This is a genomic window from Fluctibacter halophilus (genome assembly GCF_020687825.1).
Lineage (GTDB): Bacteria > Pseudomonadota > Gammaproteobacteria > Enterobacterales > Alteromonadaceae > Fluctibacter > Fluctibacter halophilus.
The window spans coordinates 518,107-575,777 of sequence record NZ_JAJEWP010000001.1; the positions used below are offsets into that span (position 1 = coordinate 518,107).

Sequence of the window (57,671 nt, forward strand, 5' to 3'; positions counted from 1 at the left end):
GGTACAGGCACAGAACGGGATCAACGGTTCATCGGACCGCCTGGCACTGCAAAAAGAAGTGTCGGCACTGAAGCAGGAAATTTCGCGAATTGCCGCGACCACCCAATTCGGGGGCGTGAACATTCTGACCGGAGATTATTCGGCGGCGTTTTTGGTCGGTGCCAATGCCGGACAGACCATCAGCGTGAACATTTCCCGTACCGGAGGGTTTGGTACCTCAGGGTTGGGACTGGTGAACACCTCTGTTGCCACTGTTGATGGTGCTTCAGCGGCAATGGTGGCGGTATCTCAGGCGATTTCGACTATCGATGCTAAACGGGCTGATTTGGGTGCTATCCAAAACCGTTTTCAGTCCACCATCCGAAACCTGAGTAATATTTCGGAAAACGTGGCAGCGGCAAGATCGCGCATACGGGATACAGATTTTGCCGTTGAAACGGCAGAATTGACCCGCTGGCAGATCATCCAGCAGGCCAGCATAACTGTACTCGGACAGGCTAACCAACGGCCACAATCCGCACTACAATTATTGCAAGGATAAGTCTTTCCAAGAGGGTAGGAACTGAGAGGCCAACCCCAGGGTAAACCGGAGGTTTACCGGCATGTTCAGGGATGAACCGCCTCGCGTGAGCGGGGAAAACGCCGACTAACAGGACCGAGAGTGTAGAAGTATGGTTGAGAGGCCAGTATTCATTCTCAAACCCTGCCAGCCGGACGGAAACTTTATTTGCTCGTTCTCCTAACGTGAGCAAGTTGGTCGGGTCATTTGACCCGGCCTTTTTTATGCCGCCAACTTTTTGACAACATAAGACCTTCACGCTTCACACCCTAAATCTAAGCAGGGTATGTGCCAACTCTTTCACGCCTATTTATTTAGCCTGATTTTTTTGTCAGGACCAAAACTTTTTGCCAAAAAAATACAGGTTTTTTTCTGCTTTTCTTAAAAACTCCTTTTAAAACAAAGTAATAGCCATCAAAAAAAATTTAAAAAAAAACTAAAGATGTTTAAGAAGGGGCCGATACCCCTAGTTGAGAGGAATTCTGTCCGCAGAATTTAAGCATTTTGAACACGGTAGAGGTGCCGGGTTCAAAACGATGAGGCAACACAACCGTCCGTGACGGGGAATGTTGAAAAAGAGGCGAACTGCTCAGCGGTGATTTTAGCCAGAGCCAGTTCTCAGGAGGTTTATTATGACTTTGTATGTAAACACTAACGTGTCTTCACTGAATGCGCAGCGTCAGCTGTTCAATTCAGGACAAGCACTTAATACATCTTTCGAGAGATTGTCGTCTGGTTTCCGGATCAACCGTGCAGCGGATGATGCGGCGGGCCTGCAGATCTCTGATCGATTGACCACCCAGTTCCAAGGCTTGAACCAAGCCGTGCGTAACGCCAACGATGCTATCTCACTGTCGCAAACGGCAGAAGGTGCACTGGCTGAGGTAACCACTTCACTGCAGCGTATCCGTCAGTTGGCGGTTCAGTCGCAAAACGGTATCAACAGCTCTGCTGACCGTACTGCTTTGCAAAAAGAAGTGTCTGCCCTGAAACAGGAAATTTCCCGTGTTGCGTCTACTACGCAATTTGCCGGTAACGACCTGTTGACTGGCTCTTACTCAGCGGCCTTCCTGGTCGGTGCAAACGGTGGTCAAACCATTTCGGTTAACCTGTCTCGTTCAGGTGGCTTCGGTACTTCTGGTCTTGGACTGGCTAACACGACGGTTGCATCTGTTACCGGTGCATCTGCGGCATTGACGGCTATCGATACGGCCATTTCCACCATTGGTGGCGCCCGTGCCGACCTCGGTGCATTGCAAAACCGTTTCCAGTCAACCATCCGTAACCTGTCTAACATCTCTGAAAATATCGCAGGCGCCCGTTCGCGTATTCGTGATACAGATTTCGCCACAGAAACGGCTGAGTTGACCCGTAACCAGATCGTACAGCAGGCTTCTTTGTCTGTACTGAGTCAGGCTAACCAGCGTCCTCAGTCAGCATTGTCGCTGCTGGGATAAGGCTGAATAAGCCACTGGGCTAACGATTGAGCGGCTACTATACTAGTAGTAGCCGCTTTCTCAGAGTAAGTGGAGGTGAAAAATGGACGTAGATTTTTCACAAGTTGGCCAGAATGTTGCTCTACAGTCGGGCGTTGCGGCGCCGGTCAGTAGACCTTCTACGCCGCAAGAGCAGGAAACTGCTGCTGCCAACCAAACCCGCGAAACGGGTAAAGTTGTAGAGCAAGCGGCCGATAAAAAAGAAGGGTTAAACGGTGACGCCGCGCAGATTGAATCTGCGGTGGCAGAAATCAGCGAGTTTTTACAAGCGCAAAACCGGCAACTGGCGTTCTCTGTCGATGAAGGCAGTCAACGTTCAGTAGTGAAGGTGACCGATTCGGAATCCGGCGAAGTGATTCGTCAGATACCCTCGGAGGAAGTGCTGGAATTATCCAAGCGCATCCGTGACTTGCAAAGCGACGTTGGTGCTGCTGTGGGAGTGCTGTTTAACAAGCAAGTGTAACTATATAAAGAGGTTCGTCATGTCCATCCAGTCGTTAGGTGTCGGTTCTGGACTCGCGTTAGATGATTTGGTTAATCAGCTTCTCGAAGCTGAGCGTAAACCAAAGCAGGATCGCTTGGACGCGAAAGAAGAATCCCTCGATGCAGAAATTTCTGCGTTGGGGACGCTGAAGTCAAAAATGAGTGACTTTCTGGACACTGTAGATGAGTTGCGTAGCGACTTTACTCTGCAGGGCCGGGAGCCCACGATTGACAACCCGGATGAGGCTGTCGAACCCTTTACTGCCGAAGCATCCAACAGTGCGGTGCAAGGCTCTTATCAGATCGCGGTCACGCAGTTGGCCAGCGGCAGTCGGATCGAGAGCGCCAAAGCGATAGATGGCGGCTTTGCCAGCTCAAGTGACTCCGTCCTTGGGGCAGGCAGCGGTTCGCTGACCTTCAAAATTGATTCCACCGGTGACAGCTTTTCCCTCAACGTCACCGCTGGCATGACATTGCAACAACTTCGCAACGCGGTTAACAGCGCCACCGACAATTTTGGTGTTACAGCCAGTATTATCGATACCGGTACGGCCGATGGCGGTGCACGCTTAGTCTTTTCGTCGGATACCACCGGTGCTGGCAACGACCTGGTGATTGTGAATGACAACGACCTGGCCGATTTAAACCGTGTGGCAACAACCGATTCTACTGAAACGGCGACTTATCTGACGCCTGCCTTATCGGCGCAAAACGCCAAGGCGACCATCGATGGTATTGACGTTGAAAGTGATACCAATACGTTCGAAAACACCATAGAGAACGTGTCTTTTGAAGCGCAGGAAGTGTCTTCCCTTGCATCCGATGGCGTTACCTATCAGACATCCAAGCTGACCATCGGTTTTGATACCGAGGGGTTGGACAAGAAAATCCGTGATTTCGTTGATAATTACAATGCGTTGGCCAAAGAGATCAAAAGCCTGACCAAATACGGTTCGTCTGATTTGGAAGACGATGGTGCCCTGGCCGGCGACTTTATGATCCGTGGTATCCAGACCGGGCTGGCGAATATCCTAGGCTCCAGTGTCGGTGCATCTGCGCTGGGCGGACTGTTTCAAATTGGTGTTGAACTGAACGATAAAGGTGAACTGGAAATCAGTTCAACCGATAAGTTCGGTCTCGGCAGTGGCGAAGATCGTCTAAAAGAGGCGCTGGAAAACAACTACGATGACATCGCAGCCTTGTTTACCGACCCGGACGAAGGTATTGCCGCCCGATTGTATGAATACGTCAAGGAATACACCACCTTCAGTGGTTTACTGCCCACCCGGGAACGTTCTGTTAAGGACGAGAAAGATCAACTCGCCACGGAGCGGGAGCAATTTGAGCTCAGAATGATGAGTTATGAACAGATTTTGCGTGACAAATATCTGAATCTTGACCAGACCGTGGCAAAATTAAATCAGACCGGCAGTGCGTTGCTGGCATCATTGGGTAGTGCATAAGGAGCATTTGTATGTCATTGAAAGGTATTAATGCGTATAAAAAAGGCAATCTGAAACAAGACATTGCCAGCGCCGACCCGCATAAAATCACCTTGATGCTGATGCAGGGTGCGCTTGATCGCATGGCTTATGCCAAAGGCTGTATTGAGCGCAAAGACTATGAAGGAAAAGCCGAGCACCTGTCGAGGGTCAGTGCCATCCTGATCAATTTGCGTGATACCCTGGACATGGAAACCGGCGGCGAAGTGTCGGAAAACCTGTGGTCTTTGTATGACTACATGGTGCAACGCATTACCGATGCCAACATCCAGAATGACTTGAACATCATGGATGAAGTCATTAACCTGATGCTACCGATAAAGACGGCTTGGGCCCAGATCCCTGAAGACGCCAAACAACAGGCGTATGAAGCTCAGCGTCAAAAACGACAAGCGGCTGTGTGAACACACTGAAACTCGACCACCAAGACACCCCAAGTCAACTCAAGGCGATTAATCACAAAATCGAATCCCTTTTCGACACGCAGCCACTGGACGGTGGCGCGTTGCTCGCCTTGATCAATGAACGCCATGATATTGTTGTTGCAGCCCTCGAAGGAATGGATGCCGACGCCAAACGGCGTTTTGCTGAACATGAAAACACCATCAACCAAGCGTTAGTGCAACATGTTGTGCAACTGAGAAAAGATTCCCTACAGGAAGTTTCTGCATTGATGAAAGGGCTGAAAGCCGTCAAAAAGTACAAGTAACAATATGCTAAACAACATTCGGCTACACATTGAAGAAGATGAAGGGTTGCAGCTTCAGCATGAGGAAGCATTAGCGACCACCATCAGCGAGCGCAGACCGTTAAATCATCAGGCATTCGCGCAAAATATCCCTTCCTTATTACCTTACCTGTCGCTGTCGAGCAAAAACATATCCGTGTTTGCCAACCGCTATGGTGAAACCAATATTGTTGATTATGGCACTGGACGAACCCTTTATGGCACACACGTTTCGGAGCAGGTGAAGGCGCAGGTTGACCGGTTTTGTAATGCTCCGCTGAAAGTGACCCTCGACAGTGGTGTACCCAATTGTAAGGCTGCTTCCGACGTAACGGCGTCATTGCCAGAACAACCTGCTTTTCAGGAAATGAAATGCCGTAGCCCACTGCCAGCGTCCATCGATTGTCTGGTTGTTCTGGGATTAGGGTTGGGGGAATACCTGGTTGATTTATTGTCGCGGGTGACCGTTAAAAACCTGATTATCTACGAGCCAGAAGTGCAGTACTTTTGTTGCTCGGCACTGGTGAATGACTGGCGTCAGTTTTTTCAACAGGCATCACAGCAAGGGACATCGGTGTTTTTCCAGTTGGAGAAAGATGCCCGCAACATCGTGGCGGACATTTGTGAACTGAATGAAAATGTTCCGATACAGGAGTTTTTTGTTTATCAGCATTACCGTCACCCTGTTTTTGACAGTGTGGTTAACGCGCTACGCTGCAGTAGCTGGCAAACGTTAATCACGACCGGAATTAGCTTTTCGCCGGAGTACTCGCGAGACAGTTTTGTGCCCCGTTGGCAACTGCCGTTCTCGCCGTTGGGGTGTACCGATGTGTCAGAGGATATGGCGCGTTTTAAAGCCAATTTAGCGGCATTTGAACGCTACTTCCCCGACATTTACCGACAATTTAAACATTATTCACCAAAACATTGGCTCCCCGTTGTACAGCCCGATCAAGACGTTAATTTGATCAGAAAGGATGATTTAACCAATTGGTATGGTGAGCATCCACGTCAGGAATCGGAACGTTGTGTTGAGGGCTTTGAACGGCGGCCGAACAAAGATGGCCTGGTGCTGGGATACAACGGTGAGAAGCTCAAGCACTATGTTCACTATCGCTTTGTTAAAGAAACGGAAAACCTGCTGAAAGCACAGGAAGAAGAGGTCGGACAGTTGCCCGACACCATCCCTTCACTGATTGTGTTTGGCATCGGCGCCGGGTACTCGTTGCAGCGCATGTTAGAAACCCATGATGTTGAAAAGCTGTTCGTGTGTGAACCGAATACCGACTTCTTTTATGCCTCTTTGTTTGCCATTGATTGGCAACAGCTATTGCAACGGGTCGATGAAAAAGGTGGCCGTGTTTATATCAATATCGGCGATGATGGCAGTCATCTTTTTCGGGACTTGCTCAACCAGTTCTACTCGATTGGTCCATACATTCTCGCCAATACCTATTTCCATCAAGGCTATTACAATGCAGCGCTGGCAGAAGCGATTGGTCAGTTGCGCGAGCAGCTTCAGGTTGTTATCTCAATGGGCGAGTATTTTGATCATGCCCGCTACGGGATCGCGCACACCAAACATGCATTTGAACAGGGGGCGCCTTTCCTGAAAAAGGCGGCCCGCAGGCACTTAAGCCAGACGGATAAAGACGTACCGGTGTTTTTTGTCGGCAATGGTCCTTCGTTGGATGCGTCCATCGAGTTGATCAAGGAGTCCCAACCGTCTGCCATCATTGTCTCCTGCGGTACGGCACTGAAGGTATTGCATAAGCACGGCATCGTGCCGGATTTTCATGCCGAGATTGAACAGAACCGTTCCACCTACGACTGGGCTGTACGTATCGGCGATTTTGACTACCTGAAGGGGATTTCGTTGCTGTCCTGTAATGGGATTCACCCCGATACTTGTGCGCTATATGCCGACGTTTTCAATGTGTTCAAGGAAGGTGAGTCGTCCACGGTTTCGACCATGAGCGCTTTGCAGGACTATGAGTTCGAAGTTCTCCAGTTTGCGTTCCCCACCGTAACCAATTTTGCGGTCAATTTTTTCTGTGCCCTTGGATTTAATCAGTTTTATCTGGTCGGCGTCGACATGGGGTTCGCCAGCGACGAGTACCATCATTCCAAAAACTCGGATTACTATGACCAGAATGGTAAGCCTATCTATGACTATAAAAAGGCCAATAACACGTCTTTGGTGGTCAAAGGTAATTTTCGTCCACGGGTGTTTACCAAGCATGAATTTAAAGTGGCCAAAGGGGTGTTGGAACAGTCGTTGGCTGCACATCGAGTGGAATGTTACAACTGTAGCGACGGCGCATATATCGCCGGTTCCCAGCCGTTGGCGATGAACTATGTGTTGCTGGTATCGGCACCCGAAGACAAACTTTCCTGTATTCAATCCATCAAGAATGAATGCTTTGTGACGTTACCGCCCTCCGTGTTTGAGCAACACTACCGGGCGAAATTCGATACCGCCTTACTGCTGGATGAACTGCACAAGTTTCGGGCCGTCGTAGCGCATGCGCGCCAGGAAGACATGACGGTGAGCGAGCTGATCGAAAAGCAGAAACAAATGCTGTTTGCATCCTATGCCCGGGGACAGTCTTTACTGTTCTATTACCTGTACGGCACGGTCAACTATGCCAACGCAGTGTTCAGCAAGCTGCTGAACTATCAGGAGGATGACAGTGCTGAGGCGCTTAACAGGGCGGTGCAAGAGTGGGATAAGACACTGGCGCGGGTCGAAGAGCAGTTACAATTTGGCCCTGATGATGTGGATATTTCGTCCTCGCTGCCCACTTACCGCAACAAAGTTTTTCTGACTGAACTGACAAAAACCTACAAAACGGCGTTGATCATGGTTGATTGCCCCATAGTTGAAGGGTATCTGATCACCTGCTGTGAAGCGTTCGATGTTGACTACACATTGTACAGAGAGATGGCGGAGGATCAGGATAGTGAGTTCGACTTGCTGTTTGTTTTTGACAGTGAGCAAAAATATACACACACTGATTTTGCGTCGTTGTCGGACACGTATTGCTGGAAGAAAGCCGTGTATGGGTCGTATGAGTACTTTACGCCAGACACCGTGTCGGCCTTTGAAAGTGCTGCCCAAAACGTGGTGTTGATCCAGTGCAGACCCGGCATTGCCCGACAAATTTTTGACTTTAATGATGTTGGCATTGTTAGTGCAGGAGCGAATATTGGTTGCTGGATGTTTTTCTACGTGTTTGACAACGAACGCTTTTCCGTCGTATTACCCAAGGTGACGGCAACGCGACTGGCACAACCGTCTGAAAACAACCGTGAAGAGGCGTTGTTTGCTCCACTATCCGGCGCACCTGTGATTGAAACGGCCATGTACGTTGCTCGGCCAAGAGAACACATGGCGCACGCACATCAATCGGTGGATGCGTTGGGTAACCGGGGCTGCGTAAGACATTCGCCGTTAGGTATCGAAGACATCGTTAGCACCTGGCTGGAAAAGAAAGATGTTGTCAAGATACTCCGTAGTAACGTTCTGGATCGCCTGCCCGACATCGAACGGTGGGTGGAACAACAAGTAAAATAGGAATTGCCGTGTTTAACGATAAATCGATACTGATTACCGGTGGGACAGGTTCTTTTGGACGGCGTTTTATCGCCAACCTGCTCAAGCAGCAAAAACCCAAAAAGCTTATCGTCTATTCACGGGACGAATTAAAGCAATTTGAGATGCAGCAGGAGTTTGATCACCCCTCCATGCGCTATTTCATCGGCGATGTGCGCGACAAACATCGCCTCAAAGCTGCAATGCGCGATGTCGACTACGTGATTCATGCTGCAGCACTCAAGCAGGTACCTGCGGCTGAATATAACCCTAATGAGTGTATCAAAACCAACATTCATGGCGCCCAGAACGTCATCGATGCGGCGATTGAAACCGACGTTCGCCGTGTGATCGCGTTGTCCACCGACAAAGCGGCCAACCCGGTCAATCTGTACGGTGCGACTAAACTGGCCTCTGACAAGCTGTTTGTTGCCGCTAACAACATTTCCGGTGCCAAAGGACCGCGATTTGCCGTGGTGCGCTACGGTAATGTGGTGGGGTCTCGGGGATCCGTCGTACCGTTTTATCGCAATCTGCTGGCAGAAGGGCGCAAAGTCCTGCCGGTCACCCATGAGGAAATGACCCGCTTCTGGATCACTTTGGATGAAGGGGTGGAGTTTGTGGTGAAGAATTTCCAGCGTATGCAAGGCGGTGAGATTTTTGTGCCCAAAATCCCGTCGATTCGGATCCTCGATTTGGTTGAAGCCATGAGCGGCGAGCGTAATTATGAACTGATTGGTATACGGCCGGGAGAGAAGTTGCACGAAGTGATGGTGCCCGAAGAAATGGCCCACCATTCCCTGGAGTTTAACGATCATTATGTGATCACCCCGGCGATCAAGTTTTTCGATAAAACCGTCGATTACCGTCAGAACCGCCTTGGTGAGACCGGCAGTGCGGTGGCGGATAAATTTGAATATCATTCCGGCACCAATCCGCATTTCCTAACCGTTGAGGAACTGCGCGCACTCGACAAAGTCACTTTATGAGTGATTCGCAACTGCCTCAAATTCCCTACGGTCGTCACGTGGTCGATGAAGATGATGTGGCCGCTGTGGTCGACGTGTTGTGCAACCAGTTCCTGACCCAGGGGCTACAAGTGCCTGCTTTCGAGCAGCGGTTGTGCGAGTATACCGGCGCGGCCCACGCAGTCGCGGTGAATAGCGGCACTTCCGGATTGCACATTGCCTGTCTGGCAGCCGGGGTTGGGGCCGGCGATACGGTGTGGACCGTGCCCAATTCGTTCGTGGCATCTGCCAATGCGGCGCGCTATTGCGGCGCCGACGTTGATTTTGTCGACATCGACCCTCTGTCCCGAAATATTTGCGTTGCAGCACTGGCCACCAAGCTGGATTGGGCGAAGCAACACAATGCAGTGCCCAAAGTGTTGATCGTAGTACACTTTTCTGGTGCCAGTTGCGATATGCAGGGGATTCGGGCGCTGACCGAGCCCCATGGTATTGTGCTGATCGAAGATGCAGCCCATGCACTGGGTGGACGCTATCAGAGCAAGCCGATTGGTAGCTGCCAATACTCAGACATGACAGTACTGAGTTTTCATCCGGTGAAATCCATTACCACAGCCGAAGGCGGCGCGGTGCTGACCAACCGTCCGCAATGGGCCGAACAGCTGGTGTTGTTCGCCAAACACGGTGTGACCCGCGATCCCAAGCACATGGAAGGTGAAAGTGACGGTGATTGGTATTACCAGCAGGTAGCGCTGGGCTACAACTACCGATTGAGTGATATCCAGGCTGCGTTGGGATTGTCGCAGATGAACAAGCTGGACCACTTCATTCAGGAGCGGCGTCAATTGGCGGCCCGATACGATGCTGCATTGCAAAACATGGCGGTCCAGCGCCCGCTGATGAACGAAGGCAGCGCCTGGCACTTATACACCATTGAGTTGCGCGAACATGATCGCAAAACGGTGTTTGAAGGGTTGCGCAATAAGGGCATTGGTGTAAATGTGCATTATATCCCCATCCATTTGCAACCCTACTACCGCAAGCTAGGATTCAAGCCGGGTCAGTTCCCCCATGCGGAAGATTATTACCATCGTGCCATCACTTTGCCTTTATTTCCCGGGCTTTCTGCCGATGAACAAGACAGAGTAATTCAAGCACTAGAAGAGGTATTGTCTTGAACCTGGCGATCATTCCCGCCCGCGGCGGCAGTAAACGCATCCCGGCGAAAAACATTCGCGAATTTGCCGGTAAGCCGCTCATTGCGTATTCCATCGAGGTGGCGCAGAAAAGTGGCCTGTTTGACAGCGTCATCGTGTCGACGGATTGTCAGGATGTTGCGGACATCGCCCGTCAGTACGGTGCTGAAGTGCCGTTTATTCGCCCCGAACACCTGTCCAATGACATTGTCGGCACGCGGCCGGTGACCAACCATGCAATCCGTTATTGCATGGAAAACATGTTTCAACCCGCATTTACTTGTTGTATCTACGCCACCGCGCCGTTTCTGCAGGCTCAGTACCTTGCTGATGGCCTTGAGGCTCTGAAACAGGATGAACAGAAGAGCTTTGCTTTTTCGGTGACCACCTTTGAGTTTCCCATACAACGCGCCATTCGTGTGGTAGAGGGGGGCGTTGAACCGATGTTTGAAAGCGAGATTGCAAAACGCTCACAGGATTTGGAAGAGGCCTATCATGACGCCGGCCAGTTTTACTGGGGGCGCAGTGATGACTATTTGTCCAATAAGGGCATTTTCAGTCGCCACAGTGTGCCGGTGGTATTGCCCCGCCACCTGGTGCAGGACATTGATACACCCGAAGACTGGCAGCGCGCTGAACTGATGTATCAGGCTTATGTAAGAGGAATGTCCAATGTCGACAGCTAATCACCCGTCAAAAATTCTGGTCATTCGCATGCTCGAAGTGGGTGATGTGTGCAGTATTGCGGTGCCGGCAATTCGTCACTTTAAACAACGCTTTCCCAACGCTGAAATTGATTGTCTGACTTATGGAGAAGGGCAGTCCATCATCGAACTGGCCGAGCCGGATGTGCGTTGTCATACCCTCGAACAGGGCCAGTGGCCGGACAATATTTTGCAGGCCATGGAGTGTTTTTTGGGCCTGGCGGAAACCATCGTGGCGCAAAAGTATGACCTGATCGTTAATCTGGACACCGCCTTTATGCCGTGCTTTCTGGCCCGTTTCCTTAAAGACGCGGGGGAGCCGGTGCAAGGCAACTTTATGAACCAGTCTGTGCAGGCCTTGATCGATGGGTTTCAAAGTCAGCAACTGGATCCTGCTTATGTCGCCCAATATGAGCAATACATGGACAGCACCTGGTTTGCCATGTCGCGGTGGCATCAATCATGGTGGCTGGGCGAGCCGGATGTTGAGCAGGGCTATCCTGAATATTACCTGCGCCGCTGCTGTGAAATGATTGATATCGATATGGACATGCACATTGACGTCGCCCCCGATCCCACATTGTCTGCGCAACACAAGTTGCAGAAGGTGGTGGCGGTGGCTGTGCCGGAACAACTTGGCGCCAAACCCAATGTGCAACGCCTGTTATCCGCATTGAAAGAGGCGGGTGTGCATGGCTGGCAAATTACCCCTCAAACCGGGGTCAGACAAATTTTGTCCGGTCTGGCAGCCAGTGATTTATTGGTGGCATTGCCTGGTGCAGAGCAGTGGTACGCGACGGCGACCGGCTGTCCTTCCCTGATCCTGGTCGGCGACATGGATCCCCGTATTCTGATGCCCGACTATGCCACCGAGCAGCATGCGCCGATGCCTGATGAAGCCACACTGGTAGAAAACGTACTGGCGATCGTGCGCGGAGAGGTGCATGAATAGTCTGCGTATTGGTCGGCGTGAGATCGGGCCTGGGCATGCTCCCTACATTATTGCCGAACTGAGTGGTAATCATGGCCAGGATCTGATGCTGGCGCGACAAATGATTGAAGCCGCTGCCGAGGCAGGGGCCCATGCTATCAAGCTGCAAACCTATACCGCCGATTCCATGACCCTGGATGTGGATCACGGTGATTTTGTGATCAAAGAACAGGACAGTCTGTGGCACGGCGAAGCCCTGCATGGGCTATACCAGAAGGCCGCCACGCCTTACGCGTGGCACGAGGAATTGTTTGCACTGGCCAATGAACTGGGGATGGATGCGTTCAGTTCGCCGTTCGATGAAGCGGCGGTGGATTTTCTCGATGACCTGAATGTTCCCTGCTTTAAGATTGCGTCGTTTGAATTGACCGATATTCCACTCATCCGCAAAGCGGCCAGCAAAGGCAAGCCGTTGATCATGTCCACCGGTATGGCAACCCTGAGTGAGATTGAGCAAGCGGTGAATACTGCCCGAGAAGCCGGTTGTGAACAGATTATCCTGCTGAAATGTACATCAACCTACCCGGCGGACCCCGCCAATACCAACCTTCGAACCATTCCTCACCTGCGTGATGCCTTTGGCTGTCAGGTCGGGTTGTCGGATCATACCGGCGGCATCGGTGCGGCGGTGGCCTCGGTGGCGCTGGGCGCGTCGGTGATTGAGAAGCACTTTGTGTTAGACCGAAATGCTGGTGGCGTTGACGCCGCGTTTTCTCTGGAGCCAGCTGAGTTGGCGGCGTTGGTTACGGAAACCGAACGGGCCTGGCAGGCGCTGGGTGAAGTGTGTTACGGCGGCAGTGCCGCAGAAGCCAAGGCCAAGCAATATCGACGCTCGATCTACGTCAGTGAAGCCATTAAAGCCGGTGAACCGTTGGGGGCACACAATTTACGCATTGTCAGGCCGGCCTTCGGGTTAGCGCCGAAGCATTGGGATAGTGTCCAAGGAGCGGTGGCGACGAGAGATCTTGCCAAGGGTACTGCGCTCGATTGGTCCATGATCGGCACCAAATGAAGCTGGAGGCAAGGTGCATACCCTGATCCGCGTAAACGCCAGCAGTGAGATCGGCATGGGCCATCTGATGCGGTGTTTGGCCTTGGCCCAAGGGCTGGTCGAGCGTCACATGCAGGTGACGTTTATCGTCGATACGACCACCCTGGGGTATTGCCAGGCCCGGCACGACTGGGTAGGCCAGTGCACAGTGCTGCCGCAGGGCGTAACGAGCGAAGATGAAGTCGCGTGGATCAAAGCACAAGCCAACGCCACCCAAGCCGACGTGTTGGTGATTGATGGTTATCAGTTTGATGCATCCTACCGTCAGGGACTGCGTGGTAGCGGCATGCTGGTCGTGGCCTTCGATGACACTGCCCAAACCCATCCCTTGTCAGCGGATATCATCATCAATGGTGCGGCTGGCGCCGCTGAGTTGGGGTACCATCACCGCGAACCCGAAGCGACCTTGTGCATCGGTGAACAGTACCGGGTCATGCGGTCAGAATTTTGCCCACCGCCGCACATCGATTGGCCGCAACGCCAAGGCCTGCTGATTGCCATGGGCGGCAGCGATCCGAAAGGACTCACGGTGCCGTTACTGTCTGCATTGGCGGAGGAGGGGCACCGCGAGCCAGTGAGGGTGGTAACCGGCGCTGCGTATCCGCATCTGGATGCACTGCAACGGCTGGTGCCCACGTTGCCGTTTGCCGTGCAGCACATTCATGACTGTCAGACCATGGCAGATGCCTTTAGCCATGCGTCATTATGCGTTTCTGCCGCTGGGGGCAGTCAATTCGAACTGCAGGCGTGCGGCACTCCCTCCGTGTTGATCACGGTGGCAGACAATCAGGTCGGTGCCACACAAGGGGCAGCACAGCAAGGCTGGTGTCATTGGGTCGATGGGCGTGAGTCAATCGATTGTGTGGCTGTCAGTCGCACCATTATGACGCTGTTGAATGCGCCGGATACATTGCAACAGATGAGTCAAAAAGCTTACAGCAGCGCGGATACCCAAGGCACTGCACGGGTGATTGACGCCATACATCAACGACTGTACCAGCGAGAACAGCCATGATCCTGCAAGGTTATCAAGTGACACTGACGCCGGTGGGCGAGGATGATCTGGATTTGTTACGTCAGTGGCGTAACGATCCGGACATTGCCCGGCAGATGCTTAGTCAGGAGCCTATCAGTGAGGAGCAACAACAGGCCTGGTTCAAAAAAATCAGCCGGGATCCGGCCCAGCAGCACTTTGTGATCCGGTTTCGGGACGAGCCCATCGGTAGCGCGAATATCAAGGCCTGTGGGCCGGGAAAAACCCTCAAGACGGCGACCACCATTGAGCCAGGACTGTACATTGGCGATCCCCGCTACCGTCAGAACATTCTGGCCTTTGCTCCCACCCTGGTGCTGAATGATTATTGCTTTGAGCAGTTGGGCGTACAGCAATTGCGCGCTGTAGTGAAGGCTACCAACACCGCAGCACTGAATTACAATCAAAAATTAGGCTATCGCACGCTGAATTCGGGGGATTTGGTTGAAATTACGCTGAATTTTGAGGACTATCAACAACATACCCGCGCAATGAAAGCGCTGCTCAGCCGCTCTGCAACGAGGACGAACCCGTGACGACTGCCGACCCTCTTTATCAGGTCTTTGCCGACAGCCTGGCAATCCCTCTCGAACAGGTTAACGATGAGTTGACCTACAACACCATTCCCCAGTGGGATTCTACCGCACACATGGTGCTGGTGGCGGAACTGGAAAACCATTTCAAGGTTATGCTGGATACGGACGATATCATTGATATGAGTTCTGTTGCCAAAGCCCGGGAAATCCTGGCCAAGCATGGTGTAACTGCCTGATGCTTGCTGATCATTACATCCTGGTCACCGGTGCCAATCGGGGCATAGGTCTGGCGACAGCATCGGTGTGCGTTGCGCTGGGTGCCACGGTGTTTCTGGCCGGGCGTGACGAGGAAGGATTGCAGGGCGTGGCCGCACTGCTCGGCGAACGGGCGGTACCCATGTGCTACGACCTGACCGATGAAGATGAGGTTAAAGCCGCATTCGGACATATCCAGACCCACGTGGGAAAGCTGGATGGGCTGGTCAATAATGCCGGCGCCATGCTCGACAGGCCGCTGGCCATGACCCGCCTGAGTGAATTGCGCGAACTGCTCGATATCAATACGGTGGCAGCTTACCAACATGCCCAATTGGCCGCCCGTCTGATGAGTCGGGAGCGAAACGGTGTGATTGTGAACGTCAGTTCGGTGGTCGGTGAGCAGGGCAGCGCCGGTCAGTCAGCCTACGCGACCAGCAAAGCAGCCCTGTCCGGTATGACCAAGGCGCTGGCCAAAGAGCTCGCGCCTTTGAACATTCGCGTCAATGGCGTGGCCCCGGGCTTCATCGATACCGATCTGACCGCGGCGTATCAGGACGACAAGCGTGATGCTGTTTTGCAGCGTATTGGTCTTGGTCGCGTCGGTGAATCCAAAGAAGTGGCCGATTTGATCAGTTTTCTACTCAGTCCCCATGCCAGCTATATCACAGGACAGATCATCGGCATTGATGGCGGCATGACCCCCTGAGGGACCAGTGATGAGTACCTTTTATCAAGGGGTAACTTACCGTTCGGACCGTCAGGCCCTTTGGTGTGACGGTATTACCCTGAGCTATCGTGAGCTGGATGAACAGGTGGATGCGTTTGCCGGGCAGCTGGTGACCGGCCATCTGGTGATGTTGTACGCCGGGCGAGATATTCCGACCCTTGTGACCTATCTGGCCTGCTTGCGTCGGGGTTGCCCGGTTCTGCTGGTATCGCCGACGCTGGATAGTGAAAAGCGTCGTAGTCTGACAGATTGTTATACCCCGAACGTGATCATCGAAGCAGATAAACTGACCCAATGCCATGATCGCTTGTTAAGCATTGATCCGCGCATTGCGGTGCTGTTGCCGACCTCCGGCTCTACCGGTAGCCCAAAGTTTGTGGCGCTGAGTGCCGATAACCTGCAAGCCAATGCTGCATCCATTACCGCGTACCTGCCTATCCAGTCGAACGATCGAACGCTGGCCAATTTACCGGTGTGTTATTCCTATGGCTTGTCAGTGATCAACAGCCATTTGCTCAAAGGCGCCACAGTGATCCTCAGTGATGCCCAGCCGATGCAACGGGATTTCTGGGATATACTGGAAACCCAGTGCATCACCAGTCTGGCCGGCGTCCCTCATACCTATCAGTTACTGCTGCGCCTTGGGTTTACCCGCAAGTCGCTGCCCCATTTACGCTACTTTACCCAGGCCGGTGGCAAGCTCGCGGTTGATGCGGTAAAGGCCCTGGCCGATTACGCACAGCTGCACCACAAGGCGTTTTATGTGATGTACGGTCAGACCGAAGCGACGGCGCGGATGGCGTACTTGTCACCCGAGCTTGCAGCGCACAAACCAGGCGCCATCGGTAAAACCATTCCGGGCGGGCATTTTACCCTGGTGGATGACGAAGGGCGCACCCTTTCAGGCCCGGATAAACAGGGTGAACTGGTCTATCACGGACCCAACATCATGCTGGGTTATGTCAGTTCGGTTAAGGATATGCACACGCTGCAGCCACAAAAATCATTGCACACCGGTGACCTTGGTTATGTGGACAAAGACGGTGACTGGTATATCACGGGACGGGTCAAGCGAGTGACCAAAGTGTCTGGCGAGCGCATTAATCTGGACGACATCGAACACTGGCTGGCCGGGCAGGGGATCACTGCGGCCTGTTGGGGGAACGACCAAACCTTGTTTGTGTGTGGTGAAGGGGAGACCGATGCCAAGGAACTGTCCGGTTCGGTTGCGCGTTACCTGTCGATACATCCCAGTCTGGTAAAGGGGCTGCAGCGAGATACTTTGCCCCGTACCGACAATGGCAAGCTGGATTATCCGCGTCTGGCGCAGGAGTATGGCGTATGAGTTTGCAGGCTTACACTCAGGCATTTGAAGCGTTGTTGGGGCTGCCGGTTTATGACGTACCGCAAGCTGAAAAACAGGCTCATTTGTTGCCATTGTTGTCGGCACTGCACCAACATCATGTGACTCACTGCGAGGCCTATGCCCGGATAGCGGGTGACGTGGCAGTGCCCTTTACTCAACAAGCGGATGTGCCCTACCTGGCCGTGCGGTTATTTAAACATCTGGCGCTGAAAAGCATTGCCGATGAGGACATCTTCCGGGTGCTGCGCTCATCCGGTACCACCGGTCAGCAGCCAGCCCAGATCTTTCTCGACCGTGCGACCAGCGGGCGTCAATCAAAAGTGCTGGTGAATATTCTGCAGCACAGCATTGGCAAAGCACGTCTGCCGATGTTGATCATCGACAGTCCGGCTATCGTCGGTAAAGATGCGGCTTTCAGTGCAAGGGCCGCGGGCATACAGGGCCTGATGTTTTTCGGGCGCGACCACACTTATGCGCTGGATGAAAACATGCAACCAGACTGGTCCGCCATCGAACGCTTTTGCGACACCTATCGTGATCAGCCGGTATTGGTGTTTGGCTTTACGTTCATGGTGTGGCAATACTGGATCCGTTTACTGGCGGACAGGCCTTGTTTGGATCTGAAACACGGTGTGCTGTTGCACAGTGGAGGCTGGAAGAAACTTCATGCCGAGCGAGTATCCAATGCAGACTTCAAAACAGTGGTGCAAGCGCGCACCGGTATCGCCAATGTGGTCAATTTTTACGGCATGGCAGAGCAGGTTGGGTCAGTGTTTACCGAGTGTGAGCAAGGGCATCTGCATGCGCCGTTGTATGCCGATGTGTTAGTGCGTGACCCCTATACCTTACAAACCTTGCCTCACGGTCAACCGGGGCTGTTGCAGATGCTGTCAGTGCTGCCCACCTCATACCCCGGACACAGCATTCTGACCGAAGATATGGGACGAGTGCTGGGCGAGGATGATTGCCCTTGTGGCCGCAAAGGCCGCTATATCAGCATCGAGCAGCGTTTGCCCAAAACCGAACTGCGTGGCTGCAGTGATACCCATGGAGGCGCGGTATGAGAGCTGAAATGAAGGTGCTGGTGGCCAATGCCGGCGATCTCAACAGCTGGCAGAATGCCCCGCTGCAGCAACCGTTTGATCCGCTGATCCTGTCGTTTTTGTCGGCACTGTCGGCGCATTTGTTACGCCACTATCGTGAGCACAGTGAATTGGTCGCGCTGGGATTCTGGTTGCGTGACAGTCAGGTTGCTGCCCTGCAGCAACGTTTGCCAGCGGGATATTTTAAGCCTGTAGGGCGGGTGCTGCATATCACGCCGAACAATGTCGACACCATGTTTGCCTACAGTTGGGTATGTGCCCTTGTGATGGGCAATAACAGCCTGGTGCGTATTGGTCAGCCGGACGCTGAGCAGGTCAACCTGTTGCTGTCAGCCATTGATGCGATTTTTGCTGAACAGCGCTTCGCGCCGTTGGCCGCGGGTAATGCGTTTGTGCATTATCCCCGTGACAGTCAGTTCAGTGCGCAGGTATCGGCTCAGGTGGATGCCAGAGTGTTGTGGGGGGGCGATGATACGGTCAACGCCATTCGTGCCCTTGCATGCCAGCCTCGATGTCGGGATATCAGCTTTGCGGATCGTTATTCGGCCGCGCTCATTCAGGGGGATGCTCTGACTGACGACACGGCAATCAGCGACTTGGCAGATAGCCTGTGGCGGGACACCCAACCTTATTTTCAGCAAGCCTGTTCTTCACCGCGGGTGTTGTTTTGGCTTGGTGATACCGCGGCCATGTCGCCCTTGATGACAGCCCTCGAAAAACACGCAAACAACGTCGTCGGGCAAAGCATTGAATGGGCCAATAACCAATTGGTGTATGAACAACTGCTGCGCAATCAGGACCCCGGTGCCCGGACTGTGCATCGCAGTGGCGTGTGCGGGATCTGTGTGGAACAGTTTCATCCGACGATGCTGCAATGGCATCTGGGGCAGGGGTGTTTTGTGATCCAGACACTCAATACAATGAATGAGTTGCCGCAACGAATTGATGCCAAACTGCAAACACTCAGTTATCACGGGGTCGAAAAGGCCGCGTTGGTAAAGCTTTGCGAGGATCCGTCGATAACAGGAATAGACCGAATTGTGCCGGTAGGTCGTGCGTTGGACTTTTCCCCGCTTTGGGATGGGTATGACGTGTTAACCCAGTTGTCCCGGCAAATCGTGCTGGAGTAGTTTGCCATGAGTTGGCCAGAATCCGCTATAATCCTCGCCTTATGGGGCGCCTGTGCGTTGGTGTTGCTACACCATTGCAAGCAGTTGCGTGCCCAGCGTGGTGCCATGGCCAGTCATCTCAATCTCAATGACATTCTGCTCATCATCGGCGCAACCTTGCTTGGCGCCGTGATTGAGTACCTGATCCCGCTGTTAAGCCCGGTTTATTGGGCCGCACTTGCCGTCTACGGCACACTGGTGTGGCTGGATGCACTGTTGTTCATTCAGTACCGCATCGAAATTAATCGTCAATCCATCATGTGGTTCTTCACGGGTAGCAAAGGCCTGGCCAAAGGCTTGCCTTTTCTGTTCAGTGGATTGGCCAAATACCGTCCGGCCATCGCGGTGCTGCCATTGTGGTGGGCGCTGAGCGTCGCGATGGGGTCTGGCTTAGGCAGCGGACTCCTGTTGTCGATGCTGATTGCGGCGTTGACACTGGTGGCGATGACACCGGCAATGCGATTGCCATTGCGGGTGCTGTTTGTGATGCCGCTTGTCGTGGCGTTAGCCTACCTGCTAAACCTGTGGTCGTTGCCCGTATCGCCTTCGGCGCTGGCAGTTGTAGCGATCAGTGCGGCATCGGTGGTGCTAATACTGGCCTTGTTGCGGGTATTGTTCGTGTCCCAACACCCTTTTCTGACCGCACCGAGTTTGTTGCCCAATATCGTCGCTGACGACAGTTTCGATGCCCAGGCCCCGCTGGACTGGCACTCGGCCCACCGGGACTTTGTTACCCCGGTTGTCAATCAAAAAGCGCCGTCGCCGTTTCACGGCCGTTGTCAGGGCGCGAACATTATTCTGATCACGCTGGAATCCCTGGGGGCGTATATTCCGCCGTATACACAAGATGCGGCGCGCTCCCGACTGGCTGAACGGTTCCAATCCCATCGGTGGTTGTCCAGGCAGCACTTCTGCCTGTGCCCTAATACCACAGTTTCAACCAATCAGATGTACACCGGCGCCTATTCCAACAACCCCTACAACAAAGACGATTCTTTGTTTCCTGGGGGCGAGCCTCAACATTTGTCAGTACTTAAGCAGGCAGGTTACAAGACCCTGTTCCTGGACAGTGCCGACATCGCTTTATACGACTATCACAAGCTATTGTCCCGCATCGGCTTTGACCGGGTGTGGGGTACTGATGATCTGCCCGGCGATCCCAAGCGCGCCGACTACCGGTTGTGGGACATGGTTGAACCCATTGCTGACGCGGTGGGGGACGGACCCTTTTTCCTGCATGTGATCAATGATCAGACCCACATGCCTTACCAGGTGGTGGATGCCGAGCGTTTTAGCCGTCACAAAGGTGACAGTCAGAAGGCGCTTTACTTAAACGCCGTCGAGGAAGTGGATTACATCCTCGACGTGTTCCTGACCAAACTGGGCGAACGGCTCGATCTGTCCGATACCCTGCTGGTGTTTACCGGTGACCATGGTGAAAGTTTTGGTGAGTATGGCTACCGTTTTCACAGCAACTCGGTTATTCCGGCGCAGATGCAGGTGCCGTTTATGCTGCGTCATCCGGCGCTGGACAATCGTGAACTGACCCATTCCTGCCACTTTGATCTGTTCCCGACTTTCTTTGATTTGTTGGGGCTTGACTGGCAGCACGATGCCATCGGTGCCTCGCTGGGACATGACGACCGGCCATTTAAGTATTTCTTCCACTCAGCCACGTTGAAAGGTAACAGCCCGGCCAATTTCGGGTTCCTGGACAACGGCGAGTTGCTGTGGATGGACCGTCTGTTCAACCAAATCAACCTGTTACAACAAAGCGGGCAGGTCAGCAAAGTCGCCCAATCCGAAAAAGCCTATCAGCGCAGTTTGTTGTTCCACATGCTAAAAGCGCGGGGGATAGTGGCATGAACAAACAAACCGTGCAGTTGGTGTTTTGCGTCGACGATCGCTTCTGTCTGCCGCTGGGGGTGTTGCTGCGCAGTATCCTGGCAACAACCGAACGAACACTGAGTGTGCACATACTAACCCAAGGGGTCAGTGAGCAGCATCGCCAACGTATTGAGGCCGAGCTTTGCTCTCCTCATGAAGTGCGTTGGTATCAGGTTGATAGTGCTGGTTTGGAAAACCTATCCCTTAGCGCCGCTTTTTCCCAGCGCCTGAGTTTAGCCACCTACTACCGTTTCTTATTGGGTAATTTGCTGTCACCGGATATCGATAAGGTCCTTTATCTCGATGCTGATATGCTGGTGAATGAAGACATTGGCCACCTGTATGATAGCAATTTGGGTAACGCCATTGTCGGCGCAGTATCTGACAGCAAACTCAGCGACGAACAACGCTGGCAACACCTGGAGCTTTCTCAGCCGTACTATTTCAATGCCGGTATGTTGCTGGTCAATATGACCGCCTGGCGCAGCATGGACGTGGCTGAACAGTGTTGGCAATGGGTAGAACGAGGCATTGATTTTGCCTACAACGATCAGGATATCCTCAACCTGGTGCTGAATGGTCACGTGGCCCTGCTGGATACCCGTTGGAACCAGCAAAGTCATGGTTTGCGTCTGCAGCAAGGGGGCATCGTACATTTTACCGGTGCCGAAAAACCCTGGCACGCAAGTTGTGTTCACCCGTTGCTTGAACGGTATCGGGCCCTGTGGCATGACTCTGCATACAAGGACGTTGCTGCCGAGCATGCTTTGGATGCTTTTGACAAGCGCAGTCTGCAGCGATTGTCGCAACAAACGAACAACCAAGGCGCTATCTGGATTTATGGGGCCGGTCAGCGGGGTCGACGGTTGGCTGCCTTTTTGCAGGAAAACCTTCCTCAGCTGAACATCAAAGGCTTTGTTGATCGCGCTCAAACCGGTCAGTTTCAAGGCGTACCGATTGTGTCAGCCCTGCCTCACGGGGCCAATGAACCCGTATTGATTGCGTCAGAACCGCACTATGAGGCGATCCGCCAGACGTTACTGGCGGAGACCACTGATCAACATCGCATAATTACACTTTAAGCCGCAAGGAACACGATTCATCATGTACACCTACAACTATTCATTTGTAAAACAGTATGCTGATCGTGCGTTGCTGCGGAGGATTGACAAGGCTGCCCGCAATCTCAGTGATCGTATCGTTGCGCTGGATTTGGCCAGTGTTGGGATCTCTGAATACAATCAACGATACATTCGCAACAAATTCAAAAGCCCCATCGGCTGCATGCAGAAATATGCCTACCTGTTGGCCATGGCTATCGGTGACAGTGACAAGCCCCTTCAAGAACTGACCGTGGTCGATTACGGTGGTGGAAACGGCTTGTTTGGATTGTTGGCCAAAGAGGTGGGTGTTGGCACGGTGATCTACAACGACATCTACGATGTGTCCTGTGCTGATATTGTGGTTTTTGCAGACGCTTTGGGATTGGCGTTACAAGACATCGTGCATGGCGACCTACCTGATTTGATCGGGCGTGTGCAGGAAAAGGGCTATCACATCGATGCCGTGGTTTCGTACGACGTGATTGAACACATCTATGACATTGATGGGTATTTTCGCCAGCTTCATCAGTTGGGGAATGCACCGTTGCGGATTGTGTTCGGCTCGGCGGCCAATACCGAAAATCCTGACATCAACGCTGCCCTGGTGGCACATCAGCACGCCCTGGAAACCACCGATCGTGAAAAAGTCTGGGGGCACAAAGAGCGTGATAGCCTTGCCAGCTATCATGCCTTGCGCTGTGACATCATCAATGCCCTTGAGTTGGGGTTCAGTGCAGAAGAGGTTGAACAACTGGCGACGGATACCCGCGGTCTGATAAAAGCGGATATTGAGGCTCAGGCACGTCAATACAAGGAAACCGGCAAACTGAGTTATCAACCCACGGATACCTACAATACCTGTGACCCGATGACGGGTAACTGGGCCGAACACCTGCTGCCGTTCGATCATGTGCAACAGGTGCTCAATGACGGCGGCTTTGACACGCAGATACTGCCGGGCTTTCAGCCCTATTCTTTCCTGTGGCGCAGACGCATGTACCGTCATGGATTAAATGCTTTGATTAGCCTGATGGGGCGGCAGGGACTGCGTTATGCCCCGTACTACATTGTCATGGGCAGTTTGCGTGAAAAAGCGGCGCAAGGCTGAGAGGTGAGGTGGCTAAAATGAGATTGTTGGTGTGTTATCGAATCAATCAGCATTCAACCCGCATGGCAGGGGTGTTTCGCAAGTTCCAGGGGCAATTGGCCGGCTTCGCTGCAGTCGGCATTGAAGTGTATGGCTTGTACATGTCGTACAATCGACAATGCCTGTCGCGCTGGACCCCAGCCGGAGAAGAGGTGTTGCAGCAGTGGCAGGATATCGGCAAAGACACCGAACAAGCCGTGTTCTGGCAACATACCGTTGACGCGGCCAACGTCTGTGACGCTGACGTGGTCTATGCCCGATACGATCAGATGTATGCCGAACCCCACCAAGCCCTATGCTTCGCAGCGCTGCAGGAGGGGGGGCGCAAAACCGTGATTGAGTTCCCAACCTTTCCCTATGCCGAGGAAATCGCTGATCCACAGCGACGTTCCATCGATGAAGGGAATCGCTGTCTGTTGTCCAGGCACGTTGACCGGGTTTTCAGCACGGCCATTCTCGAGGCGATTGACGGTAACCCGTCCATCCATTTCAACAACAAGATCAATGTTCATGGCGAACGTTTCAGTGATTCGACTGCCCCGTTGGTGGCTGATGGTTCACCGATCCACTTGATTGCAGTTGCCAATGTCTGCGATTGGCACGGCTATGATCGAGTGATTGAGGGTCTCTACAATCACGTGAACGGACACCAAGGCGCCCCGGTGCATGTCGACATCGTCGGTGACGGCCCGGCATTGCCCGATCTGGTTTCCCGCGTAAACGCCCTGGCGTTGCAGCCCTATGTGACATTCCATGGTTACCAAAGTGGTGCTGATCTGGTCGCCCTTTACGACAAAGCCAGCGTGGGGATTGGGGGGATAGGCGCACACCGTAAATCTTTGACCCAGGACAGTGCGCTGAAGAACCGGGAATATATCTGTAATGGTTTGCCGGTGGTGATGAGTACCTATGACGGTGACTTGCAGGACTTTGACTACATTCATCATGTGCCTGCGGATGATAGCGCAGTGAACATTCAGGCCCTGGCCGATTTTGTTTTGCACTGTGATCAGCAGCCTGACATTCGCCAGCACATTCGTCAGTTTGGTCAGTCAACGCTGTCCTGGGATTCCTTTGCTGAGCAGGTGAAAAGGGCAATGGAGGCGTTATATGAGTAAAGCGATATTCATCGTCGGGGGCCCTTTGCATGTGATCAATATGCAAGAGGCCATGGATGCGTTTGCGGTTGATGAGGCCCTGTGTCTGGTGTTTCACAATCCCACGTTTCGCGGCGAGAACAATTACCGCCAGACCAAAGCCATTTTGCGCGACATGCCGAACGTCGAGCAATTGGAGTATCAGAATGTTGCGGGGACATTGGAGCAGCGTATTGCTGCTTACGGTCAGCACATCGAGCGCTTGAAAGCGTTTGATGCCGACCGGGTGTTTTTCAACGATGCCCGGGCCCAATGTCAGAAAGATATCGTTGCAACGTTGCAAAAGCCGACGTTTTTACTCGATGACGGTGGTGCTTCGCTGATCACGTATCATCTGTATTGTCAGCGTCATCAGTATTTTAACTTTCCCGAGGTTGGCACGCCGGAGCGAAAAGCGCTGGCCATGTCGATTAAACAGCAGTGGGGGATCAGTACTGAGCCACAGTACCCATTTGATCTGTTCAGCTATCTGACCCTGCCGTCAGTTCAGGGAATGAAGGTTGTGCATAATCCGCTCAATCGGGTCAAAATGTCATTTGATGGATTGGATCAAAACACCAGCTTGATCATTGGTTCCAATTTTGTCGGCCGAGGGTTTCTCTCCGAGGCGCAGTATATAACGTTGGTCAAGGCAATGGTGCAAGGGGAGCAGTGTATCTACTTGCCCCATCGCGGCACGCCAGACAGTTTGCTTGATGCTTTGCAGCGGGCGATCCCGGGCCTGACAGTGGTACAGGCGGATGAGCCAGTCGAGTCCTGGCTGCGCAAGCAGAAAACGCCGCCAGCGACGGTACGCTCCTTCTATTCGGGGGCCATCTGCACCATTTCGGTTTCATTCCCGCAACTTAACCTGATTTGCTATCGATTACCCCAGCAGGTCATGGCTTATTTTGATCAGCAACCGCCGATAGGCATTGCTGACTTTAGCCATTCTGAAGCCATCGAGATTGCCTATCATTATTTTGAACAGTCGGTGCCGGTAATCGACCTTGAACCTCTTCTGGAGAACGCTGATGTTTGACCGTCAAGCATTTGAGTGGTTTGTTGGAACCCTGAAATACCGCAACTACGGCTTTTCTTCAAGGCACTGGACATCGGACGTTGAGGACTACACCCGTCGCCTCAATGCCGATGGGATTGTCAAGATCCCCGCCCAGCATATGCAGATGTTGACGGATATCCAACAGCACTTTTTTTCTCCGCAGGGCAGAAGCGAGGAAGCGACCGACGCCTGTTATCACGTGGATGAATCTGAGCGGGCCAAAAATATGGGGCGGGTTTTTTCGGCCTACGTGTATGCCAGTAGCCGGTTTGTGTTTCCGCTGGTGTCAGATCCACTGATGCTCGACATCATCTGGAAATATTTGGGGCGTCGACCGTTGCTGCGCAACCTGCCGGTGATCCAGCACTCACATGCCTTGCCTCAATCGAGTCACGATATTCAGCAGCATTTTCATTGCGACAGCGGCTTACACCAGATCAGTTGTATTTACCTGCTGTCCGACTTGACCGAGCAGATGACACATACCGAGTATGCGTTGGCCTCGAACCGTGCGCGTAAGCCGGTGAGTCATTATTACGATCGCTACAGCATTGATGAGTCGTCATTGCAGTCGCAATTTGAAATGGGCACTATCACCGGCAAAGCGGGTGATCTGTTCATTTTTGATGCCGGTAACGGTTATCACCGGGCCAAATTGATACCGCACACCGATCGTCGGATCATTCATTTGAATTTTACCGCGGGCAGTCACATGGTTAAACCACACTTTCATGTCGATCCGGCACTGTCTGAATTGATTGCTGACCAGAACATGGCACAATATCGTCAGTCTTTTCAACATCTTGCGGCGGGGAGTAAGTAACGTGGCGAAGGTACTGGTAACAGGAGCTGATGGTTTTATCGGTTCCCATCTCGTTGAGATGTTGGTGAAAAAAGGTCATCAGGTGAAAGCCCTGGTGCAGTATAACTCCTTTAATCACCTCGGCTGGCTGGACAGCAGTCCTGTGCTGTCGCACATCGACGTGGTGTCGGGGGATATCCGCGACGCAGCTTTTTGTCACAACTTGGTTCAGGGGTGTGAAACGGTTTATCATCTGGCTGCTCTGATCGCCATTCCTTATTCTTATGCGGCGCCGCAAAGCTACATTGATACCAATGTTAACGGCACCCTCAATATGTGTCAGGCGGCGCTGGCGGCTGATGTTTCCCGGTTTATCCAGACATCCACCAGCGAAGTCTACGGTACAGCTCGTTATGTGCCGATTGATGAAGCCCACCCATTGCAGCCGCAGTCTCCCTACAGCGCTTCTAAGATTGGCGCCGATGCTATCGCACAAAGTTTCTGGCATACCTTCGAACTTCCTTTAACCGTCGCTCGCCCGTTTAACACCTATGGGCCACGACAGTCAGCCAGAGCTGTTATTCCGACGGTAATCACGCAAATTGCCAGCGGATTGCCCACCTTGCGTCTCGGTGATGTCAGTCCCACCCGGGATTTCAATTACGTTGAGGATACCTGTGCGGGATTGATGGCGTTGGCTGAGCACAATGTGGCTTTGGGAGAGGCGGTGAATATCGGTTCCAACTATGAAATCTCGATAGGTGACACGGTGGCGCTGATTAAGTCGCTGATGAACAGTGATATTGTGATTGAAACCGATGAACAGCGCATGCGGCCGTCAGGTTCCGAGGTGTTCAGATTGTGGGCCGACAACAGTAAGCTGTCGTCACTGACCGGATTTAGTCCCAGTCACTCCCTGTCTGACGGGCTGGAGAAAACCATTGCCTGGTTTACACAGCAGGACAACCTGAAAAAGTACAAACCCGGCGAGTACAACGTGTGAGCCGTTCGTTATCACAGTCTGAGCAGGATTTTACCCTATGAGCCAAGCATTTGAACAATCCCCGTTGCCCGTTGGGCAGAAGCTGGATAACTTTGAAAAGTACGTACGGCGCCAACAGATAAGCCGGTTTCTGGCCCGTTATGAATTGTTCAAACGCTGTCAGAACATCAAGGGTAGCATTGTTGAGTGTGGTGTTTATCAGGGGGCAGGCGTGATGGCGTGGGCAAAATTATCCGCCATGATGGAACCCTATGCCCTTGACCGGCGCGTGATTGGGTTTGATTCTTTCGACGGCTTCCCGTCTGTGGCGGAGCAAGACACCGCCCATGCCCAAGACAATGTTGAAATGAAACCTGAGGGACTGGCCACGGGGGATGCCGTTTACCAGGATCTGCTGGCCTGCATCGCGGAGCACGATGACAACCGTTTCCTCAATCACATCCCCAAAATCGAATTGGTCAAAGGGGACGCCTGTGCCACTATTCCTGATTTTGTCGCCAATAACCCGCACCTGATCATTAATCTGTTGTTTCTTGATTTTGATCTGTATGAGCCGACCAAAGTCGCCATTGAGCACCTGTTACCCAGAGTACCTAAAGGCGGTATTGTGGTGTTTGATGAGATCAACAATCCCTGGTGGCCCGGCGAGACCGTTGCTTTGATGGAACACGCTGGCCTGTCGCTGAATCAGTTGCAGATAGAGCGGTTCTCTTTTGATCCCAACATCGCTTTTATTCAACTTTAAGAAGCTAACGCCATGGACACCAAACACCAATATTGGGAACAGAGCTATCAACGCAACGAAAACTGCATTCTGTTCCCGAAAGAAGAATGTGTGAAATTCCTGTCGCGTTTTGTGCGCGCCAAAGCCCCCGATGGAAGTTTTGTTGAGAAGCTGGCGTCCCATCCGCTCAAAGGTCTGGACTTTGGTTGTGGCATGGGGCGACAAACCCAATTGCTGCATGAGTTCGGTATTGAAGGTGTGGGTGTTGATATTTCCACCGTAGCCATCGATAAGGCCCGCCAGTTGTATGCTGACATCGCTGATGCTTTTGTGGCCATCGAGCCAGGCGGCAGTTTACCCTTCTCAGACCAGACATTTGACATCGCCATGGCCGAGTCGGTGCTGGACAGTATGTCGTTTGAACTGGCACGCCATGCCTTGCAGGAGCTGTCCCGGGTCGTTAAGTCGCGACTGTTTATCAGTGTGATTTCCCACCGTTGCAATCATGACGGGGATTACCAGGCCGTTGATGAAGTGGTTACCACCTTGCATGAGCAAGGGACCATACAGAGCTACTATGATGATGCGCGTATCCAGGCACTGATCGCAGGCACCGGATTCAGTGTGGAATGGCACAACCTGCACATGGAATACATCAATTCACCGGAAGTGACCGTGGGGCGGCACTACCTGGTGTTGAATAAGTCGGGTGCCTAACGTGACCGCGATTTTTATCGAAGCGGTGGGGGGACTGACCAGCGGATATCTGATTGATGCCATACACAGTGCCGGCTACCGTTGCATTGGCAGCGACATCTCGGCAGCGTCAGCGGGCGCGGTGAGGGTCGATGCCTTTGTTGAGTTGCCGACCTATGACGATCCCGCATTGTGGGATGCGGTTACCTCAGCATTGACACAACACCGGGTGTCTTTGGTGATCCCGACCTTTGACGAAATGCTATCCGGCTGGTCTGCCCGTCGCGAGGACTTTAAAGCGATGGGCGTTGAGGTGCTGATATCCCCGCAGGAAACGGTCAATCAGTGTGTCGATAAGTGGCAAACCGCACAGTTGTTTGCCCGTGCCGGGTTGCCGGCACCTGCAACGTCGCTGCAACCGACCTATGCTCTGTTCAAACCCCGTGAAGGACGTGGAAGTACCGGTATTTATCAGGCCACCGATGAACAACGTGCCAGCGGTGCATTGCCGCAGGGTTATATCAGCCAACAGGTCGTCAGTGGCGTCGAATACACCATCGACTGTTTGTTTGATGCGCAAGGTGAGCCGATATACATCGTGCCGCGCAGACGCCTGCAGGTCAAAGACGGAAAATCCCTGGGTGGCGTTGTCGAAGCGCAGCCCGCCATTGTGAAGTACATTAAGCAGCTGGCAACAACGGTCCAGTTTTGTGGGCCAATCAATGTGCAGTGTTTTGTCGACGGGGACGATATCTGGTTCATAGAAATCAATCCTCGTTTGGGCGGAGGCAGCGGGTTGGGTATGGCGGCAACGGAAAACTGGATCCCGCTGTTTGTAAAGCATTGGTGTGAGGGCAAAGGTTTGTCCGCCGATGCGCCCGTTCAATATGGCATGCGTATGTTTCGCCAGTATCGGGAAGTGTACCAGTGACCTTGTCTGCGGTGGTTTTTGATTTGGATAACTCGTTGTACCCGGAAACCGATTATCTGCTCGGGGTGCTGAGATACTTTGGGCAGCAATACGACATCGATGTTGCCCCTGCGTTGGCGGCCTATCGGCCGGATATGCGCAATCCTGGCTCCGATATTCTGGGGCATCTGTTGACGCTGGCGGGCTGTATGACACCGCAAAATCATCAACGGCTGTTTTCGTTGTACACCTCGGCACCCCTGACGCTGGCCCTTTACCCGCAGGCAGAGCCACTGCTTAAAGCGTTAAGAAGTCAGGGGGTGAAACTGGGTGTGCTGACCAATGGTATTGTTGCGGTGCAGAGAAACAAGGTGGCCAGCCTGGGACTTGACGCGTGGGTGGATGGTGTATGTTATGCCCGTGAGTTGGGGGCAGAAAAAGAAAAGCCTCATCCTGAGGCATTTTCCCGCTGCTGTGCCATGCTCGGTGTACCTGCCGAACAGGCCCTAATGGTTGGTGATGACTGGAACAATGATATTCAAGGCGCCCAAGCCGTTGGCATGCAGACCTTCTGGCTGGAACATGACAATGGACGTAGCTTGGCAGAAATGAAAATGTGGTTGAATCAACATGCATGACACAAAAAAAATACTGGCAGTAACCGGTATACGTTCCGAATACGACATTCTTTTTCCGGTCATCGATGGATTGCGACAGTCGCCGGACTTTGATGTCGAGGTGGTGGTGTGCGGGGCCCATTTGTCTGCCCAACACGGTGACACGCAGACAAAGATACTCGAAGATGGATTCGTCATCGCCGATCGGATTGATTCGTTGTATGCCACCGAGCGACTGACCCAGCGACCCAAAGGGATCAGTGCACTGATCAGTGGGTTGAGCCAGACCGTGGAGCGGGTTAAACCGGATTTCCTGCTAGTCGTTGGGGATCGGGAAGAGAGTATCGCCACAGCGCTGGTTGGTAATTACATGGATGTGCTGGTTGCGCACATTGGCGGCGGCGATCCGGTATTCGGTAATGCGGATGATCCGGTCAGAATGGCGGTCAGCAAGCTTGCCCACATCCACTTTGCTACAGCTGAGCCCTATGCGGAAAATCTGCACCGTTTGGGCGAAGAAGCCCATCGCATTTGTTTCAGCGGTACCCCAGGATTGGACAACATTGTCAATGAACCGCACATCGGCCTGGACAAAGTGTCAGATTTCATCGGAACGGCATTGCACGATTACGTGGTTGTGTTAAAGCATCCGTTGTCCAGCGAACAGGCCGATGCGGCTGCGCAGATGCGTGTCACGTTGCAGGCGGTATCATCGTTTTGTCAGCAGCATCACTTTAAGGCGGTGGTGATCCAATCCAACAGCGATCCGGGGGCCAATGCGATGGCTGAAGTGACGCAATCATTTCGCAGTGACGCTTGTGTGTTTTGTCACACTCTGCCGCGGGAGATATTTGTTAACCTGATGCGTCATGCCAAAGTGCTGATTGGTAACTCCAGTATGGGTATTCTGGAAGCGCCGACTTATGGACTGCCGGTTGTGAATGTCGGTCACCGCCAACAGGGACGTCTGAATGCAGGGAATGTTGAGTTTGTCGAATACGACGTTGGGTTGATACAGTCAGCAATCCAAAAAGCCGCATTGGATGGTGCCTATAGAGAGACCATTAAACAGATCCGCAGCCCCTATGGCGATGGCCATGCCGCGCAGCGGATTGTAGATTTTTTGTCAGCCATTGAGCGAAAAGATTTTGCAAAATGGCACATGAAACGACAACTGGTAGGGTAGATGAAAAACGTTTTGGTGGTTGCTCCACACCCGGATGATGAAAGCATTGGTTGCGGTGGTACATTGCTCAGACTGGCGCAAGCAGGCGCACGCCTGCATTGGTTAATTGTGACTGACATGGCGTCGAGCGAACAGTATCCTCGCGAGGCTGTTGCACGTCGCCAACAAGAGATAGAGCAGGTTGCCGGGTATTATGGCTTTGAGCAGGTCGAGCAGTTGTCTTATGCACCGGCACAGCTGGATCAATACCCCGAAGGTGACCTGGTGGCGGATATTGCCCGCATTGTCTCTGACATCAAGCCTGATACGGTGTTTTTCCCCCATGGCGGGGATGTGCACGGCGATCATCGTCGCGTGCACCAGGCTGTCGTGTCGGCCACCAAACAATTCAGACACCCGTATATTCGCCAGTTGTTGGCCTATGAAACCCTGTCTGAAACGGATTTTGGTGTCAGTCGTGAAGGAGCATTCTGGCCCAATCTTTTTATCGATGTTTCGGATTTCATGACCCAGAAACAGCGTGTTCTGGCTACCTATGCATCAGAGATACAGCCTTTCCCCTTTCCCCGCAGTGAACAGGCCGTTGATGCGCAAGGGCGGTTAAGAGGGGTACAGGCCAATGTTGCCTATGCCGAGGCCTTTATGTTGCTCAAAGGAGTGATCATCGAATGAGTGTGTTGGTCATTGCTGAAATCGGCGTCAACCATGACGGTGATATGGAGAAAGCCAAAGCATTGATCGATGCGGCAAAGGCAGCGGGTGCCGATCGGGTTAAGTTCCAGTCGTTTGTTACCCGGTCCCTGGTCACCGATGATGCGCCGACAGCCGATTATCAGCGGGCGCTATCCGCTGAAAAACAACAAGCTGCTTTGTTGGCCAAATTGGAATTGTCCTTTGATCAACAGTTGGCCTTGTACGAGTACGCCAAGGGCCAGCAAATCCCGTTTCTTTCCACGCCATTCGACCATGAAAGCTTGGACTTTTTGACCCAAACGCTATCGTTGCCGCTGCTAAAGCTTTCTTCCGGCGACCTGACCAACGGACCCTTATTGCTCTCCGCCGCCCGCAGCTCAAGCCAGCTGATTTTATCGACAGGCATGGCCAGCATGGCGGATATCGAGCAGGCGCTGAAAGTGGTCGCGTTCGGGGCTCTGCATGCTGACAAGTCCCCCACAAGCGCCCAGTTGGAAAGTATGTTGGCCACAGACGGTGTGTGGGAATTGCTGGCGCAAAAGGTGGTGTTATTGCATTGCACCAGCGCTTATCCGACGCCAGCAGAGGAAGCCAACCTCAGTGCCATTACCACACTGAAAAATGCCTTTCCGGTTCCGGTTGGCTATTCGGATCACACCATGGGCACGGCGGGGGCCATCGGAGCTGTGGCGCTGGGAGCAAGCGTGATTGAAAAACACATTACGCTGGATTGTACATCACCAGGCCCCGATCATGCCGCCTCGATAGAGCCGGATACCTTTGCTGATATGGTTAAGGGGATCCGTTTTATGCAGCAGGCACTGGGCAGTGGCGTGAAGTTTCCGTCAGCCAGTGAGCTGGATACGCGAGTCCCGGCGCGCAAAAGCCTGGTCGCGCTCAAGCCCATCAAAGCCGGTGAATCGTTCACGTCCCAGAACCTGGGCTGCAAACGTCCCGGTAACGGTATGTCGCCGATGCTGTACTGGTCGGTGCTGGGAAAAACGGCGCGGCGAGACTACGCCATAGGTGATTTGCTGGATGAATGACGTTGTATCAAACTACCGATGTCTGATCATTGGCAGTGGTAATATTGCGAAACGCCATGCCAGAAACCTTCGTCTGCTGGCACCGCACATCGAAATACACACTGTGGCGACCCGTGATTGTACCGATCATATACTTGAAAGCGCCTGTAACGCGGGTTTGGCCTTCGCAATCATTGCTTCTCCTGCTCCTTATCATGTTCAGCAGACTGATTTGTTGGTTCGCAGAGGTGTCAGGGTGTTGGTTGAGAAGCCATTAGCTACTTCCAGTGAAGAGGCCATGCCACTGCTTTCACTGTCCGAGGCACATCTCATTTCTGTTGGCTATTGCATGCGTTTTCTGGAGCCAACACGCATTATCAAGTCAATGCTTGCTGATAACGAATTGTTTCGACCCTTCAGTGTTCAGGTTGCCGTTGGCCAGGATCTCAGAACGTGGCGTCCACACATTGACTATCGAGAATCAGTGTCAGCGCAGGCTTCATTAGGCGGCGGTGTATTGCTTGAGATGAACCATGAACTTGATTTGCTGCAATGGTGGTTTGGCGCCCTGCACGTTGATCATTGCCGTATCAGGAATACTGGCTTTCTGGACATAGATGTTGAAGATATTGTCGATGCGCAGCTGCACACCAGTAGCGGCGTTTGTGTACAGGTACATTTGGACTTTCTGCAACTCTCCCCCCAACGACAGATAACCTTGATTGCCCATCAAGGCCGACTGGTATGGAATTTGCTGAATCAGACACTGATTCTGGAGAACGAACAAGGTCAGACAATGCTGTATCAGGGGCAATCTACCGATTATGACATGATGTACAAGGATATGATGATGGCCTTTGTTGATACTCACATGTCTCGGCAATCATGCGCATCAATTGAAGAAGCGTTTAGGGTTTTGACGGTTATTGATGCAATGAAAGGCTGCGAAAATATCGGAGGTGGTCAATGAAAACCCGTGCGTTCGTTTTTGCTCGTGGAGGTTCTAAAGGGTTGCCAAGGAAGAATGTCAAACTATTGGCGGGCAAACCATTGCTGTCCTATTCAATCGATTTGGCACGCAAGATGTCGATGTTTGAAAAAGTCTATGTTTCTACCGAAGATAACGAAATTGCTTCGGTCGCTAGTGATTTCGGTGCTACTGTCATTAAACGGCCTGACGAGCTTGCTAAAGATGACAGTGATGAATGGTTATCATGGCAACATGCTGTTAATTGGTCGATTGCGGCGGATGGGCCTTTTGATCGTTTTGTCAGTTTGCCGGCGACGAGTCCGCTGCGAAATCAGCATGACGTGCAGTTAGCATGTGACAAATTTTCAGCAAGTTCATTCGACGCATGTATAACCGTTACACCATCCAGTCGCAGTCCATTTTTCAATATGGTGACGTTGGGTGTGGATAGCGAAGTCACCATCGTCAGTGATGGAATGGACATCAGAAGGCGTCAAGATGCACCAAAGGTTTATGACATTACAACCGTCGCCTATGTGACAAGTCCGGAGTTCATTTTGCGTAATGCGGGGCTATTTAAAGGGCATGTCTGCGCAGTACCTGTTCCGAAAGCCAGAGCGGTCGATATCGACGACATGATTGATTTTAAACTTGCAGAAACGTTGCTAATGGACGCACAAGATAATGCTTGAAAAACAACAAATACTGGTTTTTGGAGCAGCCGGTAAACTGGGCCAAGAAGTCGTCAATGCTTGCCTGCAGCAGGGAGCGAGTGTGATAGCCGTCGATGTCGACAATAAAGGCATAGCTGCACTGAATAGTCGGTTTAAAGCGGCACCTAACTTCAAAATAGAATGCGTGGACGTAAATGATGCCAAGGCAGCGAATTCCTTGTTTGATGGATACAGCAGTTCAACGGGATTAGTAAACTGCACGTATCCCCGCAATGCATCCTACGGACGCAGTTTTTTAGATGTGACCTTAACCGATTTTAACGAAAACGTTTCCTTGCAGTTGGGGGGAGCTTTTCAATTGATGCAGGCAGCAGTACACAGTTTCTTGCAATCACCCCGTGAATTTTCGTTGGTGAATGTCGCTTCCATATATGGTGTCGTAGCGCCTCGGTTCGAAGTGTATGACGGGACGAAAATGACCATGCCTGTTGAATATGCGGCGGTTAAATCGGCGTTGTTGCATTTGAGCTCCTATGTAAATGCATATGTTCAGGATTCTCGTTTTCGCGTAAATACAGTGAGTCCCGGAGGTATTCTGGAGCAACAACCAGAGTCTTTTTTACAAGCATATGCGAAACATACCCGAGGGAAAGGCATGTTAAATGCCTCTGATATCTGCGGTAGTATTGTGTTTTTATTGTCAGAAATGGCCGCCTGTGTATGTAATCAGAATATCATCGTGGATGACGGGTTCTGCCTGTAGTGCCTAAGCGTAACGGACAACTTAAAGTATATTTGTCGGTTGCCGATAACTCAGTGAAGGTATTTTTTGTTTTGGGGACGGTAGTGTCATGAATTCAACGGTCAGTGATTGGCGTAAAGCCGCCGTTTTTGCAGATTTTACGATCAGACAAACCCTGCAGGTGATCAACCAGTCGGCCGTCAAGGTTGCTCTGGTGGTCGATCAGGATGACACTTTACTGGGTATCGTGACAGATGGTGACATTCGTCGCGCGCTACTGAACAACATCGAAATGACTGCGCCGGTTTCTGAAGTCATGAACCGTAAGCCCATCACCGCCAAAGCCTCGACCAGTGATCGTCAGATCAAACAGTGGATGGACAAAGGTCACTTGCTGGTTGTGCCGGTTGTCACTGAATCCAATAAGGTGATGAAGCTGGTGTCTTTGCATCAGTTGGTGGGTAAGAAAACCCATGACAATGCCGTATTATTAATGGCCGGAGGATTTGGGAAAAGGTTGAGCCCTCTAACCAACGATTGCCCCAAACCTTTGCTGAAAGTGGGTGAAAAGCCGATCCTGGAAATCACCTTGAAAAACTTTGCCGATGCAGGTTTTTCAACGTTCTACATTTCAACCCACTATATGCCGGAAAAAATTCGCCGCTATTTTGGTGATGGTAGTCGCTGGGGTGTGAATATTGAGTACTTGCATGAAGAGCAGCCGCTGGGAACTGCGGGGGCGTTGAGCTTGCTGCCAGAACAGGCCAAACGTAAGGATGTCATTGTCATGAATGGCGATATCCTGACCAACGTCGATGTCAACAAGCTGCTTGCATTCCATCAGGACAATCAAGCGGATGCCACTATGTGTGTTCGCGAGTATGTCAGCCAGATCCCCTATGGCGTTATTGAAACCGACGGCTACAAGATCACACAGATAAAAGAAAAACCGTCCTATCAACACTTTGTCAATGCCGGTATCTATGTGGTTTCAAAACGGGTATTGGATTCATTGTCTGTTGGGCAGCGCATTGATATGACAACACTGCTTGAAGACTGTATTGCTGACAAAGGCAGTGTGTCGGTGTATCCGATTTTGGACTACTGGCTGGATATCGGTCATCTGGATGATTTTCGTCAGGCCCAGACTGACATCAAAGCACTGACGTGAAGTGCCAAAACATGCGCAATGTTGTACTGATAGGCGCCGGACAAATTGGTAGCCGGCATTTACAGGCGCTGGCCAAAAGTGACACCCCGCTTCTCATCACTGTGGTTGATCCGAATGAGGACTCTCTGAATACCGCTGTGCAGCGTTACGAACAAATGCAGCCGGCAGGCGAGCACATTCTGCGGCTTTCCCAGGTTATTCCAACGGATCAGTGTTTTAACGTTGCGATACTGGCCTGCAATGCGGCCCAACGTTATGACGTGGCAGCGCAACTGCTAGCGCATAATCAGGTCGACCACATCATTTTTGAAAAAGTACTGTTTCAAACCGTGCAGCATTTAACCGACATGCAGCAGATCCTTGCGCGCCACGGCACCCGTGGGTGGGTTAATTGCGGCCGTCGAAGTCATCCCTTTTACCAGACGATGATGGCGAAACATGGCACTGCTGAGCCCGTGTCTATGCGGGTGGTAGGCAGTCATTTCGGCCTGACCTGCAATGCTATCCATTTCATTGATTTGTTCTGTGCTTTGAACGGTGACCGACCGTTGACATCACTGACAGGTGACTTCAGTGGGCCAGCGGTTGCGGCAAAACGACCCGGATGTTTTGAAACCTTTGGTGAGCTGAATGGGAGTATTGGCGATGCTTCAGTATCTGTTCGCTGTGAACAACATCCTGAGCAGCCAACAGTACAAGTGCAGATATCCGGGCAAGGCTGGTGCTACAACATTGATGAAATTGAAGGAGCAGTGCGCTATCAGTGCGACGGCGAGCCGGATGTGGAATTGCGCTTTGAACACCAGATGCAAAGTGATGTTACCCAGCAGCACATCGCCGATTTGTTGCAAAAGGGCCAGTGTCGTCTCCCTAAGTACGCGGATTCTTGTGCCCAGCACCGCCACTACCTTCATGTTTTTATTGAGTATTTTGAACAGCAGGGTTTGTCGGACGGCGTGATCTGTCCGATTTCCTGACGATTGGAGCGCTTCATGATATTGATTGTGGGGGCAGGCCCCATGTCTGTGGAATATGCCAAGGTCTTAACCGCACTGGGGTATCCCTGGTGCTGTGTGACACGGGGAGAAGCAGGCGCCCAGGCATTTTTTGATCAAACCGGTGTTCTGCCGACGATCGGCGGGTTGTCAGCCTATCTGAAGAATACACAGACAGTACCTCACACTGCCATTGTTGCGACCGGCATGGAGAGCTTGTATCCAAGCGTAATGTCGTTGTTGGACGCGGGCGTTAAAGCCATTTTGGTTGAGAAACCTGCAGCGATGCGCCTTTCTGAACTTACGCAGATGTCGACAAGCATGGAGCGGCAAAATGCGCGGATTTTCGTTGCTTACAACCGACGTTTTTATGCTTCTACCCAATATGTTCGTTCATGTTGTCAGCAAGATGGCGGTGTGACGTCGCTTCTATTTGAAGTGACCGAGTGGGGCCATGTGATCGGCAAGCTGGATAAACTGCCGGCAATCAAACAAAAATGTTTTGTTGGCAATACCAGTCACGTGGTTGACCTCGCTTTTCACCTGGGGGGGCAACCAGAAACTCTGCAAAGTACCGTGTCCGGCAGTTTGCCATGGCATACGGCTGCGGCGCGGTTTGCCGGTTCGGGTAGAACCCGACAAGGGGCACTGTTCTCCTATTTTGGTGACTGGGAAGCTCCTGGGCGATGGGGCGTAGAGGTTCTGACCCGCAAGCGACGGTTTGTGTTGAAACCTTTGGAAGGGGTGTTGGAGCAGCCCTTGGGCTCGGTTAAAAGCACGGCAATAGTCTGCCCTGAACAGCATTTGGATGAACAGTTTAAGCCGGGGATATACAAGCAGACTGAAGCATTTCTTTCTACAGAGCAGGGCAATCTGTGCGATTTGAATCAGCACCTAAATAGTGTGCGCTGGTACTATCAAATGGCAGGCTATGCAGCGGATTGAAAAACAACGTCAACCTGAAAGCGGGCCAATTTTATTGAGGATGATTTTAGCCAATATCCCATTACCCTTACTGTTTAAATGGACCATATCCCTGAAACAGGCTTCTTGATCATCAAATGCGTCGCTGATATCTGTGATGTAAGGTGACGCAACGGCGAGCTTTTTAGCTTCGGAATAAAATGCGTCCAAACGTTCATTAAAGGTATTGGTGAAACGATATGCGTAGCGAAGGTCGTAGTTTGCCAGCGCCTGTTTTTCTTCGTCAGATAACTGTACGGCTGGGTTCAAAAACGGCTGCAAAAAGCACTGAAACTGAATACCTTGGCTTGCTGCAATGGCTGCCATCATACTCACATTGTTGTACCACCGTTGCGCGGCACTGGTGTTATGCTTGCGCCCGTAATTCAGCCCGCGTTCGGGGCTGTTTTTCTGAAGTTTCGAAAAGACATCATGTTGATAGCGATGAATAGCCGGATAATCTCTTAAACCCTGTTGCTCTGAGATATCATTGGCTCCCGAAAGATAAATAATGTTGTCGGGATTAAGGTAGATGACTTCCCTGATGACTTTGAGTAGGTCTTGGGTCGACTGATAGCCTGAAACAGCACCGTTATAAATGATATGTGGTATGTCTTTTTGGCACAGTTCAAGGTGCAGAAAGTACGCCCAGTTGGTCCAGCGCCTATGGCTCGTCGTTTTAACCCCCCCTTCTGTCGTGGACCCACCCAGTACAACGATCCTATGTGTTGGCTCTATTGAATTTGAAAGGGTTAGAAAGCCTGGAATGTAGTCGTAGGGCGGTTGGACGGAAACTGCCTCATTGGTGTAAGCGTGTCCAAGGTGAGGATCCAATGCATACTGGCCGGAATACTCGACTGGATGACCAATGAAAATGTAATGTTTTTCGAACATAAACCCTTTATTTTCAAGCCACTCGACGGTTTCCAATGATTCGTCGCATACAACGATCAGGTACTTGTTTGGATCGATGTCGAGTAATTGTTCGCGATTTATTTGGGCCGTTAGCGTATTTTCGGAGGAACGTTCATTGACGACTTGAAACGCTGTTGTTAACTGTTCAAAGCGTGGTTGATAGAGCTTTGTTATCCAGTTTTGCCCCCAAATGATCAGTTGCTTGTCGTGATAGTGTTCGAGGTTTGTGATGTTGATGTTGGCAAGGTAAGTAAGCCCTTTTGACAGGGGCACATAGTCAATACCTTCTTCAAGGCCTTTTGAATCAAGCTGTTGTATGCTCTCCGGAGATTGATCAAATACAATCAAGAGAGTGTCACTCGCTGAGACATCAACCGTTTCGGCTGCACAGACAGGAATGTCTTGAATCGTTGAACCTGCAAAGTCCCCCTCTCGGTCAATGATGCCATCAAATTGCCAGGTGCTAAGAAGGTACTGGTGCTTGAGCAATTGACTGTTGATACCCCAAGCAAAAAGTTTACGTTGATTTGCTGACATTCTGCTAACGGGCCTCACTAGAAGGTGTAAGTGAAGGCGGGGACAGTCGTTTCAATTGACGAAGCCTCCGATTTTGCATTCAACTCATCAGCACAAGCAAAGATGTCTCTGGCTATTTCATCTGCCTTGGCTGCGAGGTCCATATTGCCGTTTTTCATCCATAACTTGAACAGCATTCTCTCAAGGGATGCGGGTGTGGAAAGGTCAAGTGGATAAATGCCGGTTTCATTGCTTGTGGTGATGTCATAGTTGACATAACTTGAGTCAGACCTGTCCGCACTTTTAGCATTCGTCATGGCAGGAATTAGCTCGATTGTTTTGAGCAACTTGTTCACCGCAGGGGAAACCTGCAGTTGAGCATTCGAGACAACAAGGTCGTCTCCATCTTTGGCACCACCTTTTATTGGCGTTAGGCCGACACTGGTCTTGTCGATCACTACATTTTCCAGCACGAGCAGATCAATATCTGTCTGCATGAAGCATTCGAAAGCATCAGCAGGAGAGCAAACGATGGGTTCTCCACGGACATTAAACGACGTGTTAACGATGACTCCATAGCCCGTTCTGGCTTTGAACGCTGAAATGATATCGTGGTATCTGGCATTTTCACGCGGGTCGACTGTCTGGATTCGGGCGCTATAGTCAACGTGTGTGATGGCTGGGATATCTGATCTGGGCAGATTTACGATATCAATGATGTTTTTTGCGGATGCTTTTTGTGCCGCAAGATCGAATGGCAATTGTCGGTCTTCATTAACATCGGCAACCAGCAGCATATAAGGGCTCGGTGAATTCAGATCAAAATAGTGATTGACGTCTTCGAGCAAAACCGATGGTGCAAATGGTCTGAAAGATTCTCTAAACTTGATTTTCAGGTTCATCCTGGACTGTGTATCTGCACGTCTGGCATCACCAATGATCGACCGATTACCCAGAGCTCTGGGGCCATACTCCATACGGCCAGCAAAATGGCCAACCACTTTTCCCTCATCTAGTGCACGGGCAATCAGGTCGAAAAGCGTCGATGCTTGATCAATGATTTGATAGGTAGCGCCTTTCTCGTCCAGATAGTGTTGGATATCTTTTGTACAATACTGTGGACCCAGCAGAGACCCTTGCTGGACGTCTTGCCCTGAGGTCTCGCGAGGTTGATCAAGAAAGCCGTAGTAGCCTGCTAAAGCCGCGCCCAATGCGCCGCCGGCATCCCCTGCAGCAGGTTGGATCCAAATGTTTTTAAAAACACCCGATTTCAACAGCTTACCGTTGGCAACACAATTCAGTGCGACACCACCAGCCATGACCAAATTTTCTTCGCCGGTTTGTGCTTGCCACCACGCAGCGATTGACAGCACAGCCTCTTCAGTGACTGCTTGCACAGATGCGGCAATATCGGCATAAAATAAATCGACCTCGTCATCGGGGTCTCGGGGCGGGGCACCAAACAATTCAACGAATTTGTCGTTGTACATGGTTGACGTCTGATGATAGCTAAAGTAATCGAGATTTATGCGGAATGAGCCATCTGGATTTAGGGTGATGATGTGTTGTTTAATCTTCTCTGCATAAATTGGTCGCCCATATGACGCCAGACCCATTAATTTGTATTCGCCTGAATTCACTTTAAATCCGCAATAGGCGGTAAACGCGCTGTACATGAGGCCGAGTGAATCTGGGTAGTTGATTTTTTTCTGCAGCGTTACACTGTTTCCACTTCCTGTTCCCAAAGAGGTTGTTGCCCACTCTCCAACGCCGTCCAGCGTGATGATTGCCGCAGTGTTAAATGCAGAAGCGTAAAACGCCGAAGCCGCGTGGGACATGTGGTGGTCGCAGTAGTACAGCGTATCTGCCTTACCTAGTTTGCCAAATGAGTGTCGCAAACGCTTTTCAACCCACAAACGATGACTGGTCATCGCGTTGATAGAGTGAACAAAGGTTTCGTTGCTGCAGCTACCCGATGTTATTCTGTTTTGGATCACGCGATCCAACGTCAGTGCAGGATTGTCGTAAAACACGACCGCATCGACATCGGCAACGCTAATGCCCGCACTATCCAGACAGTACTGAATGGCTGAAACTGGCAGAGCTGCATCAAATTTCTTGCGCGTAAACCGCTCTTCCTGCACAGCGGCAAGAATTTTCCCATTTTCGATCAGCGCCGCAGCGGAGTCATGGTAAAAAGCTGATAATCCTAGTACACGCATTTGCGACCTACCTTTGTGATTCAATTTCAGGTGTGGTTTGGAATAAAAAGCACCGTGTCTCATCAATAACTGTGTCGATATCAAGCGCTGACATATAAGCTGAGAGCGGTAGACTTACCACTGTCTGAACGGCTTTGTCTGCAAACGGTGTCGGTGTTGAATGGGCTTGCTTGAACGGCGCAGATTTGTTGAGTGGGACCGGGTAGTAAATGGCGCTCGGGATCCCTTTGTTTTGCAAGAACAGTCTTAATGCATCACGTTTCGATACTTCAACAGCTAGGGTGTATTGAGCCATTGCTGATGAGAAGTCAGGTGGGCTTTGGGGAACACAGGAAACCGCATCAAACGCGGCATTGTATCGAGCCACAATGGATTGCTTTTCGCTTCGTTCTGCATCTAAGACGACCAGCTTTTCTAACAGAACCGCAGCTTGCAATGTATCCAGACGGCTGTTAAGCCCAATTCTGACATTGTCATATTTGTCCTGGCCTTTGCCATGAATTCGCAATGACTGAAGACATTCTGCCCAGTCATCATTGTCGGTAAATACCGCGCCGCCATCGCCGTAACACCCTAGCGGCTTGGCGGGGAAAAAACTGGTGGTAGCAATGTCGCCGAAGCTGCCAGCTTTTCGGCTTCCAATCGCACCGCCGAAGCCCTGAGCCGCATCTTCAATCAAGTATATACCATGGGCATCGCAGATGTTCTGCAGGGCTGGATAATTTGCCGGCAGGCCAAACATGTCGACGGCGATGACAGCCTTGGGTGACAGACCGGTCGATTTTGCCGCCAGAATGCCTTTCTCCAGGCTCTCGGGGCACATGTTGTAGGTATCCGGTTCGATATCCACAAAGTAGGGGGTGGCGCCCACCAACGGGATCACTTCGGCGGTGGCAAAAAACGAAAATGCGGTGGTCAGGACGGTGTCGCCAGGTCCGATATCCAGTGCCATCAGCGCGAGTTGCAAGGCGTCGGTGCCATTGGCACAACTGATACAGTGCTTTACACCTACATAGTCGGCCAATTTGGCTTCCAGCTCACGTACCTCGGGACCCATGATAAACTGGCCGTGATCGAGCACGGTGGCAATGCGCCGGTCAATGTTGTCACGCATCGTCGCCAATTGGGCCTGAAGATCAATAAACTGCATTGTGTTTTACTGCTCCTTGCAGAGAGTTTGGCCATCCAGTCGGTAGGTGTGACCAGAATGGGGGCAGGTGGTGACGGCACTGCCTGCCAACGGCAGGTCAAGCTGCTCGCCATATTCGCTCATCCAGCCAATTTGCCGCGCCGGCACGCCGACCATCAGCGCATAGGCAGGGACATCTTTATTGATGACCGCTCCGGCGCCTATGAAAGCATACTGGCCAATGGTCACTCCGCACACAATGGTGCAGTTGGCGCCTAATGTGGCCCCCTTGCCGACCAGGGTTTGCCGGTACTCATTTTTACGGGTAATCGCGGAGCGGGGGTTGTACACATTGGTAAACACCATTGATGGCCCACAGAACACGTCGTCCTCGAGGGTTACGCCTTCATACACGGACACATTGTTCTGGATCTTCACGTTGTTGCCAATGCAGACCTTATCGGCCACGAACACGTTCTGTCCCAGGCTACAGCCTTGGCCAATGACCGCGGTTGCACACACATGGGTAAAGTGCCAGATGCGGCTGTTGTCACCAATCTGAGCGCCGTCATCGACAATCGCGCTGGGGTGTACCGAAACGCTCATCGGCTGATTGCCGCCAAAGGGTGAACCAGTGCCTGGCTCATGGTGATGTCCATGGTACGTATCGCGGCCACGGTTTCGATGGCGACGCGATTGTCTTCAAGACCAAAACCCTGACCGGACAGAATGTGCTCGTAACTGCGGGTATGCAAGTCCGTAAAACCGCCGGAAAACTCCAGCTCTTCACCATCCAGGGTGATACTGCGGAAAGTGCGTTGCCCTTTTAACCGCACTTCGGCAGGTAAGGTTGCTTCGTCGGTGGATAAAAACCAGCGGACCCGGGCATGCTCGTATTCGAGGTATCCTGAGGCTTTGTCTTCTTCGCGGACGAACAGCCGGTTGTCCTGCAGCTCGCCAAACAGGTAGTGCAACATATCAAAAAAGTGCACCCCGATGTTGGTGGCGATGCCGCCACTTTTGCGCGTGTCGCCTTTCCAGGACACGCTGTACCATTGCCCACGAGACGTGATGTAAGTCAGGTCAACGTCGTATTTTTTGTCTTGGGGCGCTGTGCGGATCTTTTCCCGCAAAGCGATAATGCTTGGGTGCAGGCGAAGCTGCAAAATCGTGTTGATGCGACCGGCACTTTCTTTCTCGATTTCGGCCAGTGCATCGATGTTCCAGGGGTTTAATACCAAGGGCTTTTCGCAGATGGCATGGCTACCGCTACGTAATGCAAAGCGGATGTGCGAATCGTGCAAATAGTTGGGTGAACAAATCGATATGAAATCAACCCCATTGCCGGTGCGACGACGCTTATCAATGTGTCGGTCAAAGCGTTCATACTCGGTAAAAAAATGGCAATTGGGAAAGTAGCTATCGAGGATCCCGACCGAGTCGCTGGGATCCAACGCGGCGACCAAATCATGTCCCGTCTGTTTAACGGCTTGCATGTGTCGAGGGGCGATATAGCCTGCGGCGCCCATCAAGGCAAAGGTCTTCATCGATTTGTCTCTCTTCTACCTGTTCTCATTAGGGTTATCGGCTGAGAGCGTGAATCATTAACTGTCGATTCCCTGACACCATACCAGCCAACCTCCGGGAGCCGAAAAAAAACTGTACCATCTTGATTATAAACAGTTTTTCCGAATGATATACATAGGTATGTGGTTTAATACCTGAGTGAGGGTTGGATTGCTTACTTTCTCACCAGCTTTTTGCTAAACTTTAGGGCAGTGAGAGGAGGGCAAACATGATTAACCTCAATACAGAATCCAATTCGTCATTGTTGCAGCAGATCCAGACCAAGCAGAATAACCTGCTGGAGAAGCTGGCGTCCGGTAAGCGGATCAACAGTGCCGCAGACGGGGCTGCTGCCCAACAGATTATTGATCGCCTGACGTCTCAGGTCGAGGGTAATCGTCAATCTATCTCGAACGCCTACGACGGTGTTTCGCTGGCCCAGGTGGCCGAGAGTGGATTGTCAGGCATCTCCAATGATGTGAACCGTATCCGTGAATTGTCCGTGCAGGCCGGTAACGGTTTGTTGACCGATGCTGATCGCCGCGCGATTCAGGCCGAAGTGACACAACTGCAAGACAATATCTCTCAGACCATTGAGCAAACCGAATTCGGAGGTAAACCTTTACTGACCTCTGACGGCAGCATTGATTTCCAGGTAGGTGCAAACGCCGGTCAGAAAATCAGTGTGGGTACACAGGATTTCGCCAGCAGTCTGAGCGATGTACTGAACGTTGATTTGTCTACCGCACAAGGTGCAGAAGATGCGTTGGCAACCACCGACGCTGCACTGGAAACGGTGGGCAGTGCCCGAGCCGATTTGGGCGCGACCCAGAATCGCTTCGAGAGTGCGGCCCGCAACCTTGGCAACGCGGATGTCAACATTGCTGCGGCCCGAAGCCGTATTCAGGACACTGATTACGCCCAGACCACCGCAGAAAGTGCGGCGGCGGGGATCCTGAATCAGTCGACCATTGCGGTACAAAGCCAGGCCAATCAACAACAGGGCCAGGTATTGGCGCTGCTGAGCTAGATGTGATTGATGTTTAAAAAGCGGCCCTGGCCGCTTTTTTTGTGCCTGCAGCTATCCTTCGGATGGGCAGAAAGTGTTTTTGGATCAGCAGGTTGCCGATTTAATAGGCAAAGTGGTTGTTAAAGGTCAATTTGCGGCACGTCGTTATTGCTATCCCTCGTTGAATGTTTAAAATCAGTAATAAGGCTCCATGCCGCTAACGCCAATAATAACGAATAACGGGAACCGGACATTGCATGAGTAAAGTTCTGATCATCAGCGAGCAGCAAACTCGCGCACAGAATCTGACCACCGTGCTGGCGTTCCTCGGTGAACATACCGAACAGATTGGCTTTTCTTCGGCGATCAATACCCTCAAAAATCACCCCGAATATACCGCCATCTTGGTGGATGCGGAGAACGCCGATTTACTCGGCGACCTTGCCCAGCAGTGTCCGGCACACCCTTTCATTGCCATTGGTGGCTACCAGGGCGGCCGTATCAGTAACGTGGTGGGTGTGATTGAAGAGCCTGTGACCTATCCGGTCCTCACACAAATGCTGCATCGCTGCCAGGAGTACCTCAGTCAGCGTCCGGCCCGCCAGACCTCGGCGGTTAACAAAACCCGGTTATTCCGCAGCCTGGTGGGCAAAAGCGAGCAAATTCAACATGTGCGCCACCTTATCGAGCAGGTCGCGCCCACAGAAGCCAACGTGCTGGTACTCGGAGAGTCGGGTACCGGTAAAGAAGTCGTCGCGCGCAATGTTCACTTCTTGTCGGCACGCAAAGACGGACCGTTTATTCCGGTCAACTGCGGCGCCATTCCTGGGGAGCTGCTGGAAAGTGAGCTGTTCGGTCATGAGAAGGGCGCCTTTACCGGAGCCATCAACGCCCGTAAGGGGCGCTTTGAGCTGGCCGAAGGTGGCACGCTGTTTCTTGACGAAATCGGCGATATGCCGCTGCAGATGCAGGTCAAGTTGCTGCGGGTGTTGCAGGAACGCACCTATGAGCGGGTTGGCGGCACCAAACCGATCAAATGCGATGTACGGGTGATCGCTGCCACGCACCGGGATCTGGAAACCATGATCAGCGACGGCAAGTTCCGCGAAGATCTGTACTATCGCCTGAACGTATTTCCGATTGAATCTCCGGCGCTCAAGGAACGCAAAGACGATATTCCGTTGTTATTACAGGAGCTGGTGTCCCGTCTTGAGACGGAGTCCAAGCAGACGATAAAGTTCACCGAACACGCGATGGCGTCACTGATGGAGCATCACTGGCCGGGTAATGTGCGGGAACTGTCCAATCTGGTGGAACGGTTATTGATCCTGTACCCCAACAAAGTGGTGGATGTGAAGGATTTACCGGCCAAATACCAGCATGTGGATGCTGACGACTACACCCCGGACTACCCCGAAGAGCTGCTCGAGCGTGAAGCCCTCAATGCACTTTTTGCTGACACCGGGGATGACGATGAATTCATTGATGACGATGAGCATCACGACGGGGTAGCGTCCGTGGAGAGTGCTGCCTTGTCTTCCTTGCCACCGGATGGGATCAATCTGAAAGAGTACCTGTCCGAGCTGGAAATCAGTCTGATTTCCCAGGCGCTGGAGCAACAGGAATGGGTTGTTGCCCGTGCAGCTGAATCCCTCGGGATGCGCCGTACGACCCTGGTCGAAAAAATGCGTAAATACGATATCAATAAAGCTGAATAGCCCCTCAGTGACGGCTTTTTGTCACTTTAAAACTCACCTAACTTGCTGAAAAACATAAGATAATGTGGTTGGCACATGATGTGCATATGCCGTGTATAGATCCCAGTGTCCAAGATTTGACGAGAGGTAGACATGGCATTTGGCAATACGGCAACCGAGTATTACGGCGCTGAAGGCGTTGGTCAGGTCCATGCTGTTTCCCGCTCACCCGGCAGTGATGACCGTTCTCAAACCGAAGTAGAGCGCCTGAAGTGTCAGGCCACACGCTTGCAACATGTGTTGCAGGTGATGCCGTCTGGTGTGGTCATCATCGATGGCAAGGGAATTGTTCGACAAGCCAACCCCATGGCCCGCCAGCTACTGGGCGAACCACTGGAAGGGATGCGCTGGCGAGAGGTGATCCCACGTTCGTTCCAGCCTCAGAAAGATGATGGCCATGAAGTGTCACTGGCCAACGGGCGTAAAGTGAAACTGTCTATTACGCCGTTGGTGGACGAACCCGGTCAACTGATCGTGTTGACGGATTTGACCGAAACCCGTGAATTGCAACAACGTATCAGCCACATGCAGCGCCTGTCGGCGCTGGGAAAAACCGTTGCATCGATGGTTCACCAAATCCGCACGCCTTTGTCAGCAGCCATCCTGTATGCCGCCAATCTTGCCGGTAAGGGGCTGGCTTCTGATGCACGCAGTACCTTTGTCGGCAAGTTGCAGGCCCGTCTTGGCGAGCTGGAGTCCCAGGTCAATGATATGTTGTTGTTTGCCAAAAGCGGCGAGCAGCAGGTGCTGCATGAGGTCGCATTGCAGCCTTTGTTGGACGATGTCAGAAATGGCTGTGAAGCGATGTTATTGCAACTGGAGGGTGAGCTGGTGACACAGACCTTACCTCCCCATCTGGCCATTCAGGGCAACCAGCCGGCCCTCAAAGGTGCACTGCAAAATCTGGTACACAATGCGTTGCAGGAATGCGGTAAAGGCGCGCGTATCCGTATCGATGCCCAGGTGACTGACAGTGGCGATACCGTCTGCATTCGGGTCAGTGACAACGGTCAGGGCATTCCAGCCGACCACATTGAACACATTTTTGAACCGTTTTATACCACCAAGAGCCAGGGCACGGGGCTAGGCCTTGCTGTGGTTGCAGCGGTGGCAAAATCACACGGTGGTTTTATTCGCGCCGACAACCTTGCCCAAGGTGGTGCGTGCTTTTCGCTTTTCATTCCCCTTTGCCCTCGTCAAGGGGCAGTGGATCCCTCGGTATCTGTGGAGGAAGACTCATGAGCCAAACCAGTATATTGATCGTTGAAGATGACGCCGGATTACGGGAAGCGTTGGTCGACACCCTGAGTCTGGCAGACTATCGCGTGCTTGAAGCCGATTGCGCCGAGCAGGCCATGATCATGTTATCCAATCACCCCGTTCATCTGGTGGTCAGCGATATTCAGATGGGGGAAATGTCAGGTTTGGCGTTGCTGCGCAGCATTAAACAAAAATACCCGAACATGCCGACTTTGTTGATGACGGCGTACGCAACCATTGACGATGCCGTGCAAGCGATGCGCGATGGCGCCACCGATTATCTGTCCAAGCCATTCAGTCCGCAGGTGTTGCTGAATCTGGTTGAGCGTTATGCGCCAGCCAAACAAGTGGAGTCCCGTCAGCCGATTGTCGGTGACCCAGCCAGCCAGGAACTGCTGTCATTAAGTCAGCGTGTGGCCAAAGCCGATGCCACCGTGATGGTGTTGGGTCCAAGCGGTTCCGGTAAGGAAGTGCTGGCACGTTACATTCACGATCAGTCAGCACGTCGTGACAAACCTTTTGTGGCCATCAATTGCGCCGCGATCCCGGAAAACATGCTTGAAGCAACCTTGTTTGGCTATGAGAAAGGGGCCTTCACCGGTGCCTTACAGGCCTGTCCGGGCAAATTTGAACAAGCCCAGGGCGGCTCTATCCTGCTGGATGAAATCACTGAAATGGATCTCGCCCTGCAAGCCAAGCTGCTGCGTGTACTGCAGGAGCGGGAAGTGGAACGACTCGGCAGCCGCAAAACCATTGAACTGGACGTGCGGGTGATTGCCACCAGTAACCGGGATCTGAAGCAGGCCGTGGCTGACGGTGATTTCCGTGAAGATTTGTATTATCGCCTAAACGTGTTCCCATTGGTGTGGATGCCGCTGGCCAAACGCCCGGGTGATATTGTGCCGTTGGCTGAGCACCTGATTGAGCGTCACAGCCGAGAAGGACAGGCAATTCCTAAACTGACCGCAGCGGCGCGCAGCAAACTGATGCAGCACAGCTGGCCGGGCAATGTGCGGGAGCTGGAAAACGTCATTCAGCGGGCGTTGATCCTGTCATCAGGTGACAGTATCGATGCAGTTGATTTGATGTTGGAAGCCATCACCGGCGCTGAAGAATCCATCGTGGCAGACCCTGTGACTCAGGACAGCAGCAAGCTGGGCAGCGAACTGCGTCAGCAGGAACACCAAATCATATTGGACACCCTGCAATCCTGCCACGGCCGCCGCAAAGAAGTCGCTGAGCGTTTGGGGATCAGTCCCCGCACCCTGCGCTACAAGCTGGCTAAAATGCGTGAAAAAGGCATCGATGTGCCCGCATAGACTCTTCTAGCAACGTGTCGCCGCTTGCGTTGACACCCTGAGCCGCCTTGTGGCGGCTCTTTTTTTGTCAAAATTCTGACAATGAATTCCTCGTAACCTACTGAAATATAAAGAATATAAGTTGGCATCAAGGTTGCTTTAGTACTCACATGACAATCCTGTGACGTGAGTATGACGCATGGACATTAAAGCCCAATCCCTGTTCAGTGAAATGCAGGCCATGGCCAGCCAGGCCCGCGCCGAGATGACCCCCATTGGTAACCCGATGGCAAACAATCTCGATAAAGCCATGGACGTGAATCCGTCGTCCAGCAACTTTGCGGATATGCTGGGCAAGGCCATCAATACCGTCAACAGCATGCAGCTGGACTCAAAAGAGAAGCAAATGGCCTTTGAAATGGGTGACAAAAGCCTGAGTCTCGCCGACGTGATGGTGGCGAAAGAAAAATCCGGTATCGCGTTTGAGGCAACTGTACAGGTACGCAACAAAGTACTGGAAGCCTACAAACAAATCATGAACATGCCGGTCTAACGAGTAAGAGAGGTAGCAGGTGGCTGAAGCAACAGGTACAGATCTGGCCGTTGCCGGCGGTGGCGATTACACCGCAGACGTTGAGCCGGAACAAAAATCAGGCTTTATGGATGCCCTGGGCAGCGCCGATGTGATGCGTCAAATCACCTTGGTTGTTGCGCTGGTTATCTGTATTGCCATCGCCATTTTCATCGTTATCTGGGCGCAGGAACCTGACTACCGCCCATTGGCGCAGCTGGAAACCGAAGAGTTGATCCCTGCGCTTGATTATCTCGATCAGAATTTTCCCGATTATCGTCTGGAAGGCAAAACGGTGCTGGTGCGCGAAAGCGATTATCAGCAAGTGAAGCTGGGTATGACCCGTGCCGGGCTGTCCGGTTTGGCCCAGGGGGGCAATGAGGGCACCGACATCATCATGCAGGACATGGGTTTTGGTGTCAGCCAACGGGTCGAGAAAGAACGTCTTAAGCATGCCCGTGAACAGCAACTGGCCCGCACTATCGAAGACATTGACGGCGTCAGCCGAGCTAAAGTGTTGCTTGCGCTGCCGAAAGAAAACGTGTTCGCCCGTCGGGAGAAGAAAGCCAGCGCTACCGTGGTTGTCACCACCGGGCGCAGTGGCAGCCTGTCCGGTGAAGAAGTGGACGCGATTGTGGATATCGTCGCTTCGGCTGTACAGGGTATGGAGCCTGAGCGGGTCACGGTGACGGACAACAATGGACGGTTGCTGAACTCCGGTTCGCAGAGCTCCATGTCGGCCCGTGCACGCAAAGAATACGAAATCGAGAAAAAGCGCGAGCAGGAATACCTCGAAAAAATCGATTCCATTCTGATCCCCGTGTTGGGGCTGGGCAATTACACCGCGCAAGCGGATGTGACCATGGATTTTACCTCGGTCGAGCAAACCCAGCGTCGCTACAATCCTGATCTGCCGGCAGTGCGCAGTGAAATGCTGGTGGAAGAAAACAGCGTGGGTGGCGTTATCGCAGGGATCCCCGGGGCGCTTACCAACCAGCCGCCGCTGGAGTCCAATATTCCTGAACAGGCAACCGGTGCCAATGCACAGCGCAGTGTACCCGGGCGCAACGTCAAAGAAGAAACCCGTAACTATGAACTGGACACCACCATCAGTCACACCAAGCAACAGACCGGTGTTATCCGTCGTTTGAGTGTTTCGGTGGCGGTTGATTATGTCAACAGTACCGCCGAAGACGGCACTGTGACCAGCGAACCTAGAGCCCAGGCAGAGTTGCTCAACATCCGTCGTTTATTGCAAGGGGGGATCGGTTTTGACGTTTCCCGCGGTGATTCGTTGGAGGTGGTGAGTATTCCGTTCAGTCGTGAAGACGTCATTGATGCGGTAGAGTTACCCATTTATGAACAGGCCTGGTTCTGGCGACTGACCAAGTTTGTCGCCGGCGCGCTGGTGATCATTGTATTGATCCTTGCGGTCGTTCGCCCAATGTTGAAACGTTTGATCTATCCTGAAGATACCACCGATAAAAGTGAATTTGATGTTGATGACTCGCTGGATCTGGGTGATGAAACCATCAGCATGCTGACCCAGGAGTTTGATGAAGGACAGGTTGGTTTTGCTTCTGACGGCTCGTTGATGCTGCCGGATCTGCATAAAGATGAAGATGTCCTCAAAGCCGTTCGTGCACTGGTCGCTAATGAGCCTGAGCTGTCCGCTCAGGTTGTCAAAGGCTGGTTACTGCAGGACGAGTAGGAGCGTAGGTAATGGCTGAAGAAATGATGGAAATGCAACAAATGACCTACGACGTCAGCAAACTGGAAGGCGTCGATAAGGCGGCTATCCTGTTGCTGAGCTTGTCAGAAGAAGACGCGGCGCAAATCCTCAAACACCTGGAACCCAAACAGGTGCAGAAGCTGGGCCAGGCCATGGCGCAGATTGACGATATGACCCAACCCAAGATAACTGCGGTGCATAAGCATTTCATCGAGGAAATCCAGAATTACAGTACCATTGGCTTCCAAAGCCAGGATTTCGTCAAGCGTGCACTGACCGCGGCACTGGGGGAAGACAAAGCGGCCAACCTGATCGATCAGATCCTGATGGGAACCGGTGCCAAAGGTCTCGACTCTCTGAAGTGGATGGACTCCAAGCAGGTGGCCAGCATTATTCGCAACGAGCACCCGCAGATCCAGACCATCGTGTTGTCGTATCTGGAAGCGGAGCAGTCCGCCGAAATTTTGTCGCAGTTCCCGGAGAAGGTGCGCCTGGATTTGATGATGCGTGTCGCCAACCTCGAAGAAGTGCAACCGGCAGCCTTGCAGGAATTAAACGAAATCATGGAAAAACAATTTGCAGGTCAGGCGGGAACCCAGGCAGCGAAAATGGGCGGCCTGAAGTCTGCTGCCGACATCATGAACTACCTGGATACCAATATCGAAGGTCAGTTGATGGACGCTATCCGCGAGCAGGACGAAGAGATGAGCCAGCAGATCCAGGATCTGATGTTCGTATTCGACAACCTGGCGGACGTGGACGACCGGGCCATTCAGTCGATTCTGCGCGAAGTGCAACAAGACTCGCTGCTTAAAGCCATTAAAGGCGCCGATGAAGAGCTGCGCGCGAAGATCACCAACAATATGTCCAAACGGGCGGCAGAAATGTTACTCGACGATCTGGAAGCCCTTGGTCCTGTGCGTATCAGTGAAGTTGAAACGGCGCAGAAAGAAATTCTGTCTGTGGCACGACGCCTGGCTGATGCCGGTGAAATCATGCTTGGCGGCGGTGGCGGCGAAGAATTCCTGTAAGGGGTTAGGTTGTGCATAAACCGATTTATTCTGATCCGGATGAGCAAGACATCAAAAGCTGGGACTTGCCGTTCGTCGAAGATGATATGCCGCCTCCAGCGGAGCAAACCAATGCGTTGAATCGGCGCAGTGATTGGAAATACGAGCCGCCTGAGTCGGCTGATGAAGACATCGCGCCGCCCACGGCGGAGGAAATTGAAGCCATTCGCCAGCAAGCCTACGAGGAAGGATTTGCCGAAGGCAAAGCAGAAGGACTGGAAAAAGGCCTGGCAGAAGGGCAGGAAAAAGGTTACGAGGAGGGTTTTGCCAAAGGGCAACAGGCGGGCCATGAAGCCGGTTTTGAGCAAGGTAAAACCGAAGGCGATGCCTTGGTTGAGCGTTGGCAGTCGCTCATGGAAACCCTGCATGATCCGGTCGCCAAGGTGGAGCGTAGCGTTGAAAGTGAGTTGGTGCGACTGGCCGTTTCTCTTGCCAGAGCCGTGATCCGCAGCGAAGTAAAAACCAATCAGGATTTGATATTCCAGGCCCTCAGCGAAGGGCTGAAAGTATTGCCTATTCAGGAGCAACAGTACCAGATCCACCTGCATCCCGATGATTTGGCGCTGGTGCGCCAGCATTTCAGTGAAGAAGACATCGAAAACCACCACTGGGTATTGATTGAAAGCCCCAATATGACCCCGGGCGGCTGTGATATTTCCACCTCCAACAATGCCGTCGACGTCAGTGTTGAGCGACGTTGTCGCGATGTACTGGACAAGTTCCTGCTGGAACAGGGGCTGGGACGGGGTGATGATGACTGAGTCCGCCCTCAACCAACGTTTGCTCAAACGGTTCGAAAAACTGCAACAACAGGTGCCACAGCCCCCCAGTGTGGCAGCCGGTAAGCTGGTACGGGGTATCGGCCTGACGCTGGAAGCGGTGGGATGCCAGATGCCTGTGGGCTCTCAGTGCCTGGTGCAAACCATCGATGGTGAGATTGAAGCCGAGGTAGTGGGGTTTGCTGAAAACATTACCTACCTGATGCCGACCGAGGCGGTCAAGGGCATTGTGCCGGGAAGCCGCGTGCAGCCGCTGGCACGGGAGCAAGGCTTGCCGGTCGGCATGGATTTGCTCGGTCGGGTAGTTGATGGCAATGGCCAGCCGTTGGATGGCCTGGGTCCTATCGCCGCTGAGCGGCGTGTGCCGCTGACCCGTCCGCCGATGAACCCACTGACCCGCCGCCCGATCAGTCAACCCCTTGATGTTGGCGTGCGCGCCATCAATGCCATGATCACCGTAGGCTCTGGGCAGCGCATGGGGCTGTTTGCCGGTTCCGGTGTGGGTAAAAGCGTGTTGCTGGGCATGATGACCCGCGGTACGACCGCAGACGTGGTGGTCGTGGGGCTGGTCGGAGAACGGGGCCGAGAAGTCAAAGAATTCATTCAGGACATCCTGAGTGAAGAAGAGCGTCAGAAAGCCGTCGTGGTTGCCGCACCGGCAGATACCTCGCCTTTGATGCGACTCAAAGGGTGTGAAACCGCGGTCAGTATCGCCGAGTATTTTCGCGATCAGGGCATGAATGTGCTGCTGCTGATTGATTCGCTGACCCGTTATGCCATGGCACAGCGTGAAATTGCACTGGCAGTCGGTGAACCGCCTGCCACCAAAGGTTATCCACCCTCAGTGTTTGCCCGTTTGCCGGCATTGGTCGAGCGGGCCGGTAACGGCGGGGAGCATCAGGGCAGTATCACAGCATTTTATACCGTATTGACGGAAGGGGATGACTTACAGGACCCCATTGCCGATGCGGCAAGGGCCATTCTTGATGGTCACATTGTTTTGTCCCGTAGCCTGGCAGACTCAGGACATTATCCGGCCATTGATGTTGAAGCGTCGATCAGCCGGGTGATGCCGCAGGTGGTCAGCGACGAGCATTTGCTGGCCAGTCGACGAATACGCCAAGTGTACTCGACCTATCAGCAGAATCGCGACTTGATCAGTATCGGTGCCTATAACCGTGGTACGGATCCGCGCATTGACCTGGCCATCAATGCTGAGCCGGCCATCAATGCCTTCTTACAACAGGGGATGACCCAGGTACTGCCTTACGACGAGAGTTTGGAAGGCATGGCGAAACTGGCTCAAGGGCTAGGTAAAGGGTAACGGGAGTCGAACAAAATGCGCGGTCATCAACAACTACAAAAGGTTGCTCGCTGGGAGCGGGATAAAGAGGACGCCTGTGCGCGTCAATTTCAGTTGGCCCAGCAGCAGGTGCAAAACGAAAAGCTAAAACTGCAACACCTTGAGCAATACAAGCGAGAGTACCTCAATCAACACCATCTGCGTGGCAGTGCGGGGGTTGAGGCCAAACATTTTAGCCAGTTTCATTCGTTTATTGCCAAACTCGATAAGGCCTGCGAGCAGCAGTTGCAAATTCAGAATCAGGCCGTGTTGGTGGCAGAGCAGCGTAAACAGCAATGGCTGGCCCAACAGCGTAAGCGCAAAGCGGTGGAAATGCTGTTGCAGAAAAAAGCCGATGCGGAGCAACTGCTTGAAAACAAAAGGGAACAAGCAATGCTGGACGAAATTGCATTGCAAAAATTTGTGCGTGGTTAACACAGTTGGAATGACACTTGCTGTGTTGAGGGACAAACACCCCTTTTTGGCCTGAAACGGGCGCTGGAACGAGGTTACGATGCAACAAATTGCCACCCGAACGTCACAAGTTGCCGCTTTGCCGGTTAGCACCGATACCCTGAATACCACGGGTAGTTCGGCCTCTCGCGAGTATGAGCAGCAAAGTAGCGAGCATTTCCGTGAAATGCTGGACATGCAACGCAACCGCGACCGCTCGCCGGGCAACCCTGTTGAGCCCCGGCCGCAGCGCCCTGAACGTTCTGCCGCCAGTGAGAGCCCCGCTCCAGACAAACAGGATGCGGTGCAGTCCTCTGAACGTGACCATACGCAGAAAAATCATAGCGATGAGAAGCCCGTCGAAGCACAACAGACGGATAACGCCACCCAGGCACCGGCGCCAAAAAGCAATGCTGATAAAGCCGAACAAGACGCCTCGGTGACGCCGGAAGAGACCAGCACTGAGACCGATCCCTCTCTGGTAGCAGAAACAAACGGCAATGACGAAGCGTTACTGAATGAAGCGTCCGCCGTTGTCTCCGAAGAAGCACAACCTGACGTCGAGTTGGGCGTTACTGTGGATTGGTTAACCTTGCTGGCGCAAATCAACGGTAACATTGACAAAGAACAATCTGCGCCGCAAGTACAACCCGATGCGGTTGAAATGACATTGCCAGAGTTGGAAGGCGCCATTTCCGAACAACTCAACAGCCTGATACAGCAACTGGATAGTGGCGAAACCCTGACCCCTGAGGCGCAGGCGGAACTGGCCGGCTTGATGGCACAATGGGCTAAACAGTGGCTCAGCCAAGCGGACAATGCTTCGGGGCAGGACGTACAGACTGAACTGACAGACGATTTGAACGGGATGTTGCGTGAGGCACTCAGCGCCCTTGACTTGTCTGCCGATGTCGAGCAGGCGTCACCCCTTGGCGCGATGCTGAAAGATTTGCTCGCTCAAACGGCACTGGATGGTGAGCAAAATACCGACCAGCAACAACTGGGCTTGTTTAACGCCAAGCCTGCTGAAGTATCGGTCAAGACTAACCAGAGCGACCCTGATGGTTTGCTGAAAACACTG

At 52.4% G+C, this 57,671-nt stretch carries 55 protein-coding genes (2 of these 55 only partly in view); 50 read left to right on the top strand and 5 right to left on the bottom strand.

All coding sequences use genetic code 11. The features are described from left to right. From LJ739_RS02415 to LJ739_RS02605, 39 genes are all read left to right on the top strand, one after another. On the top strand, positions 1-541 hold the 3' portion of the coding sequence (locus tag LJ739_RS02415; RefSeq protein ID WP_229157007.1) for a flagellin N-terminal helical domain-containing protein. Its footprint begins 287 nt before the window's first position; 541 of the gene's 828 nt are visible here — the last part of the coding sequence; its start codon lies beyond the left edge, outside the window; it ends in the stop codon at positions 539-541. Positions 542-1,191: 650 nt separating this feature from the next. Next, entirely contained in the window at positions 1,192-2,016 is an 825-nt protein-coding gene (locus tag LJ739_RS02420; RefSeq protein WP_229157008.1) for a flagellin N-terminal helical domain-containing protein, read from the top strand. 82 nt (positions 2,017-2,098) lie between these two features. Next, positions 2,099-2,518, top strand: coding sequence for a flagellar protein FlaG (locus LJ739_RS02425; protein WP_229157009.1), 420 nt, complete (start codon positions 2,099-2,101; stop codon positions 2,516-2,518). Positions 2,519-2,537: 19 nt separating this feature from the next. Continuing rightward, positions 2,538-4,001 (top strand): flagellar filament capping protein FliD, encoded by a 1,464-nt coding sequence (fliD, locus tag LJ739_RS02430; RefSeq protein ID WP_229157010.1) that lies wholly within the window; start codon positions 2,538-2,540, stop codon positions 3,999-4,001. Between the two features lie 11 nt (positions 4,002-4,012). Further along, on the top strand, positions 4,013-4,444 hold the full coding sequence (gene fliS / locus LJ739_RS02435) for a flagellar export chaperone FliS (protein ID WP_229157011.1): 432 nt from the start codon (positions 4,013-4,015) through the stop codon (positions 4,442-4,444). Next, on the top strand, positions 4,441-4,749 hold the full coding sequence (locus LJ739_RS02440; protein ID WP_229157012.1) for a hypothetical protein: 309 nt from the start codon (positions 4,441-4,443) through the stop codon (positions 4,747-4,749). Before fliS ends, LJ739_RS02440 begins: the two co-directional genes overlap by 4 nt. A 4-nt stretch (positions 4,750-4,753) precedes the next feature. Beyond that, positions 4,754-8,344, top strand: coding sequence for a 6-hydroxymethylpterin diphosphokinase MptE-like protein (locus LJ739_RS02445; protein WP_229157013.1), 3,591 nt, complete (start codon positions 4,754-4,756; stop codon positions 8,342-8,344). An 8-nt stretch (positions 8,345-8,352) separates the two neighbouring features. Then, positions 8,353-9,351 carry a UDP-N-acetylglucosamine 4,6-dehydratase (inverting) gene (pseB, locus tag LJ739_RS02450; protein ID WP_229157014.1) on the top strand — a complete coding sequence of 333 codons (999 nt, stop codon included), beginning with the start codon at positions 8,353-8,355 and terminating at the stop codon, positions 9,349-9,351. Then, a complete protein-coding gene (pseC, locus tag LJ739_RS02455; RefSeq protein WP_229157015.1) occupies positions 9,348-10,508 on the top strand; it encodes a UDP-4-amino-4,6-dideoxy-N-acetyl-beta-L-altrosamine transaminase in 1,161 nt (386 codons plus the stop codon). Before pseB ends, pseC begins: the two co-directional genes overlap by 4 nt. After that, entirely contained in the window at positions 10,505-11,212 is a 708-nt protein-coding gene (gene pseF / locus LJ739_RS02460; protein ID WP_229157016.1) for a pseudaminic acid cytidylyltransferase, read from the top strand. Before pseC ends, pseF begins: the two co-directional genes overlap by 4 nt. Continuing rightward, entirely contained in the window at positions 11,199-12,182 is a 984-nt protein-coding gene (locus LJ739_RS02465) for a glycosyltransferase family 9 protein (protein ID WP_229157017.1), read from the top strand. The genes pseF and LJ739_RS02465 overlap by 14 nt, the downstream gene beginning before the upstream one ends. Beyond that, a complete protein-coding gene (gene pseI, locus LJ739_RS02470; RefSeq protein WP_229157018.1) occupies positions 12,175-13,233 on the top strand; it encodes a pseudaminic acid synthase in 1,059 nt (352 codons plus the stop codon). The genes LJ739_RS02465 and pseI overlap by 8 nt, the downstream gene beginning before the upstream one ends. A 13-nt stretch (positions 13,234-13,246) precedes the next feature. Next, positions 13,247-14,287 carry a UDP-2,4-diacetamido-2,4,6-trideoxy-beta-L-altropyranose hydrolase gene (gene pseG / locus LJ739_RS02475; protein ID WP_229157019.1) on the top strand — a complete coding sequence of 347 codons (1,041 nt, stop codon included), beginning with the start codon at positions 13,247-13,249 and terminating at the stop codon, positions 14,285-14,287. Next, positions 14,284-14,841, top strand: coding sequence for a GNAT family N-acetyltransferase (locus tag LJ739_RS02480; RefSeq protein ID WP_229157020.1), 558 nt, complete (start codon positions 14,284-14,286; stop codon positions 14,839-14,841). The genes pseG and LJ739_RS02480 overlap by 4 nt, the downstream gene beginning before the upstream one ends. Next, positions 14,838-15,077 (top strand): acyl carrier protein, encoded by a 240-nt coding sequence (locus tag LJ739_RS02485; RefSeq protein ID WP_229157021.1) that lies wholly within the window; start codon positions 14,838-14,840, stop codon positions 15,075-15,077. The genes LJ739_RS02480 and LJ739_RS02485 overlap by 4 nt, the downstream gene beginning before the upstream one ends. Next, positions 15,077-15,805, top strand: coding sequence for an SDR family NAD(P)-dependent oxidoreductase (locus LJ739_RS02490; protein WP_229157022.1), 729 nt, complete (start codon positions 15,077-15,079; stop codon positions 15,803-15,805). The genes LJ739_RS02485 and LJ739_RS02490 overlap by 1 nt, the downstream gene beginning before the upstream one ends. Before the next feature lie 10 nt (positions 15,806-15,815). Then, on the top strand, positions 15,816-17,171 hold the full coding sequence (locus tag LJ739_RS02495) for an AMP-binding protein (protein ID WP_229157023.1): 1,356 nt from the start codon (positions 15,816-15,818) through the stop codon (positions 17,169-17,171). After that, positions 17,168-18,256 (top strand): LuxE/PaaK family acyltransferase, encoded by a 1,089-nt coding sequence (locus LJ739_RS02500; protein WP_229157024.1) that lies wholly within the window; start codon positions 17,168-17,170, stop codon positions 18,254-18,256. The genes LJ739_RS02495 and LJ739_RS02500 overlap by 4 nt, the downstream gene beginning before the upstream one ends. Then, positions 18,253-19,425 (top strand): acyl-CoA reductase, encoded by a 1,173-nt coding sequence (locus tag LJ739_RS02505; RefSeq protein ID WP_229157025.1) that lies wholly within the window; start codon positions 18,253-18,255, stop codon positions 19,423-19,425. Before LJ739_RS02500 ends, LJ739_RS02505 begins: the two co-directional genes overlap by 4 nt. Before the next feature lie 6 nt (positions 19,426-19,431). Then, on the top strand, positions 19,432-21,330 hold the full coding sequence (locus tag LJ739_RS02510) for a sulfatase-like hydrolase/transferase (RefSeq protein ID WP_229157026.1): 1,899 nt from the start codon (positions 19,432-19,434) through the stop codon (positions 21,328-21,330). Continuing rightward, positions 21,327-22,433: a glycosyltransferase family 8 protein gene (locus tag LJ739_RS02515; RefSeq protein ID WP_229157027.1), complete on the top strand. Its 1,107-nt coding sequence runs from the start codon at positions 21,327-21,329 to the stop codon at positions 22,431-22,433. The genes LJ739_RS02510 and LJ739_RS02515 overlap by 4 nt, the downstream gene beginning before the upstream one ends. Before the next feature lie 22 nt (positions 22,434-22,455). Then, entirely contained in the window at positions 22,456-23,562 is a 1,107-nt protein-coding gene (locus LJ739_RS02520) for a methyltransferase domain-containing protein (RefSeq protein ID WP_229157028.1), read from the top strand. A 17-nt stretch (positions 23,563-23,579) separates the two neighbouring features. Continuing rightward, the gene (locus LJ739_RS02525) at positions 23,580-24,719 is read left to right on the top strand and encodes a glycosyltransferase (protein WP_229157029.1); all 1,140 of its coding nucleotides are present in this window, start codon (positions 23,580-23,582) and stop codon (positions 24,717-24,719) included. Next, positions 24,712-25,779: a hypothetical protein gene (locus LJ739_RS02530; protein WP_229157030.1), complete on the top strand. Its 1,068-nt coding sequence runs from the start codon at positions 24,712-24,714 to the stop codon at positions 25,777-25,779. Before LJ739_RS02525 ends, LJ739_RS02530 begins: the two co-directional genes overlap by 8 nt. Further along, the gene (locus LJ739_RS02535) at positions 25,772-26,623 is read left to right on the top strand and encodes a phytanoyl-CoA dioxygenase family protein (RefSeq protein ID WP_229157031.1); all 852 of its coding nucleotides are present in this window, start codon (positions 25,772-25,774) and stop codon (positions 26,621-26,623) included. The genes LJ739_RS02530 and LJ739_RS02535 overlap by 8 nt, the downstream gene beginning before the upstream one ends. Position 26,624: 1 nt before the next feature. Continuing rightward, a complete protein-coding gene (locus LJ739_RS02540) occupies positions 26,625-27,605 on the top strand; it encodes an NAD-dependent 4,6-dehydratase LegB (protein ID WP_229157032.1) in 981 nt (326 codons plus the stop codon). 37 nt (positions 27,606-27,642) lie between these two features. Next, positions 27,643-28,350, top strand: a complete 708-nt coding sequence (locus LJ739_RS02545) for a TylF/MycF/NovP-related O-methyltransferase (protein WP_229157033.1) — start codon at positions 27,643-27,645, stop codon at positions 28,348-28,350. A 12-nt stretch (positions 28,351-28,362) separates the two neighbouring features. Further along, entirely contained in the window at positions 28,363-29,046 is a 684-nt protein-coding gene (locus LJ739_RS02550) for a class I SAM-dependent methyltransferase (RefSeq protein ID WP_229157034.1), read from the top strand. Between the two features lies 1 nt (position 29,047). Then, positions 29,048-29,956 carry an ATP-grasp domain-containing protein gene (locus tag LJ739_RS02555; RefSeq protein WP_229157035.1) on the top strand — a complete coding sequence of 303 codons (909 nt, stop codon included), beginning with the start codon at positions 29,048-29,050 and terminating at the stop codon, positions 29,954-29,956. After that, positions 29,953-30,573 (top strand): HAD family hydrolase, encoded by a 621-nt coding sequence (locus LJ739_RS02560; protein ID WP_229157036.1) that lies wholly within the window; start codon positions 29,953-29,955, stop codon positions 30,571-30,573. Before LJ739_RS02555 ends, LJ739_RS02560 begins: the two co-directional genes overlap by 4 nt. Next, on the top strand, positions 30,566-31,738 hold the full coding sequence (gene neuC, locus LJ739_RS02565; RefSeq protein ID WP_229157037.1) for a UDP-N-acetylglucosamine 2-epimerase: 1,173 nt from the start codon (positions 30,566-30,568) through the stop codon (positions 31,736-31,738). Before LJ739_RS02560 ends, neuC begins: the two co-directional genes overlap by 8 nt. Beyond that, on the top strand, positions 31,739-32,410 hold the full coding sequence (locus LJ739_RS02570) for a PIG-L deacetylase family protein (RefSeq protein WP_229157038.1): 672 nt from the start codon (positions 31,739-31,741) through the stop codon (positions 32,408-32,410). Next, complete coding sequence (gene neuB, locus LJ739_RS02575; RefSeq protein ID WP_229157039.1) at positions 32,407-33,477, top strand: N-acetylneuraminate synthase; 1,071 nt, start codon at positions 32,407-32,409, stop codon at positions 33,475-33,477. Before LJ739_RS02570 ends, neuB begins: the two co-directional genes overlap by 4 nt. Positions 33,478-33,580: 103 nt before the next feature. Next, the gene (locus LJ739_RS02580) at positions 33,581-34,426 is read left to right on the top strand and encodes a Gfo/Idh/MocA family protein (RefSeq protein WP_229157040.1); all 846 of its coding nucleotides are present in this window, start codon (positions 33,581-33,583) and stop codon (positions 34,424-34,426) included. Beyond that, positions 34,423-35,118 (top strand): acylneuraminate cytidylyltransferase family protein, encoded by a 696-nt coding sequence (locus LJ739_RS02585; protein WP_229157041.1) that lies wholly within the window; start codon positions 34,423-34,425, stop codon positions 35,116-35,118. The genes LJ739_RS02580 and LJ739_RS02585 overlap by 4 nt, the downstream gene beginning before the upstream one ends. Next, entirely contained in the window at positions 35,111-35,863 is a 753-nt protein-coding gene (locus LJ739_RS02590) for an oxidoreductase (protein WP_229157042.1), read from the top strand. Before LJ739_RS02585 ends, LJ739_RS02590 begins: the two co-directional genes overlap by 8 nt. An 88-nt stretch (positions 35,864-35,951) precedes the next feature. Further along, on the top strand, positions 35,952-37,013 hold the full coding sequence (locus LJ739_RS02595; protein WP_229157043.1) for a nucleotidyltransferase family protein: 1,062 nt from the start codon (positions 35,952-35,954) through the stop codon (positions 37,011-37,013). Between the two features lie 11 nt (positions 37,014-37,024). Then, positions 37,025-37,990 (top strand): Gfo/Idh/MocA family oxidoreductase, encoded by a 966-nt coding sequence (locus LJ739_RS02600; protein WP_229157044.1) that lies wholly within the window; start codon positions 37,025-37,027, stop codon positions 37,988-37,990. Positions 37,991-38,005: 15 nt separating this feature from the next. After that, positions 38,006-38,953, top strand: coding sequence for a Gfo/Idh/MocA family oxidoreductase (locus tag LJ739_RS02605; protein WP_229157045.1), 948 nt, complete (start codon positions 38,006-38,008; stop codon positions 38,951-38,953). 9 nt (positions 38,954-38,962) lie between these two features. Here LJ739_RS02605 and LJ739_RS02610 read toward each other — a convergent pair whose 3' ends face one another. From LJ739_RS02610 to LJ739_RS02630, 5 genes are read right to left on the bottom strand one after another with little or no spacing between them, the layout of a single operon-like run. Further along, positions 38,963-40,423 (bottom strand): SGNH/GDSL hydrolase family protein, encoded by a 1,461-nt coding sequence (locus LJ739_RS02610; RefSeq protein WP_229157046.1) that lies wholly within the window; start codon positions 40,421-40,423, stop codon positions 38,963-38,965. A 17-nt stretch (positions 40,424-40,440) separates the two neighbouring features. Then, complete coding sequence (locus tag LJ739_RS02615) at positions 40,441-42,624, bottom strand: carbamoyltransferase family protein (protein ID WP_229157047.1); 2,184 nt, start codon at positions 42,622-42,624, stop codon at positions 40,441-40,443. Positions 42,625-42,631: 7 nt separating this feature from the next. Beyond that, positions 42,632-43,774 carry a DegT/DnrJ/EryC1/StrS family aminotransferase gene (locus tag LJ739_RS02620; RefSeq protein WP_229157048.1) on the bottom strand — a complete coding sequence of 381 codons (1,143 nt, stop codon included), beginning with the start codon at positions 43,772-43,774 and terminating at the stop codon, positions 42,632-42,634. A 6-nt stretch (positions 43,775-43,780) separates the two neighbouring features. Beyond that, on the bottom strand, positions 43,781-44,359 hold the full coding sequence (locus LJ739_RS02625; protein WP_229157049.1) for an acyltransferase: 579 nt from the start codon (positions 44,357-44,359) through the stop codon (positions 43,781-43,783). Then, on the bottom strand, positions 44,356-45,300 hold the full coding sequence (locus tag LJ739_RS02630; protein ID WP_229157050.1) for a Gfo/Idh/MocA family oxidoreductase: 945 nt from the start codon (positions 45,298-45,300) through the stop codon (positions 44,356-44,358). The genes LJ739_RS02625 and LJ739_RS02630 overlap by 4 nt, the downstream gene beginning before the upstream one ends. A gap of 248 nt (positions 45,301-45,548) precedes the next feature. Between LJ739_RS02630 and LJ739_RS02635 the strand changes: the two genes are divergently transcribed. The 11 genes from LJ739_RS02635 to LJ739_RS02685 form a co-directional block, all read left to right on the top strand. Further along, positions 45,549-46,349, top strand: coding sequence for a flagellin N-terminal helical domain-containing protein (locus tag LJ739_RS02635; protein ID WP_229157051.1), 801 nt, complete (start codon positions 45,549-45,551; stop codon positions 46,347-46,349). Positions 46,350-46,585: 236 nt separating this feature from the next. Continuing rightward, the gene (locus tag LJ739_RS02640) at positions 46,586-48,046 is read left to right on the top strand and encodes a sigma-54 dependent transcriptional regulator (RefSeq protein WP_229157052.1); all 1,461 of its coding nucleotides are present in this window, start codon (positions 46,586-46,588) and stop codon (positions 48,044-48,046) included. A 132-nt stretch (positions 48,047-48,178) separates the two neighbouring features. Further along, positions 48,179-49,327, top strand: a complete 1,149-nt coding sequence (locus LJ739_RS02645) for a sensor histidine kinase (protein ID WP_229157053.1) — start codon at positions 48,179-48,181, stop codon at positions 49,325-49,327. Next, a complete protein-coding gene (locus tag LJ739_RS02650) occupies positions 49,324-50,664 on the top strand; it encodes a sigma-54-dependent transcriptional regulator (protein WP_229157054.1) in 1,341 nt (446 codons plus the stop codon). The genes LJ739_RS02645 and LJ739_RS02650 overlap by 4 nt, the downstream gene beginning before the upstream one ends. Positions 50,665-50,842: 178 nt before the next feature. Further along, positions 50,843-51,196, top strand: a complete 354-nt coding sequence (fliE, locus tag LJ739_RS02655; RefSeq protein ID WP_229157055.1) for a flagellar hook-basal body complex protein FliE — start codon at positions 50,843-50,845, stop codon at positions 51,194-51,196. A 19-nt stretch (positions 51,197-51,215) separates the two neighbouring features. Continuing rightward, a complete protein-coding gene (gene fliF, locus LJ739_RS02660) occupies positions 51,216-52,925 on the top strand; it encodes a flagellar basal-body MS-ring/collar protein FliF (RefSeq protein WP_229157056.1) in 1,710 nt (569 codons plus the stop codon). Between the two features lie 11 nt (positions 52,926-52,936). After that, a complete protein-coding gene (gene fliG, locus LJ739_RS02665; protein ID WP_229157057.1) occupies positions 52,937-53,977 on the top strand; it encodes a flagellar motor switch protein FliG in 1,041 nt (346 codons plus the stop codon). Between the two features lie 11 nt (positions 53,978-53,988). Beyond that, the gene (fliH, locus tag LJ739_RS02670; protein WP_229157058.1) at positions 53,989-54,777 is read left to right on the top strand and encodes a flagellar assembly protein FliH; all 789 of its coding nucleotides are present in this window, start codon (positions 53,989-53,991) and stop codon (positions 54,775-54,777) included. After that, positions 54,770-56,119 carry a flagellar protein export ATPase FliI gene (gene fliI / locus LJ739_RS02675; RefSeq protein ID WP_229159381.1) on the top strand — a complete coding sequence of 450 codons (1,350 nt, stop codon included), beginning with the start codon at positions 54,770-54,772 and terminating at the stop codon, positions 56,117-56,119. Before fliH ends, fliI begins: the two co-directional genes overlap by 8 nt. A 15-nt stretch (positions 56,120-56,134) precedes the next feature. Beyond that, positions 56,135-56,572: a flagellar export protein FliJ gene (gene fliJ / locus LJ739_RS02680; protein WP_229157059.1), complete on the top strand. Its 438-nt coding sequence runs from the start codon at positions 56,135-56,137 to the stop codon at positions 56,570-56,572. A gap of 79 nt (positions 56,573-56,651) precedes the next feature. Then, positions 56,652-57,671 carry the 5' portion of a flagellar hook-length control protein FliK gene (locus tag LJ739_RS02685; RefSeq protein ID WP_229157060.1) on the top strand. The gene runs 894 nt beyond the window's last position, so 1,020 of the gene's 1,914 nt are visible here — the first part of the coding sequence; it begins with the start codon at positions 56,652-56,654; its stop codon lies beyond the right edge, outside the window.

What these genes read in the sequence shown, in the direction of transcription:
- LJ739_RS02495 (WP_229157023.1), top strand. Translation starts at nt 15,816, where the DNA reads ATGAGTACCTTTTATCAAGGGGTAACTTACCGTTCGGACCGTCAGGCC.
- LJ739_RS02650 (WP_229157054.1), top strand. Translation starts at nt 49,324, where the DNA reads ATGAGCCAAACCAGTATATTGATCGTTGAAGATGACGCCGGATTACGG.
- pseI (WP_229157018.1), top strand. Translation starts at nt 12,175, where the DNA reads ATGAATAGTCTGCGTATTGGTCGGCGTGAGATCGGGCCTGGGCATGCT.
- LJ739_RS02625 (WP_229157049.1), bottom strand. Translation starts at nt 44,359, where the DNA reads ATGAGCGTTTCGGTACACCCCAGCGCGATTGTCGATGACGGCGCTCAG.
- LJ739_RS02425 (WP_229157009.1), top strand. Translation starts at nt 2,099, where the DNA reads ATGGACGTAGATTTTTCACAAGTTGGCCAGAATGTTGCTCTACAGTCG.
- LJ739_RS02510 (WP_229157026.1), top strand. Translation starts at nt 19,432, where the DNA reads ATGAGTTGGCCAGAATCCGCTATAATCCTCGCCTTATGGGGCGCCTGT.
- LJ739_RS02630 (WP_229157050.1), bottom strand. Translation starts at nt 45,300, where the DNA reads ATGAAGACCTTTGCCTTGATGGGCGCCGCAGGCTATATCGCCCCTCGA.
- pseC (WP_229157015.1), top strand. Translation starts at nt 9,348, where the DNA reads ATGAGTGATTCGCAACTGCCTCAAATTCCCTACGGTCGTCACGTGGTC.
- LJ739_RS02600 (WP_229157044.1), top strand. Translation starts at nt 37,025, where the DNA reads ATGCGCAATGTTGTACTGATAGGCGCCGGACAAATTGGTAGCCGGCAT.
- LJ739_RS02500 (WP_229157024.1), top strand. Translation starts at nt 17,168, where the DNA reads ATGAGTTTGCAGGCTTACACTCAGGCATTTGAAGCGTTGTTGGGGCTG.
- LJ739_RS02645 (WP_229157053.1), top strand. Translation starts at nt 48,179, where the DNA reads ATGGCATTTGGCAATACGGCAACCGAGTATTACGGCGCTGAAGGCGTT.
- LJ739_RS02520 (WP_229157028.1), top strand. Translation starts at nt 22,456, where the DNA reads ATGTACACCTACAACTATTCATTTGTAAAACAGTATGCTGATCGTGCG.
- LJ739_RS02420 (WP_229157008.1), top strand. Translation starts at nt 1,192, where the DNA reads ATGACTTTGTATGTAAACACTAACGTGTCTTCACTGAATGCGCAGCGT.
- fliG (WP_229157057.1), top strand. Translation starts at nt 52,937, where the DNA reads ATGGCTGAAGAAATGATGGAAATGCAACAAATGACCTACGACGTCAGC.
- LJ739_RS02590 (WP_229157042.1), top strand. Translation starts at nt 35,111, where the DNA reads ATGCTTGAAAAACAACAAATACTGGTTTTTGGAGCAGCCGGTAAACTG.
- LJ739_RS02595 (WP_229157043.1), top strand. Translation starts at nt 35,952, where the DNA reads ATGAATTCAACGGTCAGTGATTGGCGTAAAGCCGCCGTTTTTGCAGAT.
- LJ739_RS02505 (WP_229157025.1), top strand. Translation starts at nt 18,253, where the DNA reads ATGAGAGCTGAAATGAAGGTGCTGGTGGCCAATGCCGGCGATCTCAAC.
- LJ739_RS02615 (WP_229157047.1), bottom strand. Translation starts at nt 42,624, where the DNA reads ATGCGTGTACTAGGATTATCAGCTTTTTACCATGACTCCGCTGCGGCG.
- LJ739_RS02620 (WP_229157048.1), bottom strand. Translation starts at nt 43,774, where the DNA reads ATGCAGTTTATTGATCTTCAGGCCCAATTGGCGACGATGCGTGACAAC.
- LJ739_RS02490 (WP_229157022.1), top strand. Translation starts at nt 15,077, where the DNA reads ATGCTTGCTGATCATTACATCCTGGTCACCGGTGCCAATCGGGGCATA.
- LJ739_RS02640 (WP_229157052.1), top strand. Translation starts at nt 46,586, where the DNA reads ATGAGTAAAGTTCTGATCATCAGCGAGCAGCAAACTCGCGCACAGAAT.
- LJ739_RS02445 (WP_229157013.1), top strand. Translation starts at nt 4,754, where the DNA reads ATGCTAAACAACATTCGGCTACACATTGAAGAAGATGAAGGGTTGCAG.
- fliD (WP_229157010.1), top strand. Translation starts at nt 2,538, where the DNA reads ATGTCCATCCAGTCGTTAGGTGTCGGTTCTGGACTCGCGTTAGATGAT.
- LJ739_RS02585 (WP_229157041.1), top strand. Translation starts at nt 34,423, where the DNA reads ATGAAAACCCGTGCGTTCGTTTTTGCTCGTGGAGGTTCTAAAGGGTTG.
- LJ739_RS02635 (WP_229157051.1), top strand. Translation starts at nt 45,549, where the DNA reads ATGATTAACCTCAATACAGAATCCAATTCGTCATTGTTGCAGCAGATC.
- LJ739_RS02570 (WP_229157038.1), top strand. Translation starts at nt 31,739, where the DNA reads ATGAAAAACGTTTTGGTGGTTGCTCCACACCCGGATGATGAAAGCATT.
- fliS (WP_229157011.1), top strand. Translation starts at nt 4,013, where the DNA reads ATGTCATTGAAAGGTATTAATGCGTATAAAAAAGGCAATCTGAAACAA.
- LJ739_RS02465 (WP_229157017.1), top strand. Translation starts at nt 11,199, where the DNA reads ATGTCGACAGCTAATCACCCGTCAAAAATTCTGGTCATTCGCATGCTC.
- LJ739_RS02550 (WP_229157034.1), top strand. Translation starts at nt 28,363, where the DNA reads ATGGACACCAAACACCAATATTGGGAACAGAGCTATCAACGCAACGAA.
- neuC (WP_229157037.1), top strand. Translation starts at nt 30,566, where the DNA reads ATGCATGACACAAAAAAAATACTGGCAGTAACCGGTATACGTTCCGAA.
- fliJ (WP_229157059.1), top strand. Translation starts at nt 56,135, where the DNA reads ATGCGCGGTCATCAACAACTACAAAAGGTTGCTCGCTGGGAGCGGGAT.
- LJ739_RS02535 (WP_229157031.1), top strand. Translation starts at nt 25,772, where the DNA reads ATGTTTGACCGTCAAGCATTTGAGTGGTTTGTTGGAACCCTGAAATAC.
- LJ739_RS02525 (WP_229157029.1), top strand. Translation starts at nt 23,580, where the DNA reads ATGAGATTGTTGGTGTGTTATCGAATCAATCAGCATTCAACCCGCATG.
- LJ739_RS02610 (WP_229157046.1), bottom strand. Translation starts at nt 40,423, where the DNA reads ATGTCAGCAAATCAACGTAAACTTTTTGCTTGGGGTATCAACAGTCAA.
- LJ739_RS02530 (WP_229157030.1), top strand. Translation starts at nt 24,712, where the DNA reads ATGAGTAAAGCGATATTCATCGTCGGGGGCCCTTTGCATGTGATCAAT.
- neuB (WP_229157039.1), top strand. Translation starts at nt 32,407, where the DNA reads ATGAGTGTGTTGGTCATTGCTGAAATCGGCGTCAACCATGACGGTGAT.
- LJ739_RS02545 (WP_229157033.1), top strand. Translation starts at nt 27,643, where the DNA reads ATGAGCCAAGCATTTGAACAATCCCCGTTGCCCGTTGGGCAGAAGCTG.
- LJ739_RS02480 (WP_229157020.1), top strand. Translation starts at nt 14,284, where the DNA reads ATGATCCTGCAAGGTTATCAAGTGACACTGACGCCGGTGGGCGAGGAT.
- LJ739_RS02605 (WP_229157045.1), top strand. Translation starts at nt 38,006, where the DNA reads ATGATATTGATTGTGGGGGCAGGCCCCATGTCTGTGGAATATGCCAAG.
- fliE (WP_229157055.1), top strand. Translation starts at nt 50,843, where the DNA reads ATGGACATTAAAGCCCAATCCCTGTTCAGTGAAATGCAGGCCATGGCC.
- fliI (WP_229159381.1), top strand. Translation starts at nt 54,770, where the DNA reads ATGACTGAGTCCGCCCTCAACCAACGTTTGCTCAAACGGTTCGAAAAA.
- LJ739_RS02515 (WP_229157027.1), top strand. Translation starts at nt 21,327, where the DNA reads ATGAACAAACAAACCGTGCAGTTGGTGTTTTGCGTCGACGATCGCTTC.